Source organism: Roseateles sp., assembly GCF_019237615.1.
Taxonomy (GTDB): domain Bacteria; phylum Pseudomonadota; class Gammaproteobacteria; order Burkholderiales; family Burkholderiaceae_C; genus Pelomonas.
Map to the genome: position 1 here is coordinate 1 of NZ_JAFAGT010000102.1, position 53,790 is coordinate 53,790.

Consider the following 53,790-nt stretch of genomic DNA (forward strand, 5'->3'; position numbering starts at 1 on the left):
AGGGCCAGGTGCGCCATCACCGCCCCGGGGGTTTGCTGCTCGAACCGCTCAATGACTTCTTGCCAGATCTTCAACTCCCAATCGCACGAAATCCCCGTGCAATCACTAGCTTAGCCAATCAAGCTCGAAAGACCTTGAAAGGGATGGTCCTCAGAGCGCCACGGCGACGACCCCGGCGCCGATCAGCGCGGCCCCGGCCAGGCGCCAGCCGCGCTCGCCTTCGCCCAGCAACTGCCCGCCCAGCAGCGCGGCGAACAGCATGGAGACCTCCCGCGCCGGCGCCACGCGCGACAGCGGTGATTCGCGCACGGCGATCAGCACGAGGATGTAGGCCAGCGGCCCGAGGCCCGCGCAGGCGAGCACGGCCTTCCAGCTGCGGCGCAGTTCGGGCATGAAGCCCTTGGGGTCGCGTAGCAGCACGGGCAGTTGCAGCGGCACGCGCAGCAGGTTGCCGAAGTAGTCCAGCAGCAGCGGGGACACGGCCAGCATCCTGACGGCATAGCCGTCGATGACCGTGTAGCCGGCGATCAACGCGCCCGTGGCGGCACCCCAGTACAGGCCGTGGCGGCGGCGGGTGGCGGCTGCCGCGTCATGCGCCACGCCGCGGCCGATCAACCGTGGGCCCATGGTGATGAGCAGGATGCCACCCACCACGCCGGCCAGGCCCAGCGTGCCTGCCGTGCCCAGGTGCTCACCCAGCAGCAGTACCGCGCCGATAGCCGACAGCAGCGGGCCGCTGCCGCGCGCAACGGGATAGACGACGGTGAGGTCGCTGGCACGGTAGCCGGCCAGCAGGCAGTTGAAGTAGGCCAGGTGCACGACGGCACTGGCGGCGACACAGAGCCAGACCGTGCCGGACCAATGAGGCAGCTCGTCCAGCCCCACCCACAGTACGGCGGGCAGCCACAGCAGGGAGACGCCGGCCGAGCTGGCGAGCACGAAATGCGGCCCGTCGCCCCACTTCTTGACGGCGAGGTTCCAGGTGGCGTGGAGGAGGGCGGCGACGAGGACCAGGGCGAGGGCGGAAGCGGGCATCTCAATGCCTGCCCGTCCGCCGCCGGGGCGCGTGCGGGCCCGACATTCAGTACATCAGCCGATCCGGCCGGATGTCGCGCAGGATGGTCGTCGCGATCTCCTCGATGGACTTGTGCGTGGACGACAGCCAGGCGATGCCCTCTCGCTTCATCATGGCCTCGGCCTCGTTGACCTCGTAGCGACAGTTCAGCGTGTCGGCGTACTTGCTGCCGGGCCGACGCTCGTTGCGGATGGAGGCCAGGCGATCGGGGTCGATGGTGAGGCCGAAGCACTTGCGCTTGTGCGGCAGCAGCGGCGCCGGCAGCTTGCGGCGCTCGAAGTCCTCGGGAATCAGCGGGTAGTTGGCCGCCTTGATGCCGTGCTGCATCGCCAGGTACAGCGAGGTGGGCGTCTTGCCGCAGCGGGACACGCCCACAAGGATGACGTCGGCGGTGTCGAGGTTCTTGGACGACTGGCCGTCGTCGTGCGCGAGCGAGAAGTTGATGGCTTCGATGCGGTCGTGGTATTCCTGGCTCTCGGCCACGTCGGAGAAGCGACCCACGCGGTGGTTGCTCTTGATGCCGAACTCGTCCTCCAGCGGCTCGATGAAGGTGCCGAACATGTCCATCACGCGGCCCTGGCAGTGCTCGCGCACGACCCTGAGCACGTCGCGGTCCACCAGGGTGGCGAAGACGATGGGGCGCTGGCCCTCGCGCAGCCCGACCTCGTTGATCTCGGCGACGACGGCATGGGCCTTGTCGGCGGAGTCGATGAAGGGCCGGCGCACATGGCGGGCCTTGATGGAGAACTGCGCGAGTATGGAGTTGCCGAAGGTTTCGGCGGTGATGCCGGTGCCGTCGGAGACGAAGTAGACGGTTCTGGCGGTCATGGCGGCGGCTCCGGTCGGTTCAGGGGGGCCTGGCCATGATAGCCAGCGAGGCTCAGGCCTCGGCCTTGAGCCTCACCAGCATCTCGCGCATGACGGCGCTGTCCTCTGGCGGCAGCAGGCCGGCGCGCAGCAGGGTCTCGCGCTCCAGCTCACGCAGCCGCCACTCTAGCTCGCCTACCACCGTCATCAACTCGACCTGCAGCTCGGCATCGCGCTGCTCGGCCAGGCTGGCGACGAGGGCGTCGGGGTCGTGGGCGTCCAGGCCCGTGCTGGAGAAGGCGGTCTGGATGCGCAGTAGGCGCTGCAGGGCGGCCTCCAGTACTGCGCGCAGGCCGGGACGGGCCGCGGCAATGCGCTCTTCGATCCATGGGCGGGTCTCGCGGAAGCGCCCCAGCGTGGCGACGATGGCGACGACGCGCGGGATCGCCGACTCCAACGGCACCGGGTCGATGGCCGCGGCAGCGGCCGGCGCGCCACCATGGGCCGCGACCGTGATGGCTTCTGTGAGCTCGCGGCTGAACTCGCCGGGGATGAGCTTGGTGGCCACGCTGGCGCGCGTCAGCGGTGTCTTGCTGTTCTCGATCAGCGCCATCAGCCATTCGGCGGCCGCGAGGATCTGGCCGTTCAGTGGCAGGGCGGCGCCCTGCACGCCCCGGGGATAGCCGAAGCCGTCCAGCCTCTCATGGTGGTGCAGCACGGCGCTGGCGATCTCCCGGCCGGCGCCGGGCATGTTGCGCAGCACGCGTTCGCCGATGACGGGGTGGGAGGCGACATGGCGCCATTCCTGCGGGCCCAGCGGGGTGCCCGGGCGCATGTACTGCGGGTCGATATAGAGCTCGCCGACGTCGTGCAGCAGCCCGGCCAGGGCCAGCGTGTGGTGGCGGCCAGCTTCCCCGGGCAGCAGGCGGCGCGCCAGCGCCAGCGCCAGCATGGCGACGCCGGCAGTGTGCTTGAGGCGGTCGCTCTGGTACTCCGCGTAGACGGTCAGCAGGGACTGCACCGGGTAGCTGAGCTTGAGCGTGGCCAGCGTCGTCGGCGCGGCGGGGTAGAGGTCGTGGGCGCAGATGGCCTTGAGCAGCGGGTACTGCTCGAGCAGGGCTTCGCCCATGGGGCCGAAGCTCTGCGGCATGACGCCGTTGGTCACCTGGAGACAGTCCTCCAGCGGCTTTTGCAGCTTGTGCATCAGCAGGCGCTCGCGCACCTTCTCGTTGACCTGCGCGCCCTTGGCGAGCAGTTTGATGCCGTTCTGGCCGACGATATCCTCGATCGCCTCCACCGGCCGAGATTCGGACGTGTGGATCACATGGTCCAGGTAATGCGCGTTGACTTCGGGAGCGGGTTCGGTGGTCACATCGGCAATTGTGCACAGTGCGCAGTTACATGCAGGTACGGAGCGCCTAGAATCCGGCTCAATTCCTCGCGATCAGCCCCATGCGCGCTTCCGCCCTCCAAGAAGAATTCAGAAATGGATGGAGCCGCGCCTGCCTTGAGCACATCGACTCGGCGGTGACCCCCATGGATGGCCCGGACGACGCGACGACCCCGGTTTTTCAACCTCCCGGAGTTTTTTCATGTCCACCCTGTTCGAGGCGGCCGCCCTGGTCGTACCGTTTGAGAACCTGAGGATGACCGATGTCGAGGCAGTCGGCGGCAAGAACGCCAGCCTCGGCGAAATGATCTCGCAGCTCGCCGCCAGCGGCGTGCGCGTCCCCGGCGGCTTCGCCACGACGGCGCATGCCTTCCGCGAATTCCTCAAGCATGAGGGCCTGGATGCGCGCATCGCGGCGCGCCTGGCCACGCTCAACACCGACGATGTGCGCGCGCTGGCCGAGGCTGGTGCCGAGATCCGTGGCTGGATCGAGAGCCAGCCCTTTCCGGCCGACCTGGAGGCCGGCGTGCGCCAGGCCTTTGAACAACTGACGGCCGACAACCCGGGCGCTTCCTTCGCCGTACGCTCGTCCGCCACGGCCGAGGACCTGCCCGACGCCTCCTTCGCTGGCCAGCAGGAGACCTTCCTGAACGTCGTCGGCATAGCCGAGGTGCTGCACAAGATGCGCGAGGTGTTCGCGTCGCTGTACAACGACCGCGCCATCAGCTACCGCGTGCACAAGGGCTTCGCGCATGGCGACGTGGCGCTGTCGGCCGGCGTGCAGCGCATGGTGCGTTCCGACCTCGGCTCGGCCGGCGTCATGTTCACCATCGACACGGAGAGCGGTTTCCCCGACGCCGTCTTCATCACCTCCAGCTACGGCCTGGGCGAGACGGTGGTGCAGGGCGCCGTGAACCCGGACGAGTTCTACGTGCACAAGCCGGCGTTGAAGGCTGGCAAGCTGGCCATCATCCGCCGCAACCTGGGCTCCAAGCTGATCCGCATGGAGTTCGCTTCGCCCGAGGAGAAGGCCGCCAGCGGCAAGCTGGTGAAGACGGTGGACACGGTGCCCGAGCACCGCAACCGCTACTCGCTGAACGACGCCGAGGTCACCGAGCTGGCCCGCTACGCCCTCATCATCGAGCAGCATTACGGCCGCGCGATGGACATCGAGTGGGGCCGCGACGGCGTCGATGGCAAGCTCTACATCCTGCAGGCCCGCCCCGAGACCGTGAAGAGCCAGCAGGCCGGCCAGGTCGAGCATCACTACAAGCTCAAGGCCCACAGTGCCGTGCTGGCCGAGGGCCGCGCCATCGGCCAGAAGATAGGCACCGGCCCGGTCCGTCTGGTCGACAGCGTCGCCGAGATGGAGCGTGTGCAGCCGGGCGATGTGCTGGTCACCGACATGACCGACCCGAACTGGGAGCCGGTCATGAAGCGCGCTTCCGCCATCGTGACGAACCGCGGCGGCCGCACCTGCCACGCGGCCATCATCGCGCGCGAGCTGGGCATCCCGGCCGTGGTGGGCTGTGGTGACGCGACGGACAAGCTCAAGGACGGCCAACTGGTCACGGTGGCCTGCTCCGAGGGCGACACCGGCTACATCTACGACGGCCTGCTGGAGACCGAGGTCAGCGAGGTGCACCGTGGCGAGCTGCCGTACTGCCCCATCAAGATCATGATGAACGTGGGCAACCCGCAACTGGCCTTCAACTTCGCGCAGATGCCGTCCGGCGGCGTGGGCCTGGCCCGGCTGGAATTCATCATCAACAACAACATCGGCGTCCACCCCAAGGCCATCCTGGACTATCCCAATATCGACGCCGAGCTGAAGAAAGCCGTCGAGTCGGTGGCCCGTGGCCATGCATCGCCGCGCGCCTTCTACGTCGACAAGCTGGCCGAGGGCATCGCGACCATCGCGGCTGCCTTCTACCCGCGGCCGGTCATCGTGCGGTTGTCGGATTTCAAGAGCAACGAGTACCGCAAGCTCATCGGCGGCACCCGCTACGAGCCTGACGAGGAGAACCCCATGCTGGGCTTCCGCGGCGCGTCGCGCTACATCAGCGGCGAGTTCCAGGATGCCTTCGCGATGGAGTGCGAAGCCTTGAAGCGCGTGCGCAAGGAGATGGGCCTGACCAACGTCGAGATCATGGTGCCCTTCGTGCGCACCGTGAAGCAGGCCGAGAAGGTCGTCAGCATGCTGGCCGAGAAGGGCCTGAAGCGCGGCCAGGATGGCCTGCGCGTCATCATGATGTGCGAGGTGCCCAGCAATGCCATCCTGGCAGAGCAGTTCCTGGCACATTTCGACGGCATGTCCATAGGCTCCAACGACCTGACGCAGCTGACGCTGGGCCTGGACCGGGACTCGGGCCTGGAGCAACTGGCCGGAGACTTCGACGAGCGCGACCCGGCCGTCAAGGCCATGATCTCGCGCGCCATCCGCGCCTGCCGCGCCACCGGCAAGTACATCGGTATCTGCGGCCAAGGCCCCAGCGACCACCCGGACTTCGCCGAATGGCTGGCCGAGGAAGGCATCGTGTCCATCTCGCTGAACCCCGACACCGTCATCGACACCTGGCAGCGGCTGGCTGCGAAGTAAACCGGCGTCTTTCCTGATCAGCCCGGGTTCTCCGCAGGGGAATCCGGGCTTTTTGTTGCCATGATCGCGGCCGTGTCCGCCCGTCGCCTCCACCGCCGCTACGCTCTGTTCACGCTGAGCTTCATCGCCCTCGTGATCGCCCTCGGCCTGGCCGAGCAGCGCGGCCTGCCCAAGGCCTGGATAGGCTACACCTTCCTCGGCACGACCGTGCTCGTCTACGCCGTCATCGGCATCCTCTGCCGCACGACGGACCCGGCCGAGTACTTTGTCGCCGGCCGCCGCGTGCCGCCGCTCTACAACGGCATGGCCGCCGGCGCCGACTGGATGAGCGCGGCCAGCTTCATCGGCCTGGCCGGAACGCTCTACGCCAGTGGCTACGCGGGCCTGGCCTATGTGCTGGGCTGGACCGGCGGCTTCTGCCTCGTGGCCCTGTGCATCGCGCCCTATCTGCGCCGCTTCGGCCAGTTCACGCTGGCCGACTTCCTGGCCGAGCGCTTCGAGAGCCGCACACTGCGCCTCGTCGGCGCGGCGGCGGCCATCCTCGTGTCCTTCGTCTACCTGGTCGCACAGATCTACGGCGTGGGTCTGATCACGACGCGGCTGACGGGCCTGGGCTTCGAGGTCGGGGTCTTCGTGGGCCTGGGCGGCGTGCTGGTCTGCTCCTTCCTGGGCGGCATGCGCGCCGTCACGTGGACGCAGGTGGCCCAGTACCTCATCATGATCCTGGCCTATCTGGTGCCGGTCATCTGGCTGAGCGTCAAGCAGACCGGCTGGCCGCTGCCCCAGCTGGTCTATGGCCAGCAACTGCACCGGCTGGCCGAGCGCGAGCGCGAGCTGATCCGCGACCCGGGCGAGCTGCAGGTGCGCGCCATCCATCAGCAGCGCGCCGATGCCGCGGCGGCGCGCCTGGCCGACGTGCCCAAGGCGTTGGCCGACGAGCAGGCGAGGGCGGCCGCCAGTGTTGCCGCGCTGAAGGCGGCGAACGCGCCGCTGGCCCAGATCCAGGTCGCCGAGAAGCAGCGCGCGGCCCTGCCGCGCACGACCGGCGAGGCCGAGGAGCGCTGGCGGCGCGAGCAGGCCAGCGAGGCGCAACTGGCCCGGCCGCTGTCGGGCCTGGTGCCGCACACCCAGCCCTTCGCCGGCAACCCCGACGGCAGCCCTGCCGAGCAGGAGCAGGCCAGCGAGGCGCGGCGCAACTTCATCGCGCTGGCGCTGTGCCTGATGGTGGGCACGGCAGGACTGCCGCATCTGCTGACGCGTTACTACACGACGACCTCCGTCGCGACGGCGCGCGAGTCGGTCGCCTGGTCTCTGGTCTTCATCTGCCTGCTCTACCTGACGGCACCGGCCCTGGCCGTCATGGTCAAGACCGAGGTGTTCAACGGCCTGGTGGGCACTTCCTTCGAGCAGTTGCCGGCCTGGATACGCCAATGGCAGCGCGTCGATCCGGCACTGCTGTCCGCCATCGACCTGAACGGCGATGGCCGGCTGCAGCTGGGCGAATTGCGCCTGCACCCGGATCTGGTCATGCTGGTCATGCCCGAGCTGGGTGGCCTGCCCTATGTCATCTCTGGCATGGTGGCCGCCGGCGGGCTGGCGGCGGCGCTGTCCACGGCCGACGGCCTGCTGCTGGCCATCTCCAGCGCGCTGTCGCACGATCTCTACTACAAGGCCATCAACCCCGAGGCCTCGCGCACGCGGCGCGTCACCCTGTCCAAGGCCTTGCTGCTGGCAGCGGCGCTGACGGCCGCGGCCGTCGCATCCAGCCGCCCGGCGGACATCCTGGCCGTCGTCACGGCGGCCTTCTCCATCGCCGGCTCCACCTTCTTCCCGGCGTTGGTGGCTGGCGTGTTCTGGCGCCGCGCCAACCGCGCCGGCGCACTGACCGGCATGCTGACCGGGCTGGGCGTCTGTCTGGTCTACCTCGTCATGGCCCATCCGGGGCTCAGGGCCATGACCGGCCTGCCGGGGGCCGCCGTCATGATCTGGGGCATACAGCCGGCGTCGGCCGGGCTGTTCGGCGTGCCGGCCGGGGCACTGGCGCTGGTGCTGGTCAGCCTGATGACGGCGGCGCCGAGCCCGCGGCAGCGCGACTTCATCGACGCGCTGCGCCGCCCTCGGCAGTCCTGAGTCGGGCCGGATTTGGCGGATCGGCCTTCCCGGGCTAGAATCCCGGGTTCCCCCTTGCCGCAACCACGTGTCGACGCCGTGGGGCGGCTTCCACAGCCGGGCAACCCTGCCGGGCTGGAATCCACAAGGAGTACACATGCGTCACTACGAAATCGTTCTGCTGATCCATCCGGATCAAAGCGAACAGGTTCCGGCCATGCTGGAGCGCTACAAGGGCCTGATCACCACCGGCGGTGGTGTCGTGCACCGGGTCGAGGACTGGGGCCGTCGCCAGATGGCTTACCTGATCCAGAAGCTCGCCAAGGCTCACTACCTGTGCCTGAACATCGAGTGCAGCAAGGAAGTCCTGGCTGAGCTCGAGACCGGCTTCCGCTTCAACGACGCCGTGCTGCGCCACCTCACCGTGGTCCAGGACAAGGCCATCACGACCCCCTCGGTCATGATGAAGGCCGTCGAGCGCGAAGAAGCCCGCAAGGCGCCGCAGCAAGAAGCGGCCTGAGCGCAGGTCATCGCTAGAGAACCAGGTTTTTCGAGCAGCGTGCCTCCGGCGTGAACCAGCTTCACCTGCAGGCACAGATCCAGCAACTCGGACAAGTTCGCTACACCCCCGCTGGGCTGATGGCCCTGGACGCTGGCCTCAAGGCCGAGTCCGAAGTCATCGAGGCCGGCAAGCCCCGCAAGGTCTCGCTGGAGATCAAGGCGGTCGCGGTGGGCGAAGTGGCCAGGCAGTTGCAGGCGCTGGGAGTTGGCGGCCAGGCGGTCTTCCGCGGCTTTCTGACCCACCAGCGCAATGGCAGGGGTTTCATCGCCCATGTCACCGTGATCGAGCCCGCTGCCGCGGAACCTGGAAGTTTTTGAATCCGGATAGATTTAACAGAGGTCCACTATGCCCCCGCCCCGTGGTAAAGGTCGCTTCTCCAAGGACAAGAAGCCCAAGCGCAACCAACAGTCGCTGCTGTTCCGCCGCAAGCGTTTCTGCCGCTTCACCGTCGCCGGTGTCGAGCAGATCGACTACAAGGACATCGACACGCTGCGCGATTTCATCGCCGAAAACGGCAAGATCACGCCCGCTCGCCTGACCGGCACGCGCGCCTTCTTCCAGCGTCAGCTGACGGTGTCCATCAAGCGCGCGCGCTTCCTGGCCCTGCTGCCGTACAGCGACCAGCACAAGGTCTAAGGAGCTGACGACATGCAAGTGATCCTGCTCGAAAAAGTGGCCAACCTCGGCAACCTCGGCGACGTCGTCAAGGTCAAGGACGGTTATGCCCGCAACTTCCTGATCCCGACCAAGCAGGCGCGCCGCGCCACCGAAGTCGCGATCAAGGAATTCGAAGCCCGCCGTGCCGAGCTCGAGAAGGCCGCCGCCGAGAAGCTGGCTGCTGCCCAGAAGCTGGGCGAGGCCCTCGCTGGCAAGGCCGTGCGCATCGCCCAGAAGGCCGGTGTTGACGGCCGCCTGTTCGGCTCGGTGACGAACGCCGACATCGCCGATGCGCTGACCAAGCTGGGTTCGTCCATCGCCAAGTCGCAGGTGCGCCTGCCCAACGGTCCGCTGAAGACCGTCGGCGAGTTCCCGGTGAGCGTCGTCGCCCACACGGACGTGGTCGTCGAGATCAGCGTCCAAGTGGTTGCGGAAGCCGAGTAAAGCTCGCTTCCACTGATGCGCGGTGACGGCCAGTCACCGCAACATCGAAAGAAGGCCGATACCCTCCGGGTTTCGGCCTTCTGTCTTTCCGGAGCGTGTTTTCCCGCACGCTCCACCGCTTGCCAACAATCCGTTCACAGCTTTATCCACAGGCATGTCCGCGATCTTTCCCGCCTCCTCCCCCGCCGCGCCGCAAGACGATGAGGTTGCGCGACTGCGCGTGCCGCCGCATTCGGTCGAGGCCGAGCAGAGCGTGCTCGGCGGCCTGCTGATCGACAACTCGGCCTGGGACAAGGCGGCCGACCTGCTGACCGAGGGTGACTTCTACCGCTTCGAGCACAAGCATGTGTACTCGGCCGTCGGCAAGCTCATCAACGCGGGCAAGCCGGCCGACGTCGTCACCGTCTTCGACGAGCTGACTTCCATCGGCCGTGCGGAGGAATGCGGCGGCCTGGCCTACCTGAACGCGCTGGCGCAGAGCGTGCCGAGTGCCGCCAATCTGCGTCGTTATGCCGAGATCGTGCGCGAGCGGGCCATCCTGCGCAAGCTGGTTGCCACCAGCGACGAGATCGCGACCGCCGCGCTGAACCCGCAGGGCAAGGCCGTGAACCAGATCCTGGACGAGGCCGAGGGCAAGATCTTCAAGATCGGCGAGGAAGGCTCGCGCAGCCAGCAGGGCTTCCAGAGCATGGACCGGCTGGTCATCGCGCTGATCGACCGCGTCAACGAACTCGCCGAGGCCGGGCATCAGGACGTCACCGGCGTGCGCACCGGCTTCTACGACCTCGACAAGCAGACGGCCGGTCTGCAGCCCGGCGACCTCATCGTGCTGGCGGCGCGCCCCTCCATGGGCAAGACGGCATTTGCGGTCAACATCGCCGAGAACGTCGCCATCAACGAGGGTCTGCCCGTCGTCATCTACTCGATGGAAATGGGCGCCGCGCAGCTGGCGCTGCGTATGGTGGGCTCCATCGGTCGCATCGACCAGAGCCACCTGCGCACCGGCCAGCTCAAGGACGACGAATGGGGCCGGCTGTCCGAGGCCGTCGACAAGCTCGGCAAGGCCAGCATCTTCATCGACGAGAGCCCGGGACTCTCGCCGTCGGAAGTGCGCGCGCGTGCGCGCCGCCAGGCCCGTATCTGCGGCCAGTTGGGGCTGATCGTCATCGACTACCTGCAGCTGATGACGGGCAACGGCGGTGGCAGCGAGGAGAACCGCGCGACCGTGCTGGGCGAGATCTCGCGCGGCCTGAAGGCGCTGGCCAAGGAGCTGAAGTGCCCCGTCATCGCGCTGTCCCAGCTGAACCGTTCGGTGGAGCAGCGGCCCGACAAGCGTCCCATGATGTCCGACCTGCGCGAGTCCGGCGCCATCGAGCAGGACGCGGACATCATCATGTTCATCTACCGCGACGAGTACTACACCAAGGACGAGTGCAAGGAGCCGGGGGTCGCTGAAATCATTATTGCGAAACAGCGTAACGGCCCGGTGGGCACCGTCAAGCTGGCCTTCCAGCGCATGCACACCAAGTTCGAGAACCTTGCTCCTGGGTACGTGGGGGTCGAGCGGGACGAATACTGATCGTCAACCGACACGAATTTAGAGGGGCCACTGATGCGCGACGTGCATCAGTGGCCCTTTCGATTTTGGTGCTCGCGCGGGCGCCGCTTCAGCCCAAATTGACTCGGTGTCCTACCCGAGAGGCTAGGAAGCGGTAGGACATGTAGAAAACGCCGTAGAAATTCGAAACGACGGATCGCCGCCGGAGAGCACCTGAGCGGCCTTGCACGCGGGCGAACGCGCAGTTCTCCCATGCCCGCGAACGTCGCAGGCGCCAGGAACCGCGTCGGCAACATCGCCGGCACCGCTCCCGAGACCCTACTCGTGGGCTTCCCGTTCAGGTCCGTGAATCGCTGCGCTTGCCCCAACGAAAATTGTTGCACGCAACGCTATTTTGGAAAGTGACGCCTCGGCGCGGCGTTTTCCTGGAACGTCGTTCGGGAAATCCGCTTGCTGCCTGATGTTCGGAGGGTAAGGCGACACCGCCTGCCGTACAGGTCCGCCCCATGGCGGCAACAGCAGGTGCAAAGCCAACCGGAACCATCAGCCTCAGCCATCGCGGCCCTGCCGGCGAATAGCAGTTGACGGCGCTGGGCCACGGGCTTGATCTCAGCGCCTTGACCTTGCAACACGTTTGCAACACACTTGCGGGCATGAAGACTGCGATCCTTCCTCAAGTGCGCGTTGAGCCGCAGCTGCGGGCCGACCTCGAATCGGTGCTACGCGAAGGTGAAACGCTGTCCGACTTTCTCGAAGCGACTGTGCGCCAGGCGGTGGACTACCGGCGCATGCAGTCCGAGTTTGACGCCCGTGCGGATGCTGCTTGGGCGCGGTTCCAGCAAACCGGCGCTGGAGTGCCAGCCCAAGAGGTCGTAGCTGAGATGCGTGGGCGGCTCGAAGCACGGCGCCGCGAGTTGCAAGGTCGACATCGCCCGGCCGACGCATGACCTTCACGGTCATTGTCGATCCCCACGCGAAGGCTGACCTGCTGAGGCTTTACGAGCACCTGCTCGAACGCGCGCAATACGTCGAGGATCTGGAGACTGCGGATCGCGCGCTGCAGGCCATAGATGCTGCGATGTCGTCTCTTGCAAGGGCGCCGTTCCTGTTTCGCAAGGCGGCCGGGTCGCGCAGCCCTTTACGGCGCGAGCTGGTCGTACCGTTCGGCGCTTCTGGGTACGTTCTCAAGTACGAAATCGCTTCGCCCCAGCTGGTGATCGTCCTGGCCGTTCGGCATCAGCATGAGGCCGACTACCACTGACGCTGCGAACCATGTGAACCCTGGGTGCGGCCTTCCGTGCAGCCGACCAACTTCTGCCGGTGCTGCAGTCCTGACGATTCCGATGTTTGGGGTTGCTGTTTCTTCTCGCTTGCTCGGACTGCGACGGCATTCATCGTGCTCCCATTCGAAGCGCCGAGACCAGGCGTGATTGGAGGATGACATGGCCAAGTGGCATCGCGCCAACCGCGGCGGAGAGAACTACAACCAAAAAGCCGAGAGGCAAATTTCGACGCCGGGGGGGGCCGGGCGCTGCGCGCCCGGCGGCCTGTGGACATGTGGACATGTGGACGATGCGCCAAATGGCGCACCGCCCTCAGCCGTGGACAACTGCTCGCAGTTGCCCACCGCTTCGGTCTTCGCCCACATGCCCACAGGCTCCACCAATTGAGTCAAATTCCGGTGAGCAGCCGCTGCCAAATCTGCGATCCGACCTGTCCTATCCGCAGAAATCGGCCTATCGGCGTAAATCGGGCGATTTCGGCCTCAAAAGCGCGTTGAAGCCTTGCAAGTTAGGAAATTTGCAAAGACATGATCATGTTCATCTACCGTGATGAGTGCTACACCAAGGACGAGTGCAAGGAGCCGGGGGTCGCTGAGATCATCATCGCCAAGCAGCGTAACGGCCCGGTGGGGACCGTGAAGCTGGCCTTCCAGCGCATGCACACCAAGTTCGAGAACCTCGCGCCTGGCTACGTCGGCGTGGAGCGCGACGAGTACTAGCGTCCGGTGCGCGACGGCTGCAGCCCAGCCCTTGCGCGCTAGAGGAAGCGTGCCAGTTGCTCGACGTCTTCCGGGAAGAGCTGGCCCGTTTCAGCCGCCACGACGCGGCCGTCGCGACCCCGCACCACGGTGACCGGCAGGCCCTGGGGCTTGGGCAGCTGGGCCTCCACGGCCGGCGTCACCCAGCCGCAGGGGAAGTCATAGCCGCGCCTGGCGCGATAGGCCTTGGCCGCGGCGGGATCTTTGTCGATGGACAGGCCCAGCACGCGCAGGCCGTGCTCGCGCTGCGCGCGCCAGAGCGCCTGGACGGCGGGCGTGACCTGGGCGCAGAACGGGCACCAGCTGGCCCACCAGTACACGACGACCACCTGGCCCTGGGCCGACGAGGCCTTGAACTCGCCGCCTTCGAGCAGCGGCAGGTCGGGCAGTCGCAGCATGCTGCCCAGGACCGGCACATTCTTCAGCGGCTCGGTGGCCAGCACCCGCGGTCCGCCCATGCCGAGCGCCAGCGCGGCGCCGACGCCGCGGCACCAGTGACGTCGGTCCAGCCCGGCCATGTCAGCGCAGGCCGCCGACGAGCAGACGCTCCTCGGTGGGCACCGGCGCGTCGCCGTCGAGTTCCACCGCCAACTGCGTGCAGACGGCGCGGCACAGCATGGCGACCTTCTCGCTCTGCAGCCGGTAGTAGATCTGCGTGCCGTCGCGGCGCTTGCCCAGGATGCCGGCGCGGTAGAGCGTGGACAGGTGCTGGGACATGTTGGGCTGGGTGGTCTGGATCTGCTCCAGCAGCTCGGAGACGTTGCGCTCGCCGTTGCAGACGGCGCTGATGATCTTGAGCCGGATCGGCGTGGCCAGGACGCCGAAGAGTTCGGCAGCGGACTCGAAAACGCGGTCTTCCTCGGGAGCGTCGGTCATCGCGGCGGCGTTCGGGTGGGGCAGGAAAATCACTGTATCAGCAAGCGCCGATGTGCGCTGCAGGGAATGGAGAATGTGGTGGCCAGAACTCTTGCTGATCGCTGACCGCCATGGATGAATCCAGCCTGCCCGCCCTGACTCACCAAGTCCTTGGTGCCGCGTTCGGCCTGACCGTGCTGTTCGGCGCCCTGTGCCAGCGCACGCGCTTCTGCACCATGGGCGCCGTGTCCGACATCTACGCCATGGGCGACTGGCGGCGCGCCCGCATGTGGATGCTCGCAGTGGCCGTCGCGATGCTGGGCTTCAACGGCCTGGCGGCGCTGGGCCTGGTGGACCCGGCCGCCAGCATCTACACGGGGCCGCGCCTGCTGTGGCTGTCCGGGCTGCTGGGTGGCCTGCTGTTCGGCTTCGGCATGGTGCTGGGCTCGGGCTGCATCAGCCGCAACCTGGTGCGCCTGGGCGGCGGCAACCTGAAGTCGCTGGTGGTGCTGGTGGTGGCGGCCGTCGCGGCCGGCGCCACGCTGCGCGGCCTGACGGCCGTGCTGCGGGTGGCCACCGTCGAGAAGGTCTTCGTGGAGCTGCCAGCGGGCCAGGCGCTGCCCAGCCTGCTGGCCGGCGGCCTGCCGGGCAGCCCTCTGGCCTGGGGCCTGGGCATCGCCGTCATGGCGGCGGCGGCGCTGATGGGCTGGGCCCTGCTGCCGCGCGAGGGGCGCACCGCCGAGATCGTGCTCGCCGGGCTGGGCGTGGGGCTGCTGATCTCGGCGCTGTGGTGGGTGTCCGGACACCTGGGCTTCCTGCCCGAGGACCCGCGCACGCTCGAGCCGCTCTATCTGGCGACGAACTCGCGCCACATGGAGTCGCTCAGCACCATCGCGCCGGTGGCCTATGCGCTGGACTGGCTGCTGATGTTCAGCGACCAGTCCAAGACGTTGACGCTGGGCATCGTCAGCGTGGCCGGCATCGTCGTCGGCGCGGCGCTGATGGCCTGGCGTGACCGCAGCTTCCGCTGGGAGGGCTTCGGCAGCGTGGGCGACCTGGGGCTGCATCTGGCGGGCGCCGTCTGCATGGGCGTGGGCGGCATCGTCGCGATGGGCTGCTCCATCGGCCAGGGCGTCACGGGCGTGTCGACGCTGTCGCTGGGCAGCTTCATCGTGCTCGCGGCCATGGTGGCCGGCGCCTGGCTGGGGCTGCGCTACCAGGACTGGCGCCTGGCGCGGGCCTGAGCCCGCAGCAGCGCACGCAGGTCTTCGTCGCTCATCTCTCCCGGGATGCAGCGTGGCTGCGTCGGCGCGTCGCCCAGCCAGCAGGTCATGGGCACGACGCGGCGCGGCGTCAGCTGCGGACGCAGCGCGCAGTCGCCGCTGCCGTCCACGATGACGGGGAAGTCGTAGCCGCGCCGCGCTACGGCGCGGCTGACGGCGTCGGGCTGACCGTCGACCGCGACGCCCAGCACGGCCGCGCCCGGCGCCTCGCGCAGCAGGCGGTCGAGCCGTTCGTTGTGCCGCTGGCAGAAGCCGCAGTCCACCGACCACAGCACGGCGAGCACCGGTCCGCGGCGCCAGAAGTCGGCTGCCATGGGGCGGCCCTGGACGTCGGTCTTGGGCGGACCGCCGGGGCAGAGGGCCGGCCAGGTGTCGGCGCCCGGTGCGGCCTGGGCCAGGCCGAAGGCCAGCAGTCCGGCGCAAAGGGGCCGCCACCTCATGGCGCGCCGCGCTCCATCAGCAGGTAGGTGTTGTAGGCGTTCATGCGGTTGGCGGCTCGAAACAGCGGCAGGGCCTCGAAGGCCGACCAGTCCGTGCCGGCGTAGGCCTCGTCGAAGGGCTGCATGTCGGCGGCCGCACGACCCATGGTGTCGCGCAGGTACTGCAGGTAGTCGCGCGTCAGTTTCAGGTCGGCCAGCGCCTCCGTGGAGGCCGGTCCATGGCCGGGGACGATGACCGCAGGCGCGGCGGCGATGAGGCGTGAAAGCGCCGCGATCCAGCCGCGGCTGTCGGCTTGGCCGACATAGGGAATGCGTCCGCGGAAGACCAGGTCGCCGGCAAAGAGGACGCGCGCGCCCTCGACGAAGACGGTCAGGTCCTCCGGCGTGTGGGCCGGCCCGACATGGCGCAGCTGCAGGCGCACGCCACCCAGTTCCAGTACCTCGTCGTCGTGCAACCAGCGGTCGGCCGGCACGAGCCGGGTGTGCGCGTCGACCCAGGGGGCCAGCGTTTCGCGGCTGGCCTGCAGGCGCAGCTGCGCGGCGTCGGATTGCAGGTATTCGCGCCCCGCCTCGTGGGCGATGATCGTGGCGCCGCGGTCCTTGAACACCTGCAGGCCGTAGACATGGTCGGCGTGGTAGTGGGTCAGCACCACGTAGCGCACCGGCTGGAGCGTGACCGCGCGGATGGCCTCCAGCAGCGACTCTGCCAGCGCCGGCGACCCGAGGGCGTCGATGACGATCACGCCGGCCGGCGTGACGACGACGCCGGCGTTGGAGATGAAGTTGCGGTTCTGCGCCGAGCCCAGTGCTGCCTCGCCCTGCACGAACCACACGTTGGGCGCGACGGGTTGCAGGGTCAGCGGCGCCGCGATGGCGGCGGCGGCCCACCAGGCCAGCAGCAAGGTGGCCAGACGCTTCATGGCCTGGCTCCCGCTTCGGTGGCGGCCGGCGGCGCGTCGCCTTGGTCGACGAGCCGATCGGTCAGCGCGGCCGCGGCCCACATGCCGGCCAGCGTGACCCAGGACGTGGCCGTGAACACCGCAGCACCAGACAGGCCGGCCCCCACCGCGCAGCCGCCCGCCAGCATGCCGCCAAAGCCCATGCAGACGGCGCCGACGATGTAGCGTCGCATGCTGGCGCCGCCCTGGAAACCCTCGAGCCTGAGCTCGCCCGACAGCGCCGCCGCGAGGAAGGCGCCGAGGAAGACGCCGGGGATCAGGCCCAGGTCGAAGCTCGGCGGCTTGTCGCTGACGAAGAGCACGCGGCTCAGCACCTCGGCCGAGGGGCCGGTGAAGCTCAGCGACTGGATGGGGTGTGGGTCGAAGGCCAGCCTGGAGATGGCGTAGGTGAACCACCAGCCGGCCGCCACGGTGAGGCCCACGCCGATGGCGCCGCCCCAGCCCCAGGCGCCCACGCGCTGGCGTCTGGCCCAGAACACCGCGGCGGCGAACCAGGCGGCTGCGAACAGCAGTGCGCCGCCATGGCCGATGCCGGTGCGGGCCAGCAGGTCACGGGCGCCGCCGCCGTCTATGGTCCACCACTCGGAGATGGCCAGCCGCAGCGGTGACAGGGCGCCGGTCAGCGCCGACTGCGCCGTGACGGCGAAGACCAGTCCAGACAGCAGCGCGCGCAGATTGCCCTGGGCTGCCAGCACGAGCAGCCGGCTGGAGCAGCCGCGCGCCAGGATCATGCCCATGCCGAACAGCGCGCCGCCGAGGGCTGCGCCGGAGAGGCTGCCGCGGGCGGCAATCTGGCGGGCGTTGCCGGCGTCGAACCAGCCCAGCAGCACGAGGGCCTGCGTGGCGCCCACCGCGGTGGCGAAGGCGAACAGCCAGACCGTCAGCCGGCCGCCGGTGCGTTGGTGGCGGGAGAACTCGATGACGGCGGCGCGCAGGCAGAAGCGCGAGCGCTGCGTGAAGAAGCCGAACAGCACGCCGATGAGTGCGGCGCCCAGGGCCAGCGTGCCGGGTTCGCCCAGCGTGTCGATGGCGGATTCAAGAAACATGCAGCGAACTTCCGTGGGCGGGCGGCAGCGGGCCGGGCGCCGGGGGCCTCAAGCCGGCCCACCATCTCCCCGGGGACTGGCCGGCGTACCCGTCGGCCTAGGGCTTGATGTAGGCGTAGCCTTCCTTCTGCAGCTTCACGAGGCGTACGACGCCGGAGGGCGTGTAGTCGGCCTCCAGCACGAACTGGTCCTTGTTCAGGCCGCGGTTCTTCAGCGTGATCTCGCAGACCTCGAAGCGCACGCCGCGGGCCTTCAGCGCAGAGATCAGTGGTGCGAACTCGGTGCCGTTGGGCGCTTTGGCGCCTTCCATCAGCAGGTCCACGCCCTCGGCATGGGTGACGACGGTGATCTGGGCCGAGGGATCCGTGTCGAGGTGGTTACGGATGTTGCGTAGGCCCTTGAGCCCTTGCGTGGCGGCGTTGTCGAAGTGGTAGACGACGAGGTCGCCGGCCCAGGCGAGCGGGGAGGCGAGAAGCATGGTGAAGAGGACGAGCAGGAAGCGCTTGCGCATGGGGGTCTCCTGGCGCGGTTGGGAATCAGTCGTGCAATTCGATCAGGGCGGTCACGGCCCGGACGCCGGCCAGCGCGCAGGCGTCGTCGGCTTCGGCACCGGGCGCGCCCGACACGCCGATGGCACCGACGATGCTGCCTGCGGCCTCGATGACCTGGCCTCCGCCTATGGCCATGACCTGGGTCGACTGGCGGATGCCGCTCATGGTCTTGCCGGCCTGGGTCTCGGCCGCCAGCGTGGCAGTCGGCATGCGAAAGCTCGCCGCAGTCCAGGCCTTGCGCGGCGCGATGTCCAGCGTGTGGGCGCCGGCGAAGCGGTCACGCAGCAGCACCTGCACGAGGCCGCTGCGGTCCACCACGGCGACGGCGACCTGGTGGCCGGCCAGGCGGCAGTGGGCGAGCGCGGCCTGCGCCGCCGCGAGGGCCGTCTCAGGCGTCAGCTGCTGTGCGCTGTAGAGAGGCGGCGCATCGGCGGCGTGGGCCGAGGCCGTCAGCGCCAGCGTGGCAAGCATCAGCAGTCGCTTCATGGCCTTTTCTTCCTCGCTCAGCCGCCCAGCAGGCCGGGATTGCCCTGCATGGCGACCAGCTTGGGCGCATTGATGGCGCGTGGCTTCACGCGTCCGCCCTGGGCCTGCAGCCAAGTCTCGACATGCTCCCACACGGGCTTGATGCCCGGCGTGCGCTTCGCTTCCTCGGCGACGGGTGCCCAGCCGGCCACCTTGTAGTGCTTGTCGGCGTCCAGCGGCTTGCCATTCAGGCGCATGTCGGTGATGCGCCGGCCCATGGCCTCGGTGGGCTGCATGGTGTAGCTCAGGCCACCCACGCGCACCATGTCGCCGCCCTGCTGGTAGTAGGGGTCGGGGTTGAAGAGGTTGTCGGCCACGTCTTCCAGTACCGTCTTGATGGTCGCGCCGGTCATCTCGGTCAACGTGGCATAGGGGTAGGTGATGGCCAGTTGGTCCATCAACAGCTCGCGCGTGATGGTGTCGCCCGGCAGCAGGCTGGTGCCCCAGCGGAAGCCCGGCGAGAAGGCGATCTCGGCGCCCTGCGTGTCCATCAGCGCGTCGCAGATCAGCTGATCCCAGCTGCCGTTGAAGTTGCCGCGGCGGTACAGCAGGCCGTCGGTGACGGCGAGCTTCTGGCCCAGCCTGGCCTCGTAGGGCGCACGGATCTTGGCGATCAGCGCCTGCATCTCGGGATCGGGGCGCAGCTGGTTGGCGAACACGGGCAGCAGGCGGTAGCGGAAGTCGACGAGCTTGCCGCCCCTGACGTCGAAGTCCATCACGCCGAGGAACTTGCCGTTGCTGCCGGCGTTGGTCACCAACGTTGTGCCGCCGGCGTTCTTCACCGGCACGGCCACGGGCACGCCGTCATGCGTATGGCCGCCGAGGATGGCGTCGATGCCGCGCACGCGCGAGGCCATCTTCAGGTCCACGTCCATGCCGTTGTGCGACAGCACGCAGACCAGCTGGGCGCCGGCCGCGCGGGCCTCGTCCACCACCTTCTGCATGTTGGCGTCCTGGATGCCGAACTCCCAGTCCGCCACCATGTAGCGCGGGTTCGCGATGGGCGTGTAGGGGAAAGCCTGGCCGACGATGGCGACCTGCACGCCGTTGATGACCTTCAGCGTGTAAGGCTTGAAGACAGGGTCACCGAAGTCGGCCGTCTTGACGTTCTGGGCGACGAAGTCGACCTTGCCGGCGAAGTCCTTCTCGACGATCTCCTTGACGCGCTCCATGCCGTAGGTGAACTCCCAGTGGCCGGTCATCACGTCCACGCCCAGCAGCTTGCAGGCGTCCACCATGTCCTGGGCATTCGTCCACAGCGAAGTGGCCGAGCCCTGCCAGGTGTCGCCGCCGTCCAGCAGCAGCGCGCCGGGGCGGCTGGCCTTCAGCCGCTTGACCAGCGTGCTCAGGTGGGCGAAGCCGCCCACGCGGCCGTAGCGGCGCGCCGCGGTCTCGAAGTCCAGCGCGGTCAGCGCATGGGCCACGGCGGTGCCGGGGCGCAGGCCGGCGGCCTTCAGCAGCGATTCGCCGACGAGGTGCGGCACCTGCCCCCGCATGCTGCCGATGCCGAGGTTGACGCTGGGCTCGCGGAAGTAGATGGGCTGGAGCTGCGCGTGGCAGTCCGTCATGTGCAGCAGCGACACGTTGCCGAACGGCGGCAGATCGTAGAGCCGGGCCTCGGCCTTGTCGGTCGCCGCCTCGGCCTCGCGGGCCAGCGGCAGGCCGGCCACGGCCGCGCAGGACAGCACCTGCAGGAAATCCCGTTTGGACAGCGACATTACTGGTTCACCGGCGACTTGGGGTCGAGCAACAGGGCCATCACGTCGCGGATCTGCTGTTCGTTGAGAAGCTCGGCATGGCCGAAGCGCGGCATGTTGGAGCAGGCGGCGTAGGCCTTGCTGTTCCACAGCTTGCCCCAGGTGTACTTGACGATGGCGGCCGAGGCCGGGTCCGCCGGGTCCGCCACGCCGCGCAGCTTGCCGTAGTTCCACAGGCTGGGGCCTATCGTGCCGAAGGAGATCTCCTTCTTGTCGATCTGGTGGCAGTTGTAGCACATGGCCCCGTTCTTGGCTGCAGCGGTGCTGGCGTCGGTCCAGGTCATGCCGCGGCCGTTCTGGGCGAGCTTCTCGCCCTCCTTCCAGTCGCCGATGAACTGACCATCGCTGGGCCATTTCACCGCGGCGAGCTGCGCGGTCTCGATCTTCTTCGCGACGGCGGCGGAGGGCGGTTTGGCCTGGGAGCAGGCCTTCTGCGCGTCGTCCTGGTTCAGCCGCTCGACCGTGGCGATGCCCTGGTCGCGGAAGCTGGCCCGCATCATCGCGGCGGTCTGCTGGTCGAGCTGCCTGGCGGTCTGCGCCTGGGCGGCGCCGGCGGCGATCACCGCGAGGGCGGTGAGGTGGCGGATCTTCATCGTCGTTCTCCTCAGCGCTTGATGGCGGGTGCGATGGATTCGGCGCCCTTGGCGTTGACGCCCATGTAGACGCCCAGCGCCACCGTCACGTCGGACGCGAAGCCGGGGTAGGGGAAGCGCTGCTGGCGGAAGCAGTCGTTGAGCCGGCGCTGCATGCTCCACAGCTCCCCGCTGGAGACGCGGTAGGCTGGCCAGGCCGCGAAGCCGACGCCGTCGCCGGGATTCTTGGTCAGGTTGGGCAGGTCTTGCAGGCGGATGCGCTTGCCGTCCTCGCCGTGGCAGCTGGCGCAGGCGAAGTCCATGGGCCCGCCACGGTAGAAGAAGGCGCGCTTGCCGAGTTCGTAGGCGCGCTTCTCCTCGGGGTGCTTCTGCGGCAGCGCCATCTTCATGCCGCGAGACATCGACGAGATCCATGCGGCCAGCGCCGTCACCGAGGCCTGCTCGCCCTTGTCGAAGGGCGTGGCGGCGATCTCGGCGGCGTCGAAGCCCTGCAGCGTCTGCATGCAGCTCAAGAGGCGCGATTCCAGGTCCTGAACCTTGCGCGTGTCGGGGAACCAGCGTGGCAGCTGCACCCAGGCGCCTTTGACGACGCCCGGACCCAGGCCCAGGTCGCAGGCTTCCAGCGACACGTTCTTGGGCCCGCGCGGCGTCTTCCACAGATCCTCGCCCTTGGCTTCGAAGAGCTCGGCAGGGTTGCCGTCCTCGAGCATCTTGCGGTACTCGGCAATGCCGTCGGCGGCGGACTTGGGTTGCTGGGTCTGGGCCAGCAGCGGCACGGCCGTGAAAGCCGCGGTGGCCGCTGCGATGGCGGCCATCATTCTGGTTGAGCGCATGTCCCCTCCGGTGGAGTGATCAGGAAACGGTGGCTTCGTCGGTGCGGGTCTCGCCGCGGTTGTCGCGCCAGGTGACGGCGATCTTGTCGCCGGCCTTGGCACCCTTCACGATGAACTGAAGGAAGGGGTTCTTGGACACGGAAGGGCCCCACTCGGCGCTGAGCACGGGCTTGCCGTTGAGTTGGGCCGTCACTTCCTGGATGAACCAGGCGGGGATGGTCTTGCCGGCGGCGTCCTTGCGGAGGCCGGTCTCCATCTCGTGGCTCATGAGCACGCGGACGGTGGTCTTGTCGCCGGCCGCCTGGGCTCGGATGCGCATCGGATCTGGCATGTCTTGTTTCCTGTTTCGAGGTGCGAATGGGGAATGCGGGTGCGACGGCGATCAGCCGCCGCAGCCGCCCAGGGTGACCTTCACTTCCTTCTGGGCGTAGAGCACGCGGCCGTCGGCCATCAGCGCCACGGCCAGCACGTTGGACGACTGGCCCATCTTCACGCGGGTCGTGAAGCTGGGTTCGACGAACTCGTTCACGTCAAAGGCCGCCGACAGCACGCTGGGGTTCTTCTCCACCAGCAGCAGCAGGCGCTTGGCGCCGGCCAGCGTCGTGGACGCGCCCACGGGCACGACGGCGCCGTTCTCGGCGATGTCGGGCGCGGTGACGGTGACGTCCTTGCTCTCGACCGGAGCGCCGGCGCCCAGGGCCTTCATCAGGTCAGCGATGGTCTTGGCCTCGAAGGCCGCCGTCGGGTAGGCAGCGAAAGCGGCACGGGGCATCAGGCCCAGGCCGCCGAGCATCAGGGCCACCTGGGCGGAGCGGGCAAGCGCGGTACGACGGTTCAGCATGAGGGTCTCCTTGAGGGGGGCCATGTTGGCGAGGTGAGGGGGGTGTGCATGCGGGAAGTCCTTGCGGTGCTTCCGCGGATCAGCGGTTGGCGGCGCCGGCGGCGAGCCAGCCGGCGATGGCCTTGAGTTCGGCGTCGGACAGCGGCTGGGCTGGCATGGGGATGGGGCCCCAGACGCCTTGTCCGCCGGCCTTGATTTTGGCCGCGAGATAGGCCTCGGCGTCGCCGCGCGAAGCGTACTTGGTGGCCACCTGCTTGAAGCCGGGGCCGACAAGCTTCTGGTCCATGCCGTGGCAGGCCGTGCAGGAATGCTTCTTCAGCAGCGCCAGCGCGGCGGCGGCGGCGCTCGGCGCGGCGGCGGGTGCGGGCGACGGCGCGACGTTGATCGGACCGTCGCGACGCGCGCCGGCGGGGCGTGTCGTGTCGACGCCCCGCTGCGGACCGACGAGGCGCTGCTGCTCGGCCAGGTTGCCGTTGTTGTTGCGGGCGAAGTCCGGCAGCAGCGAGGCGACCTTGGGCTCGGCGTCGCAGTCGTGCATGCAGGCCGTGGCCTTCACGTCGAAGGCGCCCGCCTTGCCCAGTCCCTTGCCCGGCCACATCGCGTGCGCGGTCGTCACGCCGTTGCGGTTGGGCAGGCGCTTCTGCACGTCGGCGATGTTGGTGTCGCTCAGCGTGAAGTCGTCCGGCACGATGTTGCCCAGGCTCAGCAGATAGGCCGTCACCGCGTAGACCTCGTCGGTCTTCAGCGACTTGGGCGCGTTCCAGGGCATGGCACGGTTGATGTAGTCCCACAGCGTGGAGACGGTGGAGACCTTCATCAGCGTGGTGCGACCGGGGAAGGTGGTGTCGTTCAGTCGCGCGACGCGGCCGGTCTTGATGTCCTCGGCCGTGGTGCCCCCCACCAGCGGCGAGAACACTTCGTTGCTTTCTCCGAAGACGCCGTGGCAGGACGCGCACTTGGCTTCCCACACGTCCTGGCCCTGGCCGACAGAGCCGGCGCCCTTGGGCAGGCCCTTGAAGTCAGGCCGCACGTCGATGTCCCAGGCCTTGACCTCGGCCGGCGTGGCCGCACGGCCGATGCCGGGGTAGGGGGTCTGCGCCGCGGCCGGGCCGAGCGCGGCCAGCGCCAGCAGCGCCGTGGCGTAATGCTTAAGAGAGCTGGACATTGCGCACCTCCCCGCTCTCCTCGACCAGCCAGGACTGGATGGCGTTGTTGTGATAGATCGACCGCGTGCCGCGCACGGCGCGCAACTGGCGGGTGGTGGGCTGCACATAGCCGGTCTCGTCCATCGCGCGGCTCTGCACGATGGCCGGCTTGCCGTCCCATTGCCAGTCCAGCGTGAAGCGCGTCAGGCATTTGCTCATGACCGGGTCCTGCAGCCGCGCGGTGCGCCAGTTGCGGCCGCCGTCGGTCGTCACGTCAACGCGCTTGACCTTGCCGCGACCGGACCAGGCCAGGCCGCTGATCTGGTAGTAGCCCTTGTCCAACAGTACCTGACCGCCGGAGGGCGTCGTGACGACGCTCTTGCATTCCTGGGTGCTGGAGTACTGGCGGTGCAGGCCGCCGGGCATCAGGTCGACGTAGTGGATGGTCTCGTCCTTGGTGCCGTAGGGCTGGTCGCCCACCTCCAGGCGGCGCAGGTACTTGACCCAGCTGACGCCCTGCACGCCGGGCACCACCAGGCGCAGCGGATAGCCCTGCTCGGGGCGCAGCATCTCGCCGTTCTGGCCGTAGGCGACGAAGACCTCGCCGCTCTCGACCAGCTCCATGGGCACGGTACGCGTCATGCTGGAGCCGTCGGCGCCCTCGGCCAGCACGTAGCGGGCGCGCTTGTAGTCCACGCCGCAGAGATCGAACAGCACGCGCAGCGGCACGCCGGTGAACTCGCTGCAGCTCAGCATGCCGTGGGTGTACTGGCAGGTGGGCACGGCCACGTTGCCCCATTCCATGCCGGTGTTGGCGCCACACTCGATGAAGTGGAAGCGGCTGACGCTGGGCAGGCGCATCAGCTCGTCCATCGTGAAGACCAGCGGCTTCTTCAGCAGTGTGGCGTCGCTGCCGTTGACCATCAGCCGGTGCTTGGAGGGGTCGATGTCCCACCAGCCCTGGTGGTGGCGTTCGAAGTGCAGGCCGCTGGGCGTGACGATGCCGAACAGCGACTGCAGCGGTGCGAAGGACACCGAGGCCTGCGTCGTCTGCGTCAGGCCCGGGCTGGGGCGGCGCTGTACGTTGGCCTCGTACTTGGACGGCTTGCCGTAGCCCTCGGAAGCGACCGGCTGGCCCAGGCCCCGGCTGTGCTCGGGCAGGGTCAGGATGTTGGGGTCGCCGTCGGCGGCGGACTGCGCCGCCGCGGCCGCCGCGCCGCCGCCCGCCAGGGCCGCCGCGAAGGCGTTGCGCACGAAGTCGCGCCGGTCCTGCTTGGCCTCGTCGAACACGGCCCGGACGCCGTCCGGCGACAGGAAGTTCTCGGGCGCCTTGCGCAGGCGTCCGGCGTGGGAGGGGTCTTGGCTCAAGACTGCATCTCCCGGGCTGTTGGGCAGGGCCCGGCCGTGCCGGGGCGGGCGGAACGGGCGCGGGGGTGCGCCGCGGAATCGGAGCACGGCATAGGAAGCCTTGTCTTCTGCGGCCTGGCAGCGGAGCCGGGCCTGGGTCCATCCATCCGGCCGCCGGGCCGTGAGGCGGCGGCCGTCACCGATGCTGCGCAACACAACATCAGTAAGTATTTATATTAACGATTATGGATGTTTGATGGATGGGTGGCAACCCTAGCCTTGCCGGGTCAGCTGAGCCCCAGGGCCTTGAGGCGGCGATAGAAGGTTCGCTCGCTGATGCCAAGCCGGGCCGCCATGTCCCGGCGGCTGAGGCGGCCTTGCGCCACCAGGCGGCGGATCTCCTGGTCGAGGTCGGGCGCGTCAAAGGCTGGCGGCTGCGCCGGCCAGTCGGGCAGGTGCTCCGGCCGCACGATGCCGTCGTCGGCGAACAGCCGGGCGCGCTCCAGCACGTTGCGCAGCTCGCGGATGTTGCCGGGCCAGTCATGGGCCTGCAGCCGCGCCATGGCCGAGGGCTGGACGGTGATGCGCTGCACGCTGCCGCGCTGGATGAAGGAGTCGACCAGCAGCGGGATGTCGTCGGCGCGGTCGCGTAGCGGCGGCAGCAGAATGGGGAAGGCGGCGATGCGGTAGTAGAGGTCCTGGCGGAACCAACCGTCCGCGACCATCTGCTGCAGCGGCTTGTGCGTGGCGGCGACGAGCCGGAAGTCGGCCTGCTGCGTCTCGGTGGCGCCGACGCGCCGGAAGGTGCCGGATTCGATCAGCCGCAGCAGCTTCACTTGAATGCCCAGCGGCACGTCGCCGATCTCGTCGAGGAAGAGCGTGCCGCCCGCCGCCGTCTCCACCAGCCCCGGCTTGCGGCCATGGGCGCCGGTGAACGCCCCTTTCTCGTGGCCGAACAGCTCGCTTTCGAACAGCGTCTCGGGCAGGCCGGAGCAGTCGACGACGACGAAGGGGCCTTCGCGGCGGTCGCTGGCCTCGTGCACGGCGCGGGCGAACAACTCCTTGCCGGTGCCGGACTCGCCGAGCAGCAGCACGGGCAACTGCGCGCGCGACACGCGCTGCACGGCCTCCAGCGCGGTGTTGAAGGCCGCGGAGCGGCCGACCAGGCCGTCCCGGCTGGCACGGGCGGAGGCATGCTTCACGGTGGTGAGACGCTCGACGTAGGCGACCACCCGGTCGTCGCCGTCGAGGATGGGTCGCAGCTCCACGTCGACGTGCTCGGGACCGCGCGGCGTGTGGTGGATGTGCAGCACGCGGTCGGGCCCCTTGAGCTCGAAGGCGCGTTTCATGGGGCAGTGCTCGCCGGCCTGGTCGCAGGGCAGGTCGTAGTGATGGGACACGCGATAGCACTTGTGGCCAAGGTAGGGGCGGTCAGCCCTGCCGAACTGGCGCTGGTAGGCGGTGTTGGCGGCCAGGATGTTGTAGTCCGGGTCCAGCACGATCATCGGCTGGGCCTCGTGCTCCAGGTAGGACACCAGCGCCCGGAGCTGCGGTGGCTGGGGGGTGGTCTCGTTGGGCGTGGAAGGCATGGGTGGGTCCGGCGACGCCCTTGGTGCGAATGGGGGCGATTGTGCGCGATGACTGCCATTTGCTCTGCCAATTCGCTGCCATATGGCAGTTAATGGCGTGCTTCATCAGGAGCTTACGGGCAACGGCATGCCGTGTCGCCTGCGGTGATTCTTGTTACGAATCAATGGCTTGTGATCCGGCATCGGGCGGAGGCATGGGCCTGGCACGCCTCTTGAAATGCACAGGGTGCAAGCCGCCGCGGGCTGCCATCGTCTTGGCGCCCAGGTCGGATCAACGAGGAGACTCCCATGAGAGCAAATGAAGGAACGCTGGATCGCGGCCTGCGAGTCGTCGCCGGCCTGGCCCTGGTCGCGCTGGCCGCCAGCGGCAAGATCGGGGCCTGGGGCTGGATGGGCGTCGTGCCGCTGCTGACCGGCGTCCTGGGTTGGTGCCCGCTGTACACGCTGCTTGGCCTCAACACCTGCCGGCGCTGAGCGCCGGGTTCCGGAGATCACCATGAACCCTGCTTCCCGGATGCGGGTCGAAGGCTTCTTCGACGCCGCCACCTGGACCGTCAGCTACCTCGTGCTGGACCGCGGGACGCTCCAGTGCGCGCTCGTCGACAGCGTGCTGGACTACGACCCGAGATCAGGCCGCACCGGCACGGCCAGCGCGGACCGGCTGATCGCTCGCGTGCGCGAGCTGGGCGCCCAGGTGCAATGGGTGCTGGAGACCCATGTCCACGCCGATCATCTGTCCGCCGCGCCCTATCTGCGCCAGGCGCTGGGCGGCAAGCTGGCCATAGGCCGCCACATCACGGCCGTGCAGCAGGTGTTCGGCCAGCTGTTCAACGCCGGCCCGGGCTTCGCTCGTGACGGCCGCCAGTTCGATCATCTGTTCCAAGACGACGAGGCCTTCGCCATCGGCGGCCTGCGGGCGCGGGCGCTGCACACGCCGGGCCACACGCCGGCCTGCATGACCTATGTCGTCACGGACGGCGAGGGTGCAGATGCGGACATCGCGGCCTTCGTCGGCGACACCCTCTTCATGCCGGACTACGGCACGGCGCGCTGCGACTTTCCTGGCGGCGACGCGCGCACGCTCTACCGCTCCATCGGCAAGGTGCTGAACCTGCCGCCGCGAACGCGGCTCTACATGTGCCACGACTACCAGCCGGGCGGCCGCGAGCTGCAGTTCGTCAGCACCGTAGCGGACGAGCGAGCCCACAACATCCATGTGCGTGACGGGATCGGCGAGGACGACTTCGTCGCGATGCGCCAGGCGCGCGACGCGACGCTGGGCATGCCCGCGCTGATCCTGCCGTCCGTGCAGGTGAACATGCGCGCCGGCGAGCTGCCGCCCGCGGAAGACAACGGCATGCACTACCTCAAGATCCCGCTGAACGCGGTCTGACGCCCGGCCCGGAGCATCGAAGGAGACAAAGCCATGGAGTTCAAGACACTGACCCCCGAACTGGCGGTGGCAGCCCAGGTCCATGCCCAGGACCTGCACGAGATCGCCCGCGCCGGCTTCCGCACCCTGATCTGCAATCGCCCCGACGGCGAGGGCAACGACCAGCCGGTGTTCGCCGAACTCGTGGCCGCGGCCCGCGGCCTGGGCCTGACTTTGCATTACCTGCCTGCGGAGTCGGGCAAGGTGAGCGACGAGCAGGGCCGCCAGTTCGGCGCGCTGATGGCCGGGAGCCCCAAGCCCGTGCTGGCCTTCTGCCGCACCGGCACGCGCTCGACGACGATGTGGGCCCTGTCCCAGTCCGGCACGCTGCCGCTGCCGCAGATCCTCGAGCGCGCGGCCCGGGCGGGTTTCGATCTCAAGGGCGTCTTACGCCGCCTGGCCAACGGCGGCAAGACCCCGGTGGAGGTGGCCGACGCGACGCACGAGGTCGTCATCATTGGCGGCGGCGCGGCCGGCATCGCGGTAGCCTCCAGCCTGCTGGCGCGCCAGCCGGGGCTGGACATCGCCATCATCGATCCGGCCGACGTGCACTACTACCAGCCGGGCTGGACGCTGGTGGGCGGCGGCGTCTTCGACGCCGCGGCCACCGCGCGCACCCTGGCCGCCGTGCTGCCGCGCGGCGTGCATTGGCTGAAGGCTGCCGTCGCCGCCTTCGAGCCGGAGCGCGACGCAGTCATCCTGGACGGCTGCCGCGTCGTCAGGTACAGGCAGCTCGTCGTCTGCCCGGGCCTGAAACTGGACTGGCATGGCATAGACGGGCTGGTCGACACGCTGGGCCGCCATGGCGTCACGTCCAACTACCGCTACGACCTGGCGCCCTACACCTGGCAACTGGTGAGGGGGCTGCGCGGCGGCCGCGCGGTTTTCACACAGCCGCCCATGCCCATCAAATGCGCGGGTGCGCCGCAGAAGGCCATGTACCTGTCCGCCGACCAGTGGCGCCGGTCCGGCGTGCTGCGCGAGGTGGACATCCAGTTCTGCAACGCAGGCGCGGTACTGTTCGGCGTGCCCGACTACGTGCCCGCGTTGATGGAATACGTGCAGGCCTACGGCATCCACCTCAACTTCGGCCAGACGCTGACCGCCATCGACGGCCCGGCCCGCAAGGCCATGTTCAGCCAGGCGAATGCCGACGGCAGCAAGACCCAGGTGGTGCGCGAGTTCGACATGATCCACGTCGTGCCGCCGCAGAAGGCGCCGGACTTCATCCGCGTGAGCCCGCTCGCAGACGCGGCCGGCTGGGTTGACGTGGACCCGGTCACGCTGCGTCACAAGGCCCATGCCAACATCTTTGCTCTGGGCGACGTGGCCAACACCAGCAACGCCAAGACGGCCGCGGCGGCGCGCAAGCAGGCGCCCGTGGTGGCCCACAACCTGCTCGCCGCGCGCGGCGCGGCCAAGGGCGAGGCGCGCTACGACGGCTATGGCTCCTGCCCGCTGACGGTGGCGCGCGGCAAGATCGTGTTGGCCGAGTTCGGCTATGGCGGCAAGCTCGCGCCCAGCTTCCCGGGCTGGCTCATCGATGGCACCAGGCCCTCGCGCCTGGCCTGGTATCTCAAGGAGCGCATCCTGCCGCCGCTGTACTGGGACGGCATGCTCAAGGGGCGCGAATGGCTGGCCCAGCCCGAGATGGCGGGCTGAGCGCATGCTCCCGGACGTCACCGGCCTGAGCTTGCTGCTGGGAGCTGCCGTGGGTCTGGTGCTGGCGCTGACCGGCGCCGGCGGTGGCATCCTGGCGGTGCCGCTGCTGGTCTTCGGCCTGCACCTGCAAATGGCCCGGGCCGCGCCCGTAGGGCTGCTGGCCGTGGGGCTGGCCGCGGCCATCGGCGCGCTGCTGGGGCTGCGCGGCGGGGTGGTGCGCTACCGCGCCGCGTTGCTGATCGGGCTGACGGGCATGGCCGTCGCGCCGCTGGGGCTGGGGTTGGCGCGCCAACTGCCCAACGCGCCGGTGATGGCGGCGTTCGCGGCGGTGCTGGGCTGGGTCGCCTGGCGCAGCCTGCGGCAGGGCCGCAAGGCTGCCACGGGGCTGCCGCGCCGGACGCCGCTCTGCGCCTTGGACCCCGCCACCGGCCGCCTGTCCTGGAGGGCCCCCTGCGCGGCCATGCTGGCGCTGACGGGCGCCCTGTCGGGCCTGCTGAGCGGCCTGCTGGGCGTGGGCGGCGGTTTCGTCATCGTTCCCATGCTCACTGCGATCAGCGACATCCCGTCCCGCGGCGTCGTCGCCACGTCCATGGCCGTCATCGCCCTGGTCTCGTTGGGGGGCGTGCTGGGCGCGGTAACCCAGGGCGCGCTGGACTGGCCCGTGGCGCTGCCCTTCACCGCGGGCGCGGCGGCCGCGCTGCTGGTCGGGCTGCGCTTCAGCGCGCGCTGGAGTGGCGTCCGCCTGCAGCAGGCATTCGGCGCGCTGGCGGCGATAGTCGCGCTGCTGATGCTGTGGCGCGCCGCGGGCCTCGCGGGCGGCTAGCAAGGGCCTGCCTCGTCAGGTCGGCGCGGGATGCAGGCTGTCGCGCCGCGCCAGCGCCGGGAAGATCCGCCACCACACCAGCACCACCGCCAGCGTGCCGACGCCGCCCAGCAGCACCGATCCCACGGGGCCGAGCAGGGCGGCCGTGGCGCCGGACTCGAACTCGCCCAGCTGGTTGCTGGCGCCGATGAAGACCGAGTTCACGGCGCCGACGCGGCCGCGCATCTCGTCTGGCGTCTCCAGCTGCACGATGGACTGGCGGATGACGACGCTGACCATGTCGGCCGCGCCGCTGATGGCCAGTACGGCGAACGCCAGCAGGAACGACGTCGTCAGCGCGAAGGCGATCATCGTCAGGCCGAACGTGGCGACGGCGCCCAGCAGGCAATGGCCGGCGCGGCGCGTGATCGGGAAGCGGGCCAGCCAGAAGCCAACGACGACGGCGCCCAGGGCCGGCGCGGCGCGCAGCAGCCCAAGGCCCTCGGGGCCGGTGTGCAGGATGTCGCGCGCGAAAACGGGCAGCAGGGCCGTGGCGCCGCCCAGTAGCACGGCGAAGAGGTCCAGCGAGATCGCACCCAGTACCGCGGGGCGCTGCCAGACGAAGTGCAGGCCCGCCGTCAGCTGCGCCCAGTCCGGTGAGGCACGCCCCGCCGGCGTGGGCCGGCGGCGGATGGCCAGCACGGCGAACGCGGCGGCGATCAGCATCAGCAGCGCGACGCTGTAGACGAGGGCCGCGCCCCAGTGGGCGGCGGCGTCGGGCGAGGCCCCTGACTCCAGTTGCGCGGCCATCCACGGACCCAGCGCGTAGAGCGCGCCGCCGAGCGCCGGGCCGGCGATGATGGCCGCCTGCATGGTCGAGCTGGCGGCCGCTACAGCGCGCGGCAGCAGTGCGGCTGGCACCAGGGTGGGCATCAGCGCCTGCTGCGCCGGCATCTGCAGCGCGCGGGCGCAGCCCAGCAGCACGGAAAGCAGCAGGATCAGGTTGGGCCCCACCCAGCCCCGGCCGCTGGCCAGCGCCAGGCAGGCGGCCGCCAGCAGTTGCAGGCCCAGGCTGGCCGCCAGCAACCCACGGCGGTCGTGCCGGTCCACCAGGTGGCCGGCGGGCAGGGTCAGCAGCAGTGCCGGCAGGAACTGCGCCAGGCCCACCAGGCCCAGGTTCCAGGCGCTGGTGGTCAGGTCGTACATCTGCCAGCCCAGGGCCACCATCAGCATCTGGTTGGCCGCCCCGCCGGTCACGCGCGCGCCGAGCAGGCGCTGGTAGTCATGCAGGTCGCGCAGGCGCGGCGGCGTTGCCGAAATATCCATCCTGGGCGCGACGCCTATTCGATGTTCCGCACCTGAGCGTCGATGTCGACGCGCTGTGCCGGTTCCGTCAGGACAGCCTCGTCCCGACACCATGAATCCAGCGCCCCGCAGCTGCGGGCTGCAGGGCGCAGTGCCGCGACTTTAGCGTCTGGAGCGCTCTGGATGCCTTTGCACCTGCCACCCTGGGTCCGATTCAGCGTAGCTGCGCCGACTCCGGCGGCAGATTCCACCAGCCGCCCCCCAGCGCCTGGAACAGGGCCACCACGTTGGACAGCCGTGTCGCCTGGGCGCCGGCCAGCTGCTGCTCGGCCTGGCGGCTGGCCAGCTCAGCCGCCAGCGTGCCCGTGCGGTCCGCGTAGCCGGCGTCCTGGCGACGCTTGGCGGTCGCCCAGCTGCGCCGGGCGACGTCGCGGCCACGCTCGGCCAGCTCGAAGGCCTTCTCGTCCGCCTCGATGGCGTGCAGCGCGTCCGCGACGTTCTGCAGCGCGGCCAGCACCGTGGCCCGGTACTGCGCCTGGGCCTGGTCGGCTGCGGCCGCAGCCGCGCGCTCGCGGTGGCGTGCCGCGCCGGCGTCGAACAAGGGCACGACCAGGTTGGCGGTGAGGTCGAAGAAGCGCCCGCTGGCCCAGAAGGCCTGCGACAGATGCGCAGCCGCACCGCCGGCATTGCCGGTGATGGAGAACTGCGGCAGCCGGGCCGCACGCGCGCCGCCGACCTGGGCCACCGCCGCGTGCAGCTGCTCCTCGGCCGCCCGCACGTCCGGGCGCTGTTCCAGCAGCCGTGACGGCAGACTCAGCGGCAGCTCGGGTGGCAGCCGGAAGTCGTGCAGCGCGAATTCCGGCATGGGCCGGTCCTGCGGCGCGCCGATCAGTGTGCGCATCAGGTGGCGGTTCTGCTCCAGCTGCTGCCGCAGGCCGGGCAGGATCTGCTGCTGCGCAAGCAGTGCCGAGCGTGCGGCATCCTCGTCCTGGGCCGCGGCATAGCCGGCGCGGCGCTGGCGTTGGGCGAGCTGCAGCGCTGCCTCGGCCGCCTGCGCACCGGCCTCGGCCGCGCGGATCTGCTCGCGCCACTGGCCGTCCTGTATGGCCGCCGACACGAGGTTGGCCACCAGCGTGACCCGCGCCGCCTGCCACTCGTGGCGCTGCGCCTCGGCCAGGGCCGCCGCGGCCTCGGACTGGCGGCGGTTGGCGCCGAAGACGTCGGGCGCGTAGCTGACCGACACCTGGGCGGTGTGGAAGTTGTAGATCACCGGTGTGTTGAACGGTGCTGTGCCGCCTTCGGCCGCGGGCGTGTTGGCCCCCGTCTCGATGACGCTGCCGTCGCCCTGCACGCCGGGAGAGTTGCCGCCCAGGTTTCCGGCGATCTTGGTGCGCGTCGGGCTGTAGCTGGCCTGCAGCTGCGGCCACAGCGCGGCGTCCTGCACGCGTCGGTTCTCCTGTGCGACGCGCAGCGCATGCCGGGCGGCCTCCAGCGTCGGGTTGGCCCGCAGCGCCTCGGCGACAAGGCGGTCCAGCTCGGGATGACCGAACGCGGTCCACCAGTCGGCCGGGATGTCGCGCTCGGCGCGCTCATCCATGGCCGGGCCCTGCGCGTAGGCGCGGCCGGTGTCGAGCTGGGGGCGGGCGTAGTCGGGCCCGACGGCGCAGCCGGCCAACGCGAGCAGGCACAGCGCCAGCGCCGACTCAAGCCGGGTTGTTTTCATGATCGACCTCGGAGAAATTCGCGAACAGCCGCATCGCCGCGGGCAGCGCGATCAGCGTGAAGAGCGTGCCGGTGACGATGCCGCCGACGATGACGCAGGCGAAGGGTCGCTGCGTCTCGCTGCCTATGCCCTGCGACAGCGCGGCCGGCAGCAGGCCCAGGCCGGCCATCAGCGCGGTCATCAGGATGGGGCGCAGCCGCGCGACGGCGCCCTCGGTGATGGCGGTGGCGACGGCTGCGCCAGCGCGCACGCGCTGCATGACCTCCTCGGTCAGGATGACGCCGTTCTGCACGGAGATGCCCGCCACCGCGATGAAGCCCACCGCCGCCGACACCGACAGGTGCAGCCCCGCCAGTCCGAGCGCCGCGAGCCCGCCGACCAGGGTGAACGGCACCATGCCCAGCACCAGCAGCGCCAGGCGCACCGAGCGGAAGGTCCAGAACAGCAGCGAGAAGATCAGCAGCGCCGTCAGCGGGATGATGACGGCGAGTCGCGCGACGGCGCGCTGCGAGTTCTCGAACTGGCCACCCCAGCGCAGCTCGTAACCCTCGGGCAGCGTCACGGCCGCGGCGACGCTGCGCTGTGCCTCCTCGACGAAGCTGCCCTGGTCCCGTCCCAGCAGGTTGACCTTGACGATGACGGCGCGCGAGCCGGCCTCGCGCACGATGCGCGAGGCGCCCTCGCGCACTTCGATGCGGGCGACTTCGGACAGCGCGATGCTGGCCTTGCTGTCTGGCAGGGCCAGCGGCAGGCTGGCAATCGCATCGACGCTGTTGCGCTGCGCTGCCGCCACGCGCAGCACGATGTCGAAGCGGCGGTCCTCGTCGAAGTAGCTGGACACGGCCGCGCCGGACATCGCCTGCGTGACCAGCTTGTTCACATCGTCCACCGCCAGCCCATGGCGCGCCAGGCGCAGCCGGTCGGGCGTGACGACGATCTCCGACTGGCCGCCGACGCGCGTGTAGTCCACGTCGGTCGCGCCGCGGATGCGACGTATCGTGTCGGCCACCGCGTTGGCCTTCTGCTCCAGCACGTCGAGGCTGGGGCCGGTGATCTTCGCGACGATCTCGCCGCGGAAGCCCGACAGCGACTCCTCAACGTTGTCCTGGATGACCTGCGAGAAGTTGGTCGTGATGCCGGGGATGCCCGCCAACTGCTCCGACATATCGGCCACCAGTGCCTCCTTGTTCGCGAAGCGCCACCCTGAACGCGGCTGAAGGTCAACCAGGATCTCCAGGTTGTTCGGGCCCTTGGGGTCGGAGCCGTCGTCGGGCCGGCCGGCCTGCGAGATCACATGAGACACCTCGGGATACTCGCGCAGCTTCGCGCGCACGCGCTTCTCGATGGACTGTGTGGTTTCCAGCGCGGCCGAGGTCGGCAGCGTGATGGTCAGCCAGATGTTGCCCTCGTCCAGCTTGGGCAGGAACTCGCTGCCCAGCCGCGGCGCTAGCGCCAGTGCGACGACCACCGGTACGGCCGACAGCAGCAGCGTGCCGGCGCCGCGCGCCAGCGTCCACGCCACGACACGGCGATAGCGTGCCTGCAGTCGCTCGAGCCAGGGCTTGTGCTTCTCGACGAGGCTGCCGCGCTGCAGCAACAGCGCCAGCAACGCCGGCACCACGGTGAAGGTCAGCAGCACTGCGCCGAGCAGCGCGAAGCTCAGCGTCAGCGCGACCGGCGTGAAGATCTTCCCCTCCACGCGCTGGAACGTGAAGATGGGCACGAAGGCCAGGATGATGATGGCCTTGGAGAACAGCACCGGGTGGGCCATGGCGCCCATCGTCTGGTGCAGTGCATGCAGCCGCTGGCCGCGCTCTAGCTGCCGGCCCGGCACGGCCAGCCTCACCATCAGCGCCTCGACGATGACCACGGCGCTGTCGATGATGATGCCGAAGTCCACGGCGCCGAGCGAGATCAGGTTGGCCGACACGCCGCGCGCGTTCATCAGGATGAAGGCGAACATCAGCGCCAGCGGGATCACCGTCGCAACGACCAGCGCCGCGCGCCAGCTCGACAGGAAGACGACCAGTACCGCGATGACCAGCACGGCACCGACGAGCAGGTTCTCGGCCACGGTCGAGACGGTGTGGTGCACCAGCTGCGTGCGGTCGTAGATGGGCACGACGCGCACGCCCTTGGGCAGGCGCGGCTGCAGCTGCTCGATGCGTTCGCGCAGCTCGGCGTTGATGGTCGCCGGGTTGCCGCCCTTGGTCATCGACACGATGCCCTCGACGACGCTGTCCTGCGCGTCCACGCCGACGCTGCCGTACAGCGGTCGCTCGCCGGCATGCACCTCGGCCAGGTCGCCCACGGTGATGGAGCGGCCCTGGCGCGCCGCGACGACGATGCGCCGGATGTCTTCCAGACCGCCGACGAGGCCCTCGGTGCGCACCACCAGGGCGGCGTCGCCCTGGCGCAGCACGTTGCCGCCGGTGCTGGCGTTGCCGTTCGACAGTGCCTGGCTCAGCTGCTCCAGCGTGACCTGGTACTTGCGCAGCGCGAGCAGGTCGGCATCGACCTGGTACTCGCGGATTGCGCCGCCGAAGGTGACGACGTCGGCCACGCCCGGCGTCATCCGCAGCGCCGGCCGGATGACCCAGTCCTGCAGCGTGCGCACCTCGGCAGCCGGCAGGCCTGGCGCCTCAATGGCGTAGCGGTAGATCTCGCCGACCGCCGTGGACAGCGGCGCCAGCTCGGGCTGCACGCCCGGCGGCAGGCTCACGGTAGAAAGCTTCTCGGTGACTTGCTGGCGCGCGAAGTAGTCGTCGGTGCCGTCCGCGAAGGTCAGCGTGACGATGGACAGGCCCGTCATCGTCACCGAACGCACGTTGATGAGGTGAGGGATGCCCGACACCTCGCGCTCGACGGGCAGCGTGACCGCACGCTCCATGTCCTGCGGGGCCTGACCCGGCATCTGCGAGATCACGCGCGCCTGCACGTCCTGCACGTCCGGGAAGGCCTCGATGGGCAGGCTGCGCAGCGCGTAGGCGCCGAAGCCGATCAGCGCCGCGGCGAGCAGGAAGACGAAGACGCGCTGCGTCAGCGCGAAGACGATGAGACGGTCGATCATGGTTGCGGCGCCGCCAGTTCGGCGTCCAGCAGCAACGCGCCGCTGACGACGACGCGCTCGCCGGCAGCCAGCCCCTGCTTGACGAAGCTGTCGTCGCCGCCGCGCGCCGCCAGCTCGACGCGGCGGCGCTTGAAGCGGCCGGGCTCGATCTCGACGAAGACGAAGGCGTAGACGCCGCGGTTGACCACCGCCGCATTCGGCACGCGCACTGCCTGCACGCCGTCTGTGGGTTGCAGCCAGGCGCGGACGAACATCTCGGGCAGCAGGCGGCCATCGCGGTTGTCCAGCGCAGCGCGCAGCGTCGCGCGACGGGTGCTGGGGTCGATCACGCGGCCGACCTGCACGACGCGGGCCTCGCGCCTCTCGCCCGGCGCGGCATCGGTCTCGACCAGCAGCCGGTCGCCTGCGCGAACCCGGCCGACCAGCTTCTCCGGAAGGTCGGCCAGCACCCACAGGCGGCGCAAGTCGCTGACGACGAACAGCGGTGCTGGCGGCGCCGGTGCCACCTCGGCGGCGGGCCCGACGTTGCGCTCCGTGACGACGCCGGCCAGCGGGCTGGCGAGCGTCAGGCGCTGCCCTCGCAGCGGCAACCCGCGCGGGTTCAGGTTGTGCAGCCGGCGCTCGGCGCGCTCACGCTCGGTACGGGCCTGGGCCAGCTCGGCCTCGGCCTGCTCCAGCTCGCGGTGTGCGACCGCGTCACCCGGCGCCAGCTCGCGCAGCCGCGCGGCGGCGCGCTGCTTGAGGGCGACGTCGGCGTCGGCGCGCGCCAGGTCGGCCTGCGCGCTGCCCAGGTCCGGCGTGTCCAGCACCAGCAGCGGCTGTCCGGCGCGGACGACGTCGCCCGGGGCGGCCGGCAGTTCGACGACGCGGCCGGAGACCGAGGTGGACAGCCGCGCCGTCACGTCTTCATCGTAGGCCAGCCGAGCCTCCAGCGGCTGGGCCAGCGGCACCGCGAACGCCTCGGCGGGCTGACTGCGCAGCATGGCGAGCTGCGGCGCGCCGGCTGCGTAGCGCACCTCGTCGGCCGCGGCGGCGGGCGCCGCTGCGTGAGCGGCCGGGGCGGGCTCGCGGTCCTGGCATGCGGCCAGCAGGGCCGCCGCGAGAAGCAGCAGCAGCAGGGGTTTGGGGGTCGAGGGATTCACGGCGACGGCGGCAGGCAGAATTGCCGCGGGAGAATTCGCAAGCCGGCGACGGTAGGCGCGCTGGCTTGCAAACACCTATCAGTCGGGCCTGCGGCCCGGAAAGACCATGCAAATCCTCCTCATCGAGGACGACCCAGAAATCCGCCGCGAGCTGATGCTGCGCTGGCAGTCCAAGGGCTGGGGCGTCACCACCTGCGATAGCCTGGCGAGCGCTGACCGGCATGCGCGCAACCACGTGCACGAGCTGGTCGTGCTCGACCTGCAGCTGCCCGACGGCGACGGCCTGGACTGGCTGCGGCGCTGGCGGCCGCGCGACCCAGGCACGCCGGTGCTGGTCCTGACCGCACGCGACCGAGTGGCCGACCGCGTCAGCGGGCTGCAGGGCGGCGCCGACGACTACCTGACCAAGCCCTTCGCCGCGACCGAGCTGGACGCTCGCATCGAGGCGCTGATGCGCCGCACCTCGCGGGACCGCGACGCCCGGCTGCAGTTCGGCCCTCTTCTTTGGCTGCGCGACGAGGCCAGGCTGCTGATGGACGGCACCGAACTCGAGCTGCATCCGCGCGAGTTTGAGGTGCTGGGGCTGCTGATCCGCAGGGCGCCGCGGCTGGTGCCCAAGCGCGTCATCGTCGACGCGCTGGCCGAGAAGAACATCGAGGTCGGCGACAGCGCAGCGGAGGTCTACGTCTCGCGGCTGCGGCGCAAGCTCGGCGCGGGCGCGGTGCAGATCGACACGGTGCGCGGTTTCGGCTACCGGCTGCTGCTGGCCGAGGCCGCGTGAAGCCCGTGGCGCGGCGCTGGCTGCAACGCGAGCTGCAATGGCGGCTGGCGCTGCCGGTGCTGGGCATGGTGCTCGTCGGCGGCCTCTTCAGCGCGCTGGGCACGGAGTACCTGGTGGACAAAGTGTTCGACCGCTGGCTGTTCGACGCCGCGAGGTCGCTGGCCGCGGAGGTCAGGCACGAGGGCGGGCGGGCCCAGATCGCATTGAGCCACCAGGCCGAGACCATGCTGCTCTACGACGTGGTCGACCATGTCGATTTCGCGGTGCTGGACGGCGACCGGCTGCTGGCCGGCAGCCCCGGCATCCCGCTTTCGGGCAGCAACGAGCGACGCTATGGCGCGACCAGCCGCGCCTTCGATGCGGTCTACGGCGGCCACGAGGTCCGCGTCGCCTGGGTAGATACCGGCACCCCGGCGGCGCGGGTGGGCGTGGCCGAAACGCTGAAGAAGCGCGCCCAGACCCGGCGCGACCTGTTGCTGGTGTTCTTGCCGCTGGGTCTGGTGGTGGTGCTGGCAGCCTTCGTCGTCGCACGCGGCGTGCGCCGCACCGTGAGCCCGCTGGAGACGCTGGCCGCGCGCTGGAACCAGCGCGCCCACCTTTCGCTGGACGCCATGCCCACCGACGAGGTGCCGCGCGAGCTGTTGCCTTTCGCCACCGCGCTGAACGACATGCTGCAGCGCCTGCGTGGTGTGCTGGAGCGTGAGCAACGCTTCGCCTCGACGGCAGCGCACCAGCTGCGCACGCCGCTGACGGCGCTGCAGCTGGGGTTGGCGCGCGCCGCCGAGGCCTCCGACCTGGCCTCCGCCCGGGGGGTGCTGGAGGAGCTCGGCGAGACCACGCAGCGCACGGCACGGCTCGTGCAGCAGTTGCTTGCGCTGAGCCGCCTCGACCCGGAGCTGGCCAAGACCACCGCGTTCTCGCGGCTGGACGTGCAGGCGCTGGCGCATGCCGTGGGGCTGGCCTACCAGGACGTTGCCGCCGACCGCGGCATCCGGCTGGAGTTCGAGGAGACCACGGATGGCTTGCCGGTGCTGATCCGCGGGCAAGCCGAGCTCATCAGCGAGGCCCTGGGCAACCTGGTGGACAACGCGCTGCGCTACACGCCGGCGGGCGGGCTTGTGCGTATCGCCGTCTCGGCCGCACCACCGACGCTGGCCGTGCACGACGGCGGCCCCGGTGTACCGGAGCATGAGAAGGAGCGCATCTTCGAGCGCTTCGCGCGTGGCTCGACGGCGCAGGGCGCGGGGACGGGCCTTGGTCTGGCGATCGTCAAGGAGATCGCCGAGCTGCATGGCGCCACGGTCCGGCTGGCGCGCTCGCCCTGCGGCGGGGCGCTGTTCTCGCTGGTATTCGAGGCCTAGCGAGCCGGGGCAGGGCGCCAGGTCAGGGTCCAGTCAGGTGCGCGCCCTCAAAGTGCCCGGCAAACCCCGACCCCAGCCTGCCATGCGCCTGCTCACGAAACGAATCGGCGCCCGTGCCGCACCCCCCGCCCGGCGCGGGCACGCCCTGTGGAAGGGAGCCGCCATGGCCGCCGCCGTCGGCATCGCCGTGCTGTTGCTGCGTCAGCCGGAAGCGCCCAAGGCGGTGCCAGCGGCACCTTCCGTCCTGCTGCTGAACGGGGACACCGTGCGCCTCGAACCCGCGCAGGCGGCGGAACTGAAGGTCGGCCCTGTCCAGACGCGGTATTTCCAGGCACGGCGGGAGGCGATCGGGAGCATCGATTTCGACCAGGATCACGCGGTCCAGGTCTTCTCGCCCTACCAGGGCCGCATCGGCCGGGTGCTGGTGCGTGCCGGCGACGAGGTCCGCAAGGGCCAAGTGCTGTACACGGTGCAGGTGCCCGACCTGGCGCAGGCCGCGTCCACGCTGATCTCGACCGCTGGCGCGCTGCAGGTCGCCACGGCGACGCTGAAGCGTGCCCAGGCCCTCGCGGCCAGCGAGAGCATCCCGCAGAAGGAACTGCAGCAGGCCGCCGCCGAGCAGCAGGCCGCCGACGGCGCCTATCGTGCGGCGCGCAAGGCGCTGGGTCTGTTCGGGCTGGACAGCGCCGACATCAACGAGATCGAGAAGTCGCGGCACGTGGATACCGAGATGCCCGTGCGCAGCCCGCTGGCCGGCCGCGTGGTGACGCGCTCGGCCGCCGAGGGGCTGCTCGTGCAGCCGGGCGCGGGCAACCCGCCCGTCATGGTGGCCGACCTGCGCAGGCTGTGGATGGTGGCGAGCGTGCCGGAGTCCGAACTCGGCAGCTACCGCCTCGGGCAAAAGGTGGTCGTGACCGTGCCTGCCTACCCCGACAGGCGCTTCACGGGCATCCTGAGCCACATTGGCGACGTCGCCGATCCGGCCTCGCACCGCATCAGCCTGCGCGCGGAGGTGGCGGACGCCGAGCATCTGCTGCGGCCGCAGATGCTGGCCCAGTTCGCCATCGAACTGCAGCCGGCGCGCGAGGACCTGGCGATCCACGAGAAGGCGCTGGCCCGCGAGGGCGATGGCAGCTTCAGTGCCTGGGTCACGCAGGATGCCCAGAGCTTCACGCGGCGCAAGGTGACCACGGGCATGACCCAGGACGGCTGGGTGCAGGTCACCGGTGGCCTCAAGGCCGGGGAGCGCATCGCGCAAGACCGGGCGCTGTTCCTGAGCAACCTCGCGCAGATGGCGCAGAACTGAGCGGGGGCAGGGATGTTCCGCCCCCTGCTGGCCTTCGTGCTGACGCGCCGTCCCATGGTGCTGCTGGGCCTGCTGGCCTTCCTCGCGGCCGGGCTGCTGGCCTTCTACCGTCTGAACGTCGAGGCCTACCCGAACCCGGCGCCGGTGATCCTGGAGATCACGGCCCAGTCGGCCGGCCAGTCGGCCGAGGAAATGGAGCGCTACTACACGCGCCCGATGGAGATTGGCCTGGCCACGACGATGGGCGTGGAGAACATCCGCTCGACGTCGTTCTACGGCCTGTCTTTCGTCCGCGTGACATTCAAGTACGGCGTGGACTATGTCTCCGCACTGACGCAGACGGCCATCAACCTGCAGCAGAACGTCAGCCTGCCCAATGGCGTGCAGCCGCAGATCCAGGGTTCCAGCCTGGTGGGCGAGATCCTGCGCTACCAGGTCAAGGGGCCGTCCACCTACAGCCTGACGGACCTGCGCGGCTTGCAGGACTGGGTCGTGCAGCGTCGCCTGTTGACCGTGCCCGGCGTGAGCCAGGTCGTGACCTGGGGTGGGACGACCAAGGAGTACCACGTCGAGGTGCAGCCGGCCCGGCTGGAGAGCTACGGCCTGACGCTGCAGCAGGTCATCCAGGCGCTGGGCAACGCGAACAACAACGTGGGCGGCCGCACGGTCAGCGTCGGCGAGCAGTCGGTGAACGTGCGCGGCCTGGGCCTGGTGCGTGACATCGAGGACGTCAGGACCACAGTGCTGAGCCAGCAGAACGGCCAGCCTGTGCTGGTGCGCGACGTCGCCGAGGTCGGCGTCGGCAACGTGCCTCGGCTGGGCGAGGCCGGCCGCGACGCCAGCGACGACGTGGTCACCGGGGTGGTCATCATGAACCGCACCCAGCAGACCAAGGACGTGATCGCGCGGGTCAAGACCGCCGTCGAGACGCTGAACCACGACGGCAGCCTACCCCAGGGCGTCTACCTGGAGCCCTACTACGACCGCTCCACGCTGGTCAACGTCACCACCCACACCGTCATCCACAACCTGGTGTTCGGCTGCGTGCTGGTGTTCTTCATCCAGTGGATATTCCTGGGCGACCTGCGCAGCGCCGTGATCGTCAGCGTGAACATCCCGTTCGCGCTGTTCTTCAGCATCATCATGCTGGTGCTTTCGGGCGAGTCGGCCAACCTGCTGTCGCTGGGCGCGGTGGACTTCGGCATCATCGTCGACTCGGCCGTCATCCTCGTCGAGAACGTCTACCGCAACTTCCAGCGCACGCCGCGCCAGCGCATCGAAGCGCTGCGCGCGATGACGCGCGGGCCCTACGGCATGGTGACCGACCCGGCGCTGGGCTGGACGCAGCGCCTGCGCATGATCTTCATGAGTGCGCTGCAGGTCGACAACTCGGTGCTGTTCTCCACCGTCATCACCATCGCCGCGTTCTCGCCGCTGTTCCTGATGACGGGTGTCGAGGGCCAGATCTTCGGCCCGATGGCCCGCACCTACGGCTACGCCCTCGCCGGCGCGCTGCTCGCCACCTTCACCGTGACGCCGGTGCTGGCCGCCTATCTGCTGCCGCGGCGCGTCAAGGAGCAGGAGACCTGGCTGGTGCGCTGGATCCACCGGGGCTACGAGCCGCTGCTGCGCTGGTCCCTGGCCCATGTGCGCTGGATGTGCGGCTTCGCCGTGGCCTTCCTGGCGGGCATGCTGGTGCTGGGCGCCCACCTGGGCAGCGAGTTCCTGCCCGCGCTGGAGGAGGGCAACCTGTGGATACGGGCCTCGATGCCACCGACCATCTCGCTGGAGGCCGGCTCCGACAAGGCCAACCGGATGCGCCAGATCATCAAGGGCTTCCCCGAGGTCGTCACGGTCGTGTCCCAGCATGGCCGCCCGGATGACGGCAGCGATGCCTCCGGCTTCAACAACGTGGAACTGTTCGCACCGCTCAAGCCCTTTGACCAATGGTCGCCCGGCATGGACAAGGAGAGGCTGGTGAACGATCTGCGCCAGCGCCTGGAGCGCGAGTTCCCGGGCGTAGGCTTCAACTTCTCGCAGTACATCCAGGACAACGTCGAGGAAGGCCTGTCCGGCGTCAAGGGTGCGAACTCCGTGAAGATCGTCGGGCCGGACCTCGTCACTCTCGAGAAGCTTGCCCGCAAGGCCGTCACGCTGATGGGCCAGGTCCAGGGCGTGGACGACCTCGGCATCTTCAACGTGCTGGGCCAGCCCAACCTCAACATCCGGATCGACCGCGCCAAGGCGGCGCGCTACGGCCTCAACACCGGCGACGTCAACGCCGTGGTGCAGGCCGCGCTCGGCGGCACGGTGGCCACCACCGTGCTGGAGGGCGACCGCCAGTACGGCCTGACGGTCCGCTACGCTGGCGCGGCGCGGGCCGACCTGGAGAGCGTGCGCGACCTGCGCGTGGGCTATGGCGCGGGCAACGCCACGGCCTATGTGCCGCTGCGCGACATCGCGACGGTCAGCCTGGACACCGGCGCCACCTATGTCTATCACGAGCGCAACGAGCGGTATATCCCGATCAAGTTCAGCGTCGGCGGCCGGGATCTCGGCAGCACGGTGGCGGAGATCGAGTCCAAGCTGGGCCGGGAGTTGGCCCTGCCAGAGGGCTACCGCATCGAATACGCCGGCGAGTTCGAGGAGTTGCAGAAGGCCAAGGCCCGCATGGGCATCCTCATCCCGGCCGCCTTCGTGCTGATCCTCGTGCTGCTCTACGCGTTGTTCAACAGCATCGGCTACAGCCTGCTGGCGCTGGTGGCCGTGCCCTTCACGGTGGCCAGCGGCTTGTTCGCGTTGTTCGTCTCGGGCCAGGTGGTCAGCATCTCGGCGGTGATCGGCTTCGTGTCCCTGCTCGGCGTGTCGGTCATGGACGGCATCCTGATCCTGACCTACTTCAAGGAGTTGCGCCTGGCGGGTAGCACGCCCGAACAGGCCATCTACGACGCCTATATGCACCGCCTGCGGCCGCTGTTGATGACGGCACTGTCGGCCTGCATCGGCCTCCTTCCCGCGGCCATCAGCCACGGCATCGGCAGCCAGGTGCAGCGCCCGCTCGCCACCGTGGTGGTGGGTGGCATGTTCCTTGGTCCCTTCTTCCTGCTGCTCGTGGTGCCGGCGTTGCGCCTGGCCGTGCTCCGGCGCGTGAAGCTCAAGAAGCGCCGCAAGGGCCTGGGCGGCGACCTGCTGGCCTGAGCGAGGTGATCATGACTTTCCGCGACAGCCCCCTCCCGATCACCCGGATCCGCGTCGTCCAGTTGCTCGCGGCCGCGGCGCTGTCGGGCTGTGCGGCCGGCCCGGACTTCCAGGCCCCGACACCGCCGCTAGCGACGCAGTACCTGCGCGGGGAGGTCCAGGCGGCCGCATCGTCGGCGGGCGATGCGGTCGCGCCGCAGTCACGCTGGTGGACGGCCTATGGCTCAGAGCGGCTGGACCGGCTGGTCGAGCGTGCGCTGCAGCGCAACCCCGGCATCACCGCGGGCGAGGCCAGCCTGCGCCAGGCCCAGGAGAACGTCATTGCCCAGAGGGGGCTGTTCTACCCCTCGGTGCAGCTCGGCTACAGCGCGAGCCGGCAGAACTCCGGGACCGTGCTGTCCTCGGCACTGAGCTCTGGCCAGTCGCTCTACAACCTGCACACCGCCCAGCTCAGCGTGGGCTATGTACCTGACGTGTTCGGCGGCAACCGCCGCCAGGTGGAAGCGCTGCAGGCCAGCGCCGACGGCCAGCGCTACCAGACCGATGCGCTGCGCACCACCATCGCCAGCAACGTGGCAGCCGCTGTGATGCAAGAGCAGGCGCTGCTCGACCAGGTGCAGATCGTGAACGAGACGCTGGCCCTGGCCAGAGAGCAACTGCAGCACACGCGAACGCTGCAGGCCGCCGGCTACAGCAGCGGCCTGGACCTGGCCCAGCAGGAGGCCGCCTACACGCAGACGCAGGCGCTGCTGCCGCCGTTGAACAAGCAGCTGGAACAGACCCGCAACCTGCTGTCTACCCTGTGCGGCGACCTGCCCAGCGAGCTGGCGATGCCGGATGGTGATGCGGCGGAGCGCCTGGCCCGGCTGCGCACGCCGGCGCAGTTGCCGCAGGTCGTGCCCTCCCAGCTGGTCCAGTACCGCCCCGACGTGCAGGCCGCGCAGGCTGAGCTGCACGCGGCCTATGCCCAGATCGGAGTCGCCGTGAGCAACCTGCTGCCGCAGTTCTCCATCGGTGCCAACCTGGCCTATGGCGCGACGTCGCTGTCCGGCCTCTTCTCGCCGGTCAACCAGTCCTGGGGCCTGCTGGCAGGGCTGACGCAGCCACTGTTTGCCGGTGATGCCCTCATGGCCCGCAAGCGCGCGGCCGAGGCCGCTGCCGAGGCTGCGCAGGCGCAGTACCGGAGCACCGTCCTGACGGCATTCCAGAACGTCGCCGACGTGCTCTATGCGTTGGAGCACGATGGCCAGGCACTGGCAATCGCCGAACGCAACGTCGTGGCCAGCGAGCGTTTGATGGTGCTGACCGAACAGCAGTTCAGGCAGGGCTATGCGGCCCGCCCGGCCTGGTTGTCGGCGCGCCAGACGTTTCTGCAGGCGCGGCTGGCGCAGGTGGCGGGGCGAGGCGTCTACCTGGGTGACACGGTGGCGCTGTTCCAGGCCTTGGGGGGCGGGTGGCGGCCGCCCGCGCCCGCCGCGGACAGGCCCGGCGCGTCGTCGCGATGACATCGGGGCGGTCGGAGCCGAAATGTCATCGCCTCGTCTGCCCGAGACCGCCGCCTCAGCTCCTGGACGCGACCAACCGTCCGACCAGCGGGATCAGTTCGCGAAAGGTGTCTTCCTTCTCCAGCAGTGCGCGCACGCCCGCCCGTCGTGCCTGTTCCCGCAGTTCATCCGTGATCAGGCCGGAACTGATGATGATGGGGAGATCGGCTCGAATGGCGGCAACCTCGAGCGCCACGTCCACGCCGGAGCGCAGGGGCATGTTGTAGTCCGTCACGAATACATCGACGCTGCCTGGTGAAATCCGAACGGCCTCCAGCGCGGAGGCAATGTCCAGGAAGCCGGTGCATCTGTAGCCGGCCCGTTCGAGGAGCCGTTCGACGACCAGCATCACGGTTTCATCGTCGTCGAGATAGATCACATGCTCGCCATGCCCGACCCTCTGCGAGGCTTGGGCTGCCGGCTGCGGTGGCGTCACGGAAGGCTCCGGCCTGGCCGTGGGCAGGTAGAGATGGAAGGTGCTGCCCAGTCCGGGGGCGCTGTCGACGCGCACGCTGCCCTGGTGGGCCACAACAATGCCATGGACGACGGCCAGGCCGAGGCCGGTGCCCTGGCCCGTCGGTTTCGTCGTGAAGAAGGGCTCGAAGATGCGCTCGCGCGTCGCCGAATCCATGCCCACGCCGGTATCGCTGACCCATAGGTGGGCGTAGTTCCCGGCGGGCAAGCCCGACAGCGCGCGCGCCGCGGCGGCGGTCAGAACGGTTGATTCCAGTCCGACGACGATCCGGCCGACGTCGCCATGCATGGCATGCCAGGCGTTCGTGCACAGGTTCATCAGCACCTGCTGGAGTTGGGTCGCGTCGCCGTTGACATGCAAGGGCTCCGCGTTCATGCGCAGGTCCAGCTCCATCCCCGCAGGCAGCGTCACCCGCAACAGGCGATAGGACTCCTGGACGATGGACTGCAGTTCGACGTTGCGCAGCTGCTGCGGTTGACGGCGACTGAAGGTCAGGATCTGTCGCACGAGATCACGGGCGCGCAGGCTGGCCTTCTGGATCTCGCCCAGCGTTGCCTGGACGGGGTGCTCGGCGACAAGATCGGCCCGTGCCAGTTCGAGGTTCCCGAGAATGGCGCCAAGGATGTTGTTGAAGTCATGCGCGATCCCGCCGGCCAGCGTGCCGAGCGATTCCATCTTCTGGGCCTCGCGAAGCTGGGTCTCATAGCGACGGAGTTCGGCCTCCGTCTCACGGTGGGCGGTACGGCGGGCCGCCTGAACGAGCTCGCGCTCAAGGACGGGCGCAAGACGACTGAGGTGTTCCTTCGTCACGTAGTCGCTGGCGCCGGCCTTCATCGCCGCGACCGCCATCTCTTCCCCGATGGTGCCGGACACGAAGATGAAAGGCACGTCCATGCCCGTCCTCTTGTACGCGGCAAGCGCCTCCAGGCCACTGAACCCGGGCATGCTGAAATCCGAGATCAAGGCGTCCCAGGGGGCCTCCACCAGCGCGGCCTCGAGGCTGGCGAGGTCCTGGACGCGGCGCCATTCGGGCGCGAAGCCGGCCCGGCGCAGCAGGCGCGTGACCAGGCGGACATCGTTCTCCGAGTCCTCGATCATCAAGATCCTGATGGGGCGCTCGCTCATGACGGCGTGGATAACGGCGGCTGCTGATTGAGTGCCAGCCAGTAGATGCCCAGCACCTTGACGGCCTCGACGAACTCGGTGAAGTCGACCGGCTTGCGAACATAGCTGTTCGCGCCCAGCTTGTAACCCGCGACGACGTCTTGTTCCTCCTTGGAGGAGGTCAGGATTACCGCCGGCAGCAAGGCGGTGCGCGGATCGGCCCGCAGCGCCTTGAGCACGCCAAGCCCGTCCAGTCGAGGCAGCTTGAGATCGAGAATGACCAGCGTGGGCAGCGATGCTCCGGCGCGGTCGGCGTAAGCGCCCCGTGCGAAAAGAAAGTCAAGCGCCTCGACGCCATCGCGGACGACGGCAAGCGGGTTCATGAGATGGCTGCGCTTGAAGGCCCGGACCGTCAGCGCGACGTCGTCCGGATTGTCCTCAACCAGCAAGATGACCTTGCTCTCGTCGCTCATCTGTGGGCTCCAAAGTACGGAAGAAGAATGAGGCGCCGCCGCCCAGGCTGGCCTTCGCCCACACGGGCCAGCCGTGGCGACGGAAGACCCGTTGGACGATCGCGAGGCCGATGCCGGTGCCCGGATAGTCGTCCTCGTGGTGCAGGCGCTGGAAGGCGCCGAACAAGCGATCGGCATAGGCCATGTCGAAACCGGCGCCGTTGTCGGCCACGAAGCAGACCTGGTCCGCGCCTTCCCGCTTTGCACCCACGCGAATGACGGCCTCCGCCGTCTTGCTGGTGAACTTCCAGGCGTTGTCGAGCAGGTTCTGCAGTGCGATCTGGATCAGGTCGCGATCGGCCCGAACGACGACACCGTCGTCGATCTCCCATCGGACGCTGCGCTCGGGCTGCGTCTTCTGGATCGAGGTCGCCATCTCGCGGGCCATGGATGTGAGATCGACGTCATGGACGCGCAGCTCCGCCCGCGTGACCCGTGCCAGCCCGAGCAACTCGTCAATCAGCCGCCCCATCCTCTGGCTCGCGGACCGGATGCGGTGCAGGTAGTCGAGAGCCTCCTCGTCCAGCTTGTCGCCGTAGTCTTCGATCAGTGCCAGCGAGAAGCCGTCCATGCTGCGCAGCGGGCTGCGCAGGTCGTGCGAGACCGAGTAGCTGAATGACTCCAGCTCCTTGTTCAGCGAGGAGAGCTCGCGGTTGCTGAGCTCCAGTTGCTGAAAGGAGTCCCGCAAGGCACGGGTCATCGCATCGAAATGACGGGCCATCTCGCCGAACTCATCCTGGGTGCCGACGTCGAGCTCGAAATCCCAGTTGCCGGACGCCACCTCGCGGGTGGCCCCCTCCAGCCTGGCCACGGGATCCATCACGTCGCGCCGGAAGAACCAGGCGGCGGTGGCAGTGACGAGCGCCATCATGGCCAGGCCGGCCACCGTCCAGAAGACGACGCGACGCTGCGTGGCGTCGATGAGTCGGTCCGAGTCATCGATCAGGCGCGCGGCGTCGACGAGACTCTGCTGCTGCAGGATCAGCAGACGGCTCGACAACTGGGTCTCGAAGCGCCGCTGGATCTCGTCACCGCCACCACGGTCCAGGGTCGGATCGACTTCGGCGAACAGCCGATGGCTGGCTTCCGTCTGTGTCCGCAGGTCGGCGAGCGTTCGTGCGGAGCTTCCGCGAATGTCGACCGACGCTGAGAACAGCCGTTCCAGGCGCTGCCAGACGGCCTGTTCCTGCAGTCTCGCGCGTTCGCGCCGGTTGAGCAGGTATTCGAACGTGACCATGCGCATGTCATTGAGCGCATCGGCGATGGTGGTGCTTTGCCGGCGTTGCTCGACCGCGGCGCGCACCTGCGCGTCCGCCCAGCCTATGCTCGTGGCGATCAGCACCATGGTGCCGAGCATCAGCGCGGCGGCGAGCCGGGCCTTGCTTCGGATCTTCATCGGACCACCGTGACCCTTTCCGGCGTCGCGGCCATCAAGGCATCCAGGTAGATGTGGGACAGGAAATTGGGAACGGGCTGGACGGGCGCATATCCACGTGTCATGGCCCAGCTCGAGACATCCTCAAGGGTGACGAGCTGTGCCTGCCGCTGCCCGAGTTCAAGGGAAATGCTCTGCCATGCCGGATCGAGGGCGTACGGCTCGATGCCGAGGCGGGCCGCGAGGAGCCTTTTGGCCTGAAGCGGCTCGGCCCGCACATAGCGCTCGGCATCCAGCAAGGCCAGGACGACACGGTGCACGACGTCGCCGTGGGAACGCAGGAAATCGCTGCTACCGACCAAGTTGAAAGTTTGGGCGTAGGCGTCGGGGGCGGCGAAGGAAGCTGCTGCGTCCCCGAGGGCGGACTCGGCGCCGTGCCGTACGGGTTGCCATGCCGCGATTGCATCGACGCTGCCATCACCTAGCGCCTCGATCAGCTGGTTCGGCGGCAGGTCGACGAGCGTCAGGGACTGCGCCGCGAGGCGATGACGCACCATGTAGGCCCAGAGGAAGTAGTCACCGCTGGTGCCGAAGGTGACGCCGACGCGGCGACCCTGGAGGTCCGTCGACGAGTGGATGCCACGGTCACGGCGGGCCACCACGGCCATCTCATCGGGGGCGTTGGCCAGGGTGGTGGCTATGCCCAGCGGAGCTCCCTTCAGTACCTCGACGACGATGGGCACATCGGCCGCTGCGGCCACGTCCGCGCGCCCCGCCAGCAGCTCGGCCAATGCGGCCTTGCCGTGGATCTGCGGCAGCAGCGTGACCCCCAGCCCATGCGCCTTGAAGTACTCACGCCCCGCGGCTATGTGCAGCAGCCCCGCATGAGGCACTTGCGGCAATGCGATTCTCAGAGGCACGAGCCGCGCCGGCTCTGCGGGCCTGCGCCAGGTCAGGCTCGACAGTGCCGCAAGCGCCGCAGCGCCGATCACCCAGACTGAACGGCGCTTCAATTTGCTGCTGGTGGAATTAGGAATGCTCACCTAGTCCCCCTGAGCCATCAATAGATGGCGACGATGCCGGCCAGTCGGGGCGCCAAGTGTCTTCTTGTGGGTCCGCCCGAAAGGAGCGTAAGGGCCCACCGGTCATCTGACAAGCGTTTTCCGCGTTCGGCCCCGGCGCGACCAGGTCAACGCGCCGATGGCGGCCTCGCTGACATATGCCGCCACGGAGCGTCCGGGAGGCACGCTTGGCCTTGCCTGGGCGCAGGCCGTCGTGCGCCGACGCCGAGGCTTGCGGCGGTCACCCGCCTTCGGGTTGGGAGGCCTGGGTCGAGAGGGCTGGCAGGTGGCTGTGCTCCAGCATGAACTCCACGAAGACGCGCACACGCGACGGTAGCAGCCGACCATGGGGGTAGATCAGGCTGACGGGCCGTGAACGCCCGGCGAAGGGCTGCAGCACCTCCACCAGCCTGCCAGCGGCCAGGTCTTGCTCGGCCACGAAGCGATAGGTTTGGAACAGACCCGCCCCCGCTCGGGCCAGGGTGACGCCCGCCAGCACGTCCTCGGAGCAGATGTAGTGGCCGCTCAGCAACATCTCCTTCTCGTGGCCGTCCTGCCGGAACAGCCAAGGGATCTGCCGGCCGCTGCTCGGCAGCGTGTACTGGATGCACTCGTGCTGCTCGAGGTCTGCCAGGGTCCGGGGCTGGCCCGCGCGACGCAGGTACTCCGGGCCGGCCACGACGACGAGCTCCGCATCGCCCAGGGGACGGGCCACCATGGTCGAGTCCCGCTGCGCACGAAAGCGAATCGCGACGTCGAAGTTCTCCTCGTGCATGTCGATGTTGCGGTTGCTGATGTGGGCCTCGACCCTGATCAGCGGGTAGCGCTCGCGGAACGCGGGCAGCAGCGGCAGCAGCCGGTGGTGCCCGTAGGTGGTGGGCGCACTGACGCGGATCGTGCCGCTGGGCTGCACCTGCTCGCCGCTGACCCGGCGCTCGGCCTCGGCCAGCTGATGCAGGGCCGTGCGGCAGTGCTCGAAGTACTCCCGGCCGCCCTCGGTGAGCCGGATGCTGCGGGTGGAGCGCACGAACAGGCGTACGCCGAGGCGCTTCTCCAGCCGGGCGATCGAGCGGCTCACCGCCGCCGGGGTGACGCCGGCCGTGCTGGCCGCGGCAGTGAAGCTCCCCGCCTCGGCGGCCAGGCAGAACAACTCGATGCTGCCCAACAGGATGTCGTCGAACTGGCGCTGCATATTGATTACATGATGTATCAAGAATAGTTTATCAGCTCATATTTATCGCTCTTCTAGTCATCAATAGAGTTCATCCCAACCGGTGGCGTCCTGCGAATCACACCGGCTCACCGTGAACCCCAACCCCTACGAGGACCGTCATGAGCAAGTCTGAAAACACCATCGTCATCACCGGCGCCAGCAGCGGCATCGGCCTGGGCTTGGCCGAGGCCTTTCTGCGCGAGGGCTATAACGTCGTCGGCACCGGCCGCTCGTCGGAGCGCCTGCAGGCCGTGGCCGTCCGCCTGAACGCGGGCGAGCGCTTCCTGGGCGTCGCCGGCGACGTCGGTTCGCCCGACACCGCGCGTGATGTGTTCGCGCAGGCCGTCGAGCGCTACGGCCATGTCGACGTGCTGGTGAACAACGCCGGCATCTTTGCGGTCAAGCCCTTCGTGGACTTCACGCCGCAGGAGGTGGAGGAGCAGATCGCGACCAACCTCAAGGGCGTGCTCTACATGTCGCAGCAGGCGGCGCGCCACATGGGCGAGCGCGGGCGGGGCCGCATCATCAACATCACTGCTTCGTTGGCAATGCAGCCGCATGGCAGCGTGCCGGCGCTGCTGGCGGTGGCGCTCAAGGGCGGCCTGAACCAGGCCACGCGGGCCCTGGCGCTGGAGTTGGCTCCCAAGGGCGTGACGGTGAATGCCGTCGCGCCGGGCGTGACGGCCACGCCGATGCACCCGGCCGACACGCATGCCGCGCTCGGCAGCATGCACCCGCTGGGCCGCATTGCACGCATTGACGAGATCACGGCGGCGGTGCGCTACCTGGTCGGCGCCGACTTCGTGACCGGCACCGTACTGCCGGTGGACGGCGGCTTCAGCGCCGGGCGCTGAACGCACTGAACGACCCGAGGAGTCAGCATGGAATATCTCGTGACGATGACCACTCGCGTCCCGGCGGGAACGCCGGACGCCGCGGTCGACGACATCCGCGCCGACGAGGCCCGGCGTGCGGCCGAGCTGGCCCGCTCAGGCCAGCTGCTGCGCCTTTGGCGCCCACCGTTGCAGCCGGGCGAATGGCGAACGCTGGGCCTGTTTTCGGCGCCGGACGACGAGCGTCTGGAGCGGGCGCTGGCCTCGATGCCGCTGCGGGTCTGGCGCCGCGACGAGCCCCTGCGGCTCGTGCCCCATCCGAACGACCCGGCCACCGCCGGCGTCGGACCGGCCGGGTTCGCGGGCAGCGAGTTCCTGATCACGATGACGGTCACGGTGCCGCCGGGAACGGCGCCCGCGCAGTTGGACGACCTCTTGTCGCGAGAAGCCCGACGCGCGCGTGAGCTGGCGTCGCAGGGGCATCTGCTGCGGCTGTGGTCGCTGCCGGCGGCGCCCGGCGTACACCGCGCCCTCGGACTCTGGTGTGCGGGCGGCGACGCCGAGATCGCCGCCATCGTGGATGCGCTGCCCTTGCGCCCCTGGATGGCGGTCGAATCCATGCCATTGACGCCGCACCCGAACGATCCGGCCGGCCATTGAGGAGATGTAATGGATGCCTCCCTCCCCACGGGGACTGAGACCGGAGCGCGGAGATGAACAGCGTGGCTGTTCGTGGGGAGGCCGTTGTCGCAGGGACAAGGTGGACCCTCGAATGGATACGGCATCAAAGTGCCCAGGGCGTGATAGACCAAGGTCGTCACAAACACCATCGAGGGTCCGAGATGAATCGTACTGCGGGGATGAGCGCCGGGCAGATCATCGGCA

Annotated in this window: 48 protein-coding genes and 1 pseudogene; 22 read left to right on the plus strand and 27 right to left on the minus strand. The window is 69.2% G+C overall.

Features of this window, described 5'->3' with window-relative positions; genetic code table 11:
* Window positions 1-150 precede the first annotated feature (150 nt).
* The 3 genes from JOY88_RS21775 to JOY88_RS21785 are packed head-to-tail and all read right to left on the minus strand — an operon-like array spanning window position 151 to window position 3,254.
* Window positions 151-1,035, minus strand: coding sequence for an EamA family transporter (locus JOY88_RS21775; RefSeq protein ID WP_293504747.1), 885 nt, complete (start codon window positions 1,033-1,035; stop codon window positions 151-153).
* Window positions 1,036-1,081: 46 nt separating this feature from the next.
* Window positions 1,082-1,903 carry a phosphoenolpyruvate synthetase regulatory kinase/phosphorylase PpsR gene (gene ppsR, locus JOY88_RS21780; protein WP_293504748.1) on the minus strand — a complete coding sequence of 274 codons (822 nt, stop codon included), beginning with the start codon at window positions 1,901-1,903 and terminating at the stop codon, window positions 1,082-1,084.
* Window positions 1,904-1,955: 52 nt separating this feature from the next.
* The gene (locus JOY88_RS21785; protein WP_293504749.1) at window positions 1,956-3,254 is read right to left on the minus strand and encodes an HD-GYP domain-containing protein; all 1,299 of its coding nucleotides are present in this window, start codon (window positions 3,252-3,254) and stop codon (window positions 1,956-1,958) included.
* 220 nt (window positions 3,255-3,474) lie between these two features.
* Here JOY88_RS21785 and ppsA point away from each other — a divergent pair, with 220 nt between their 5' ends.
* The 10 genes and pseudogenes from ppsA to JOY88_RS21835 all read left to right on the plus strand — a co-directional run.
* Window positions 3,475-5,871 (plus strand): phosphoenolpyruvate synthase, encoded by a 2,397-nt coding sequence (gene ppsA / locus JOY88_RS21790; protein WP_293504750.1) that lies wholly within the window; start codon window positions 3,475-3,477, stop codon window positions 5,869-5,871.
* A gap of 72 nt (window positions 5,872-5,943) precedes the next feature.
* Window positions 5,944-8,001, plus strand: a complete 2,058-nt coding sequence (locus JOY88_RS21795) for a sodium:solute symporter family protein (RefSeq protein WP_367269829.1) — start codon at window positions 5,944-5,946, stop codon at window positions 7,999-8,001.
* Between the two features lie 136 nt (window positions 8,002-8,137).
* Window positions 8,138-8,500 carry a 30S ribosomal protein S6 gene (gene rpsF / locus JOY88_RS21800; RefSeq protein ID WP_119045492.1) on the plus strand — a complete coding sequence of 121 codons (363 nt, stop codon included), beginning with the start codon at window positions 8,138-8,140 and terminating at the stop codon, window positions 8,498-8,500.
* A gap of 50 nt (window positions 8,501-8,550) precedes the next feature.
* Entirely contained in the window at window positions 8,551-8,859 is a 309-nt protein-coding gene (priB, locus tag JOY88_RS21805; RefSeq protein ID WP_293504752.1) for a primosomal replication protein N, read from the plus strand.
* Window positions 8,860-8,887: 28 nt separating this feature from the next.
* Complete coding sequence (gene rpsR / locus JOY88_RS21810) at window positions 8,888-9,178, plus strand: 30S ribosomal protein S18 (protein ID WP_293504753.1); 291 nt, start codon at window positions 8,888-8,890, stop codon at window positions 9,176-9,178.
* Window positions 9,179-9,190: 12 nt separating this feature from the next.
* A complete protein-coding gene (gene rplI, locus JOY88_RS21815) occupies window positions 9,191-9,643 on the plus strand; it encodes a 50S ribosomal protein L9 (RefSeq protein WP_293504754.1) in 453 nt (150 codons plus the stop codon).
* A 154-nt stretch (window positions 9,644-9,797) separates the two neighbouring features.
* Window positions 9,798-11,222: a replicative DNA helicase gene (gene dnaB / locus JOY88_RS21820; protein ID WP_293504755.1), complete on the plus strand. Its 1,425-nt coding sequence runs from the start codon at window positions 9,798-9,800 to the stop codon at window positions 11,220-11,222.
* 632 nt (window positions 11,223-11,854) lie between these two features.
* A complete protein-coding gene (locus JOY88_RS21825; RefSeq protein WP_293504756.1) occupies window positions 11,855-12,148 on the plus strand; it encodes a YlcI/YnfO family protein in 294 nt (97 codons plus the stop codon).
* Window positions 12,145-12,462 carry a type II toxin-antitoxin system RelE/ParE family toxin gene (locus tag JOY88_RS21830; protein ID WP_293504757.1) on the plus strand — a complete coding sequence of 106 codons (318 nt, stop codon included), beginning with the start codon at window positions 12,145-12,147 and terminating at the stop codon, window positions 12,460-12,462. The genes JOY88_RS21825 and JOY88_RS21830 overlap by 4 nt, the downstream gene beginning before the upstream one ends.
* Before the next feature lie 546 nt (window positions 12,463-13,008).
* Window positions 13,009-13,203: pseudogene (locus tag JOY88_RS21835) on the plus strand (DnaB-like helicase C-terminal domain-containing protein); the annotation flags it as partial.
* 38 nt (window positions 13,204-13,241) lie between these two features.
* On the opposite strand, the gene JOY88_RS21840 reads toward JOY88_RS21835, so the two are convergent.
* Both JOY88_RS21840 and JOY88_RS21845 read right to left on the minus strand, forming a co-directional pair.
* Window positions 13,242-13,760 carry a TlpA family protein disulfide reductase gene (locus JOY88_RS21840; RefSeq protein WP_293504758.1) on the minus strand — a complete coding sequence of 173 codons (519 nt, stop codon included), beginning with the start codon at window positions 13,758-13,760 and terminating at the stop codon, window positions 13,242-13,244.
* Window position 13,761: 1 nt separating this feature from the next.
* Window positions 13,762-14,118, minus strand: coding sequence for an ArsR/SmtB family transcription factor (locus tag JOY88_RS21845; protein ID WP_293504759.1), 357 nt, complete (start codon window positions 14,116-14,118; stop codon window positions 13,762-13,764).
* 110 nt (window positions 14,119-14,228) lie between these two features.
* On the opposite strand from JOY88_RS21845, the gene JOY88_RS21850 reads away from it, so the two are divergent.
* Window positions 14,229-15,341: a YeeE/YedE family protein gene (locus JOY88_RS21850; RefSeq protein WP_293504760.1), complete on the plus strand. Its 1,113-nt coding sequence runs from the start codon at window positions 14,229-14,231 to the stop codon at window positions 15,339-15,341.
* On the opposite strand, the gene JOY88_RS21855 is transcribed toward JOY88_RS21850, so the two are convergent.
* The 13 genes from JOY88_RS21855 to JOY88_RS21915 form a co-directional block, all read right to left on the minus strand.
* Entirely contained in the window at window positions 15,311-15,820 is a 510-nt protein-coding gene (locus tag JOY88_RS21855) for a TlpA family protein disulfide reductase (protein WP_293504761.1), read from the minus strand. The genes JOY88_RS21850 and JOY88_RS21855 overlap by 31 nt on opposite strands.
* On the minus strand, window positions 15,817-16,740 hold the full coding sequence (locus JOY88_RS21860) for an MBL fold metallo-hydrolase (RefSeq protein ID WP_293504762.1): 924 nt from the start codon (window positions 16,738-16,740) through the stop codon (window positions 15,817-15,819). The genes JOY88_RS21855 and JOY88_RS21860 overlap by 4 nt, the downstream gene beginning before the upstream one ends.
* A complete protein-coding gene (locus tag JOY88_RS21865; protein ID WP_293504763.1) occupies window positions 16,737-17,825 on the minus strand; it encodes a YeeE/YedE family protein in 1,089 nt (362 codons plus the stop codon). The genes JOY88_RS21860 and JOY88_RS21865 overlap by 4 nt, the downstream gene beginning before the upstream one ends.
* 97 nt (window positions 17,826-17,922) lie before the next feature.
* The gene (locus JOY88_RS21870; RefSeq protein WP_293504764.1) at window positions 17,923-18,336 is read right to left on the minus strand and encodes a DsrE family protein; all 414 of its coding nucleotides are present in this window, start codon (window positions 18,334-18,336) and stop codon (window positions 17,923-17,925) included.
* Window positions 18,337-18,361: 25 nt separating this feature from the next.
* Entirely contained in the window at window positions 18,362-18,862 is a 501-nt protein-coding gene (locus JOY88_RS21875; RefSeq protein WP_293504765.1) for a GlcG/HbpS family heme-binding protein, read from the minus strand.
* Window positions 18,863-18,879: 17 nt separating this feature from the next.
* Entirely contained in the window at window positions 18,880-20,619 is a 1,740-nt protein-coding gene (soxB, locus tag JOY88_RS21880) for a thiosulfohydrolase SoxB (protein WP_293504766.1), read from the minus strand.
* Window positions 20,619-21,251 carry a sulfur oxidation c-type cytochrome SoxX gene (soxX, locus tag JOY88_RS21885; protein ID WP_293504767.1) on the minus strand — a complete coding sequence of 211 codons (633 nt, stop codon included), beginning with the start codon at window positions 21,249-21,251 and terminating at the stop codon, window positions 20,619-20,621. Before soxX ends, soxB begins: the two co-directional genes overlap by 1 nt.
* An 11-nt stretch (window positions 21,252-21,262) precedes the next feature.
* On the minus strand, window positions 21,263-22,084 hold the full coding sequence (soxA, locus tag JOY88_RS21890; RefSeq protein ID WP_293504768.1) for a sulfur oxidation c-type cytochrome SoxA: 822 nt from the start codon (window positions 22,082-22,084) through the stop codon (window positions 21,263-21,265).
* Between the two features lie 19 nt (window positions 22,085-22,103).
* Complete coding sequence (gene soxZ / locus JOY88_RS21895) at window positions 22,104-22,415, minus strand: thiosulfate oxidation carrier complex protein SoxZ (protein WP_293504769.1); 312 nt, start codon at window positions 22,413-22,415, stop codon at window positions 22,104-22,106.
* A 51-nt stretch (window positions 22,416-22,466) separates the two neighbouring features.
* Window positions 22,467-22,925, minus strand: a complete 459-nt coding sequence (soxY, locus tag JOY88_RS21900) for a thiosulfate oxidation carrier protein SoxY (protein ID WP_293504770.1) — start codon at window positions 22,923-22,925, stop codon at window positions 22,467-22,469.
* Window positions 22,926-23,004: 79 nt separating this feature from the next.
* The gene (locus JOY88_RS21905) at window positions 23,005-24,090 is read right to left on the minus strand and encodes a c-type cytochrome (protein ID WP_293504771.1); all 1,086 of its coding nucleotides are present in this window, start codon (window positions 24,088-24,090) and stop codon (window positions 23,005-23,007) included.
* Window positions 24,074-25,438, minus strand: coding sequence for a sulfite dehydrogenase (gene soxC / locus JOY88_RS21910; protein ID WP_293504772.1), 1,365 nt, complete (start codon window positions 25,436-25,438; stop codon window positions 24,074-24,076). Before soxC ends, JOY88_RS21905 begins: the two co-directional genes overlap by 17 nt.
* Window positions 25,439-25,704: 266 nt before the next feature.
* On the minus strand, window positions 25,705-27,006 hold the full coding sequence (locus JOY88_RS21915) for a sigma-54 interaction domain-containing protein (protein ID WP_293504773.1): 1,302 nt from the start codon (window positions 27,004-27,006) through the stop codon (window positions 25,705-25,707).
* Between the two features lie 288 nt (window positions 27,007-27,294).
* Between JOY88_RS21915 and JOY88_RS21920 the strand changes: the two genes are divergently transcribed.
* Genes JOY88_RS21920 through JOY88_RS21935 form a run of 4 tightly spaced genes read left to right on the plus strand, consistent with a single transcriptional unit; the run spans window position 27,295 to window position 30,923 of the window.
* Window positions 27,295-27,480: a YgaP family membrane protein gene (locus JOY88_RS21920; RefSeq protein WP_293504774.1), complete on the plus strand. Its 186-nt coding sequence runs from the start codon at window positions 27,295-27,297 to the stop codon at window positions 27,478-27,480.
* Between the two features lie 22 nt (window positions 27,481-27,502).
* Window positions 27,503-28,399 (plus strand): MBL fold metallo-hydrolase, encoded by an 897-nt coding sequence (locus JOY88_RS21925; RefSeq protein ID WP_293504775.1) that lies wholly within the window; start codon window positions 27,503-27,505, stop codon window positions 28,397-28,399.
* Between the two features lie 33 nt (window positions 28,400-28,432).
* Window positions 28,433-30,100 carry a bifunctional protein tyrosine phosphatase family protein/NAD(P)/FAD-dependent oxidoreductase gene (locus tag JOY88_RS21930; protein WP_293504776.1) on the plus strand — a complete coding sequence of 556 codons (1,668 nt, stop codon included), beginning with the start codon at window positions 28,433-28,435 and terminating at the stop codon, window positions 30,098-30,100.
* A 4-nt stretch (window positions 30,101-30,104) separates the two neighbouring features.
* On the plus strand, window positions 30,105-30,923 hold the full coding sequence (locus JOY88_RS21935) for a sulfite exporter TauE/SafE family protein (RefSeq protein WP_293504777.1): 819 nt from the start codon (window positions 30,105-30,107) through the stop codon (window positions 30,921-30,923).
* Window positions 30,924-30,938: 15 nt separating this feature from the next.
* On the opposite strand, the gene JOY88_RS21940 is transcribed toward JOY88_RS21935, so the two are convergent.
* The 4 genes from JOY88_RS21940 to JOY88_RS21955 form a co-directional block, all read right to left on the minus strand.
* Entirely contained in the window at window positions 30,939-32,228 is a 1,290-nt protein-coding gene (locus tag JOY88_RS21940; protein ID WP_293504778.1) for an MFS transporter, read from the minus strand.
* Window positions 32,229-32,421: 193 nt separating this feature from the next.
* Window positions 32,422-33,930: an efflux transporter outer membrane subunit gene (locus tag JOY88_RS21945; RefSeq protein ID WP_293504779.1), complete on the minus strand. Its 1,509-nt coding sequence runs from the start codon at window positions 33,928-33,930 to the stop codon at window positions 32,422-32,424.
* Entirely contained in the window at window positions 33,911-37,000 is a 3,090-nt protein-coding gene (locus tag JOY88_RS21950; protein ID WP_293504780.1) for an efflux RND transporter permease subunit, read from the minus strand. The genes JOY88_RS21945 and JOY88_RS21950 overlap by 20 nt, the downstream gene beginning before the upstream one ends.
* Window positions 36,997-38,142: an efflux RND transporter periplasmic adaptor subunit gene (locus tag JOY88_RS21955; protein WP_293504781.1), complete on the minus strand. Its 1,146-nt coding sequence runs from the start codon at window positions 38,140-38,142 to the stop codon at window positions 36,997-36,999. The genes JOY88_RS21950 and JOY88_RS21955 overlap by 4 nt, the downstream gene beginning before the upstream one ends.
* Window positions 38,143-38,248: 106 nt before the next feature.
* Between JOY88_RS21955 and JOY88_RS21960 the strand changes: the two genes are divergently transcribed.
* From JOY88_RS21960 to JOY88_RS21980, 5 genes are all read left to right on the plus strand, one after another.
* On the plus strand, window positions 38,249-38,923 hold the full coding sequence (locus JOY88_RS21960; protein WP_293504782.1) for a response regulator: 675 nt from the start codon (window positions 38,249-38,251) through the stop codon (window positions 38,921-38,923).
* A complete protein-coding gene (locus tag JOY88_RS21965) occupies window positions 38,920-40,284 on the plus strand; it encodes a sensor histidine kinase (protein WP_293504783.1) in 1,365 nt (454 codons plus the stop codon). Before JOY88_RS21960 ends, JOY88_RS21965 begins: the two co-directional genes overlap by 4 nt.
* Window positions 40,285-40,447: 163 nt before the next feature.
* Complete coding sequence (locus tag JOY88_RS21970) at window positions 40,448-41,590, plus strand: efflux RND transporter periplasmic adaptor subunit (protein ID WP_293504784.1); 1,143 nt, start codon at window positions 40,448-40,450, stop codon at window positions 41,588-41,590.
* Window positions 41,591-41,602: 12 nt separating this feature from the next.
* On the plus strand, window positions 41,603-44,788 hold the full coding sequence (locus tag JOY88_RS21975) for an efflux RND transporter permease subunit (RefSeq protein ID WP_293504785.1): 3,186 nt from the start codon (window positions 41,603-41,605) through the stop codon (window positions 44,786-44,788).
* 11 nt (window positions 44,789-44,799) lie between these two features.
* A complete protein-coding gene (locus JOY88_RS21980) occupies window positions 44,800-46,293 on the plus strand; it encodes an efflux transporter outer membrane subunit (protein WP_293504786.1) in 1,494 nt (497 codons plus the stop codon).
* Between the two features lie 55 nt (window positions 46,294-46,348).
* Here the strand turns inward: JOY88_RS21980 and JOY88_RS21985 are convergent, their stop codons facing one another.
* From JOY88_RS21985 to JOY88_RS22005, 5 genes are all read right to left on the minus strand, one after another.
* The gene (locus JOY88_RS21985; RefSeq protein WP_293504787.1) at window positions 46,349-47,932 is read right to left on the minus strand and encodes a hybrid sensor histidine kinase/response regulator; all 1,584 of its coding nucleotides are present in this window, start codon (window positions 47,930-47,932) and stop codon (window positions 46,349-46,351) included.
* On the minus strand, window positions 47,929-48,384 hold the full coding sequence (locus JOY88_RS21990) for a response regulator (RefSeq protein ID WP_293504788.1): 456 nt from the start codon (window positions 48,382-48,384) through the stop codon (window positions 47,929-47,931). Before JOY88_RS21990 ends, JOY88_RS21985 begins: the two co-directional genes overlap by 4 nt.
* The gene (locus JOY88_RS21995; protein WP_293504789.1) at window positions 48,350-49,819 is read right to left on the minus strand and encodes a sensor histidine kinase; all 1,470 of its coding nucleotides are present in this window, start codon (window positions 49,817-49,819) and stop codon (window positions 48,350-48,352) included. Before JOY88_RS21995 ends, JOY88_RS21990 begins: the two co-directional genes overlap by 35 nt.
* Window positions 49,816-50,841, minus strand: coding sequence for an ABC transporter substrate-binding protein (locus tag JOY88_RS22000; protein WP_293504790.1), 1,026 nt, complete (start codon window positions 50,839-50,841; stop codon window positions 49,816-49,818). The genes JOY88_RS21995 and JOY88_RS22000 overlap by 4 nt, the downstream gene beginning before the upstream one ends.
* A 259-nt stretch (window positions 50,842-51,100) precedes the next feature.
* Window positions 51,101-52,051: a LysR family transcriptional regulator gene (locus JOY88_RS22005; RefSeq protein WP_293504791.1), complete on the minus strand. Its 951-nt coding sequence runs from the start codon at window positions 52,049-52,051 to the stop codon at window positions 51,101-51,103.
* Between the two features lie 140 nt (window positions 52,052-52,191).
* On the opposite strand from JOY88_RS22005, the gene JOY88_RS22010 reads away from it, so the two are divergent.
* Together JOY88_RS22010 and JOY88_RS22015 are read left to right on the plus strand one after the other, a co-directional pair.
* Complete coding sequence (locus JOY88_RS22010) at window positions 52,192-52,926, plus strand: SDR family NAD(P)-dependent oxidoreductase (protein WP_293504792.1); 735 nt, start codon at window positions 52,192-52,194, stop codon at window positions 52,924-52,926.
* A gap of 27 nt (window positions 52,927-52,953) precedes the next feature.
* On the plus strand, window positions 52,954-53,565 hold the full coding sequence (locus JOY88_RS22015; protein WP_293504793.1) for a muconolactone Delta-isomerase family protein: 612 nt from the start codon (window positions 52,954-52,956) through the stop codon (window positions 53,563-53,565).
* Window positions 53,566-53,790: the final 225 nt, after the last annotated feature.

Bases quoted from the DNA above. Each gene is read 5' to 3' on its own strand.
- soxA (WP_293504768.1), bottom strand. From the start codon at position 22,084: ATGCGCTCAACCAGAATGATGGCCGCCATCGCAGCGGCCACCGCGGCT.
- JOY88_RS21920 (WP_293504774.1), top strand. From the start codon at position 27,295: ATGAGAGCAAATGAAGGAACGCTGGATCGCGGCCTGCGAGTCGTCGCC.
- JOY88_RS21875 (WP_293504765.1), bottom strand. From the start codon at position 18,862: ATGAAGCGACTGCTGATGCTTGCCACGCTGGCGCTGACGGCCTCGGCC.
- rpsR (WP_293504753.1), top strand. From the start codon at position 8,888: ATGCCCCCGCCCCGTGGTAAAGGTCGCTTCTCCAAGGACAAGAAGCCC.
- JOY88_RS21930 (WP_293504776.1), top strand. From the start codon at position 28,433: ATGGAGTTCAAGACACTGACCCCCGAACTGGCGGTGGCAGCCCAGGTC.
- soxX (WP_293504767.1), bottom strand. From the start codon at position 21,251: ATGAAGATCCGCCACCTCACCGCCCTCGCGGTGATCGCCGCCGGCGCC.
- soxZ (WP_293504769.1), bottom strand. From the start codon at position 22,415: ATGCCAGATCCGATGCGCATCCGAGCCCAGGCGGCCGGCGACAAGACC.
- JOY88_RS21830 (WP_293504757.1), top strand. From the start codon at position 12,145: ATGACCTTCACGGTCATTGTCGATCCCCACGCGAAGGCTGACCTGCTG.
- JOY88_RS21985 (WP_293504787.1), bottom strand. From the start codon at position 47,932: ATGAGCGAGCGCCCCATCAGGATCTTGATGATCGAGGACTCGGAGAAC.
- rpsF (WP_119045492.1), top strand. From the start codon at position 8,138: ATGCGTCACTACGAAATCGTTCTGCTGATCCATCCGGATCAAAGCGAA.
- JOY88_RS21960 (WP_293504782.1), top strand. From the start codon at position 38,249: ATGCAAATCCTCCTCATCGAGGACGACCCAGAAATCCGCCGCGAGCTG.
- JOY88_RS21840 (WP_293504758.1), bottom strand. From the start codon at position 13,760: ATGGCCGGGCTGGACCGACGTCACTGGTGCCGCGGCGTCGGCGCCGCG.
- JOY88_RS21855 (WP_293504761.1), bottom strand. From the start codon at position 15,820: ATGAGGTGGCGGCCCCTTTGCGCCGGACTGCTGGCCTTCGGCCTGGCC.
- ppsR (WP_293504748.1), bottom strand. From the start codon at position 1,903: ATGACCGCCAGAACCGTCTACTTCGTCTCCGACGGCACCGGCATCACC.
- JOY88_RS21995 (WP_293504789.1), bottom strand. From the start codon at position 49,819: ATGAAGATCCGAAGCAAGGCCCGGCTCGCCGCCGCGCTGATGCTCGGC.
- JOY88_RS21825 (WP_293504756.1), top strand. From the start codon at position 11,855: ATGAAGACTGCGATCCTTCCTCAAGTGCGCGTTGAGCCGCAGCTGCGG.
- JOY88_RS21940 (WP_293504778.1), bottom strand. From the start codon at position 32,228: ATGGATATTTCGGCAACGCCGCCGCGCCTGCGCGACCTGCATGACTAC.
- JOY88_RS21935 (WP_293504777.1), top strand. From the start codon at position 30,105: ATGCTCCCGGACGTCACCGGCCTGAGCTTGCTGCTGGGAGCTGCCGTG.
- soxY (WP_293504770.1), bottom strand. From the start codon at position 22,925: ATGCTGAACCGTCGTACCGCGCTTGCCCGCTCCGCCCAGGTGGCCCTG.
- dnaB (WP_293504755.1), top strand. From the start codon at position 9,798: ATGTCCGCGATCTTTCCCGCCTCCTCCCCCGCCGCGCCGCAAGACGAT.
- JOY88_RS21950 (WP_293504780.1), bottom strand. From the start codon at position 37,000: ATGATCGACCGTCTCATCGTCTTCGCGCTGACGCAGCGCGTCTTCGTC.
- soxB (WP_293504766.1), bottom strand. From the start codon at position 20,619: ATGTCGCTGTCCAAACGGGATTTCCTGCAGGTGCTGTCCTGCGCGGCC.
- JOY88_RS22015 (WP_293504793.1), top strand. From the start codon at position 52,954: ATGGAATATCTCGTGACGATGACCACTCGCGTCCCGGCGGGAACGCCG.
- JOY88_RS21925 (WP_293504775.1), top strand. From the start codon at position 27,503: ATGAACCCTGCTTCCCGGATGCGGGTCGAAGGCTTCTTCGACGCCGCC.
- JOY88_RS21850 (WP_293504760.1), top strand. From the start codon at position 14,229: ATGGATGAATCCAGCCTGCCCGCCCTGACTCACCAAGTCCTTGGTGCC.
- JOY88_RS21865 (WP_293504763.1), bottom strand. From the start codon at position 17,825: ATGTTTCTTGAATCCGCCATCGACACGCTGGGCGAACCCGGCACGCTG.
- JOY88_RS22005 (WP_293504791.1), bottom strand. From the start codon at position 52,051: ATGCAGCGCCAGTTCGACGACATCCTGTTGGGCAGCATCGAGTTGTTC.
- JOY88_RS21975 (WP_293504785.1), top strand. From the start codon at position 41,603: ATGTTCCGCCCCCTGCTGGCCTTCGTGCTGACGCGCCGTCCCATGGTG.
- JOY88_RS21980 (WP_293504786.1), top strand. From the start codon at position 44,800: ATGACTTTCCGCGACAGCCCCCTCCCGATCACCCGGATCCGCGTCGTC.
- JOY88_RS21845 (WP_293504759.1), bottom strand. From the start codon at position 14,118: ATGACCGACGCTCCCGAGGAAGACCGCGTTTTCGAGTCCGCTGCCGAA.
- JOY88_RS21860 (WP_293504762.1), bottom strand. From the start codon at position 16,740: ATGAAGCGTCTGGCCACCTTGCTGCTGGCCTGGTGGGCCGCCGCCGCC.
- JOY88_RS21775 (WP_293504747.1), bottom strand. From the start codon at position 1,035: ATGCCCGCTTCCGCCCTCGCCCTGGTCCTCGTCGCCGCCCTCCTCCAC.
- JOY88_RS21905 (WP_293504771.1), bottom strand. From the start codon at position 24,090: ATGTCCAGCTCTCTTAAGCATTACGCCACGGCGCTGCTGGCGCTGGCC.
- JOY88_RS21990 (WP_293504788.1), bottom strand. From the start codon at position 48,384: ATGAGCGACGAGAGCAAGGTCATCTTGCTGGTTGAGGACAATCCGGAC.
- JOY88_RS21870 (WP_293504764.1), bottom strand. From the start codon at position 18,336: ATGCGCAAGCGCTTCCTGCTCGTCCTCTTCACCATGCTTCTCGCCTCC.
- JOY88_RS21970 (WP_293504784.1), top strand. From the start codon at position 40,448: ATGGCCGCCGCCGTCGGCATCGCCGTGCTGTTGCTGCGTCAGCCGGAA.
- JOY88_RS22010 (WP_293504792.1), top strand. From the start codon at position 52,192: ATGAGCAAGTCTGAAAACACCATCGTCATCACCGGCGCCAGCAGCGGC.
- rplI (WP_293504754.1), top strand. From the start codon at position 9,191: ATGCAAGTGATCCTGCTCGAAAAAGTGGCCAACCTCGGCAACCTCGGC.
- JOY88_RS21915 (WP_293504773.1), bottom strand. From the start codon at position 27,006: ATGCCTTCCACGCCCAACGAGACCACCCCCCAGCCACCGCAGCTCCGG.
- JOY88_RS21945 (WP_293504779.1), bottom strand. From the start codon at position 33,930: ATGAAAACAACCCGGCTTGAGTCGGCGCTGGCGCTGTGCCTGCTCGCG.
- ppsA (WP_293504750.1), top strand. From the start codon at position 3,475: ATGTCCACCCTGTTCGAGGCGGCCGCCCTGGTCGTACCGTTTGAGAAC.